Origin of the sequence: Croceicoccus ponticola (genome assembly GCF_004004515.1) — a bacterium.
In the GTDB taxonomy this organism is placed as follows: domain Bacteria; phylum Pseudomonadota; class Alphaproteobacteria; order Sphingomonadales; family Sphingomonadaceae; genus Croceicoccus; species Croceicoccus ponticola.
In genome coordinates this window covers 1-52,782 of record NZ_RXOL01000012.1, presented here as the reverse complement: position 1 = coordinate 52,782, position 52,782 = coordinate 1, and the positions used below count along the sequence as shown (strand labels likewise).

The following is a 52,782-nucleotide window of genomic DNA, read 5'->3' as shown; positions in this document are numbered from 1 at the left end:
CGGTCTCGCTGGCCCTGCCCGAGGGTGAGACCATCGACGTGGTGCTCACCGTCACCGACGCCGACGGCGACTTCGACACCGCCAGCTTCGACATCGCGGGCGCCTTCACCATCGAGGACGACGGCCCGAAATATTTCCTGCCCGACGACACTTTCGTCATCAATGCACCGGGTGAAGAGGTCACTGTCGATCTCAATTTCCTTGAGAACACTGGCACCGACGGGTTCGGAAACGTGATTTTCGACCTTGCCAACGACGGCGTGCCGGCAATGGACACAAACGGCAATCCGCTCTCCTACATGAACGATGCCATCCTGCTGTTCGGTGATGGAACTTCGCTGCTGATCGGTTCGACGGATCCGAATTTCGACCCTTCGACGTACGATCCGAACAATCCGGACGCTTCGGTTATCTTTACCGTCGAGCTGAACGGTTCGGGCAATGCAGTCGTTACCGTGCTCCAGGCAGAAGTCTCTAACGGCATCGGTTTTTCGGAAACCGACATCACCGGTGCCATCGGTGGTGGCAACAGCGACTCTCTGGTCATCGGCCTCGGCGTCAACGATGCAAGCCCCGCCAATGACGATAGTGTAGACATCATTATCGATACGCCCACTCCTGGTGGCACTGTCAACACCTCGCAGGGCCGCATTGGCTTGTCAGGCGGCAACTCAATCAACGATGGTGAGACCGTCACGATCGATTTTGCGATCAACGTCGATACAACCAACGATGGCGGCGACGACATCAACCTTGGCTTGCTGAACACCGAACTGTCCGGCCTCTATGCCGACGCGTTCTTCGAAACGACGAGTTTCCAACAAACCGTCAATCGTATCAATGGTAACGCGACAACGGCAGGCATCCTGGTGAGGGCTAGCTACGAAGCCAACATCAACGACGCCGATGCACCCGACATCGATTATGTCGCGGTATTCGATGAGAGTGGCAATCTCGTGTTCGAAAGATCGCTAGTTGACGGTGATGGTTCAGGAAACGGCATTTCAGTCGACTTCCTCGCCAATGGCGATGTCAGCATTCAAGGTATCCAGGAAGGCTGGGATTACTACGTTGAAACGGACGGCCCGATGACCGGGGTCGAAATTAGCGGCGATTTCAACGGTGCCGATGATGAACCCTTCACTCTGGGTGCATTCAGCCTGGGCGGTCAGCCATTCGAACCCTTCACGCTCGAAACCAATATCATCGGCAGTGACGCCGATGGGGACTCGGTAACCAGCACGCTGAGCGTGACTTTCCTGCCGGACGATCAAGGCAATATGGTCGGTACCACCTCGGGCGAGACGATCAACGGTGATGCCGATGACAATATCATTGCCGGCCTTGGCGGGGCGGATACGCTCAACGGCAGCGGCGGCAGGGATACGCTTTACGGCGGTGACGGCGACGACACCCTGGATGGCGGCGCCGGACAGGACGTGCTCGTCGGCGGTGCCGGTCACGATACGCTAACTGGGGGTTTGAATTCCGATATTTTCGTGATCGACGACAACGCGCTGTCCGATGGCAGCTTCGACACGATTACCGATTACGAGTTGCTCGAAATCATCGACCTCACCCAGGTCCTGTCCCTGCCCGCAGGTTCGGATTTGAGCGATTATATCCAGTATTACGATAACGGGGACATTTACCTCAACCTCGACGGGGTCGGGGTGGGTGAGCCCGTGAAGATCGCGACGGTCGGGGCTTATGCCGCCGGTGCAGACCAGGACATCACCATTGGATATGTTCTCAACGGGACGTCCACCAATGTGCAGGTTTCGCCTGTTCCATTGACTACGCCGATCGTTCTGGACCTCGACGGCGATGGTATCGAACTGGTCGATATGTCGGCGGGCGTCACATACGATTACGGTGCTGGTCCGGTGGCAACCGCATGGGTCGCCGCAGGTGAAGGCATCCTGTTCGACGACAGCGATGAAAACATGGAGGTCGACGGTTACGAGAACTTCGCCTTCGGCACCGATGGGGTGACCGACCTCGAAGCACTTGCCGCCACGAACGATATTGATAGCGACGGCACGCTGTCGGGTGGGGAACTGAATGGCCTTGCCGTCTGGATCGACGACGGTGACGGTGTCTTCGAAGACGGCGAGTATGCCAGCCTCTCGTCCCTCGGCATTACCGAAATCGGCGTTGAAACCGATGGGCAGGGTTATGTCGCTGCCTATGGCGATGCGCTGGTCTTTGGCGAAGCCACCTTCGTCATGAATGGCGAAGACCACGTTCTTGCCGACGTCGGGTTCGCGACATCGGAGGACTATGCCGGAGAGCCGGAACAGAACTCGCAACTGCGCCAGGCCGAGATGGCTCTGCTCGCCGCGGCAGTTCCCGGCCTGTTGGTAGCGACCTCGCTCAACACGACACCGTTTTTTGCTGCCGATCACATGGTTAATTTCGAGCCAACGGATCTCAGCTTCGCCACGGCGGTGAACTCGATCACCAGGCACGATGTCGACCTTTCGCACGTCGACCCGGCCTCTCATGCAGAGGGTTCGGATAAAGCGCAGCACGCGAAATCGGACAGCGCGCATCTTTCGGACGACGACTCGGTCGATGCCCGTGCATTCGGTGGCGACCATGGTGCGCCCGCAAACGATGTCGCCGATCTTGGCGCTTCGACCGAAACTGCTGCCAATTTCGCACCGCCACCGACGCCGGTGGGCGGCGCCGAAGTCGGAGCCGATGTTCTTGCAGCTTTGCTCAACATTGGCGCACCGGCCGCAGACGCAAAGGGCGATGCGAAAGGAACGCAAGCATTGGATGCAGTGCGGACCGCGATTACGGAAGTAACCGGCTCTGACGAGGTATCCAAGATAGTGAACCATATCATTGACAATGTTTCGGAAACGGCTCAGCACGGACACGTCGGAACAGAAGCGATGCAGGTGCTGCTTAACAGTGGGGTTGCAGGGCAGCACTTCCAAATGCCGATGCTGGCGGATGCCGCGGATGATGCCGCGCACCTGGCTGCTGCGGCAGCCTGATCCGACCGGAAAGTTAACAAGGGGGTCTTTCCAATGAAGAGCTGGCCTAAGCACAGCTGGTACGTTCTCGCGAGCGTGTCTGCCGCTGCATTCGTAATTTCCGCTCCGGCTTCCGCGCAAAGCGGATCCGATCTCATGTCGCTCGACGACGGCTCGCTGAAGTCGGAACTGGAAATGCGTTACGACGCATCTCTGGCCGCGACGCTCGATCCGGCGGTCGTTAACGCGATCGACACGCGCTACATGTGGGCATCCGAAGCAAAAGTGCAGTGCGCGATCGCGATCGGCTTCATGAAGAACGACCTGCGGGACGAAGATTCGATCCGCAAGTGCGACGCGGCATACCTGCGTTGGATGGCGCCGCCCGCGCCGCTGGCTCCGCCGCCTCCGCCGCCGCCACCCGCGGCTTGCAACACCGGCAACTTCATTGTGTTCTTCGACTGGGATTCGGCCGAAATCACGCCCGAAGCAGCCAGCACGCTCGATGGCGCTATCGCCGGTCTCGCCGATTGCAGCCGCATCTCGGTCCAGCTTGGCGGCTATACCGACACTTCCGGTTCGGACGGTTACAACATGGGTCTTGCCGAACGTCGCAACGCGGCAGTGCGGTCCTATCTCACTGCGCGCGGTCTCAACGACACGATCATCAGCAGCGCCGCTTTCGGTGAAAGCAAACTGCGCGTGCCGACCGCAGACGGGGTTCGCGAATTGCAGAACCGTCGTGTCGAACTCAACGTCCAGTAAGGGGGGACGAACATGAAAACTTATCTCAAGTTCGCCGCCGCCGCCGCAGGCCTTCTCAGCGCCTCGGTGTCCGGTACAGCCCTTGCACAGGGCGCGCCAGTTTCGATGTCCGAAGCGATCGCCATCGGCGTCGATTCGAACCCGCAGATCAGCCAGGCTCAGATGAACAAGGAGGCGATCCAGTTCGAGCGCAAGCAGGCGCAAGGTCTGTATGGCCCACGGATCAACATCGAAGGCAGCGTCGGGGCTCGCAATCTCGAAAATCCGACACGCCGCTCGCTTGGGATTTCCGAAGACTGGCTCTATCCCATGGAAGCCAAGATTTCGGCTGACTGGACAGTGCTCGACTTCGGTCGTCGCCGTGGCGAATTGCTGCGTCAGGCTGCACGCGTCGATGGCGCTTCGCTGCGCGTGCTCGAACGCTCAGAATTCATCGCCCTGCAGATTGCTCGTCAATATCTCGACGTAATGCTGCAACAGCGCGTCTTTGCTGCGTCGATGGACAATACAGCGTTCCACCGCGAACTCGTGGGCAATCTGGGTAAGGGTGTAGACCAGGGTTCGATCTCCATCGCGGATCGCCAGCAGGCGGAGGAACGGCTTCAGGCCGCCCTCATCCGCGAGGCTGAATCGGCAGAAACGCTTCAGAACGCCAAGATCCGTCTGCAGTCGCTGACCGGATTGACCATCGACAACGTCATGACCCCGCCCGATCTCAGGGGCGCCATGCCGACCAACGAAGCCGATGCGGTCGGGCTTGCCCGCACCCGCAATCCGCTGGTGCTCGAAGCGAAGGCCGACGTCGATGCCGCGCGTGCGCTGGCGGCCAGCGCCAAGGGCGACCTTTATCCCACCGTGGGCGTCGATGCCTACGCCCGCACCGGCGACGACATCGACGGGTTCAAGGGCACGACCAACGACCTGATGGCGCGCGCCTATGTGCGCTGGACGATCTTCGACAGCGGCATCAACCACGCGAAGTACCAGGAAATGGTCCGCCGTTCGAGCGAGGCCCGCTTCCGCCTTCACACGCGTGAGCGTGAGGCCGAGGAAGATGTCCGCATGGCATGGAACGCGCTGCTGACGCAGGGCCGCATCGCCGGTGAACTGACCACGCAAAGCGCCGTCACCGACAAACTGCTCGAATCCTATCAGGGCCAGTTCAATGTTGGTCGCCGTTCGTTGCTCGACGTGCTCGATGCGCAGAACACGCGCTACAACGTGCAGGTTCGGCTCGAAACCGCGCGTTTCTCGGAAATCTTCGCCCAATACCAGACTCTGGCTGCCACCAACCGCTTCCTCGATGCGTTGTCGGTGCCGCCCCATTATGGTGCGGGTGAAAAGGAACGCGAGCGTTTTGATTACGGTCCGCATATCCCGGCGGAACGCGAAAGCCGCGTTTATCCCAAGTAAGCGGGCGGCACGGCGCCGCCTTTCAGAACGAGAATGTTCATGAATTCGGCCGCGCCGGAAAAGTTCGAAACCGCCCCGCAAGTTGCGGGTGACACGCCCGCCAGGCAGGTCGATCAATTGATCGCCTGCCTGGCTCGCGTTGCACGGCATTTCGACACCCCTTTTGCCACAGCAACTCTGGCATCCTCGCTCGCTTTTGCGCCCGATGGATCGTTGCCCTGGCATCAGGCCGGGCCGGCGCTGGATTTGCTCGGGCTTAATTACGACGAGAAGCACGCCAAATCGCTGCCCCTGGCGAAGTCGCACTATCCCTTGATCGTGCGGACCGCTGACGGATCGCTCTCGCTATTGCTCGATCGCGAGGGCGACGATGTCCTGGTCTGGATGCCCGGATATGCCAAGGAAACGTGGCAAGCCGCCGCGCCATTCGCGCAAAGCTCGCCGCTGACCCTGCTGTCGGTGGAAGGCGATCCTTCGACGCTTCGAGATGCGGGACAACCATGGCATCAACGCGCCCGTGCCCATTGGTTCTGGTCCGAAATTGCCAAGCGCCGGCGTGAGTTCTGGCCGGTAATCGTCGCTTCGATCGTCATCAACTTCCTCGCGGTCGCACTGCCCATCTTCACGATGAACGTGTACGATCGCGTCATCCCCAACCGCGCAACATCCAGCCTGTGGGTGCTCGCACTCGGCGTCGGCATCGCCTTTGCTCTCGAATTCGCGTTGCGAAAGGCGCGAACTAACGTGCTCGACGAGATCAGCCGCGATCTAGACATCAGCCTTTCGCAGAAAATCTACGCGCGCGTCATGTCGCGGCCCCTGGCGTCGAAAACCGGCCATACCGGTAATCTTGTCGCCCGCGTCAGCGAATATGCCACGGTGCGCGATTTCTTTGCCTCGACGACGATCGTGCTGGTTGTCGACGTGTTCTTCCTGTTCGTGTTCATCGGTTTCATCGCGATCATCGCGGGACCACTGGCATTGATCCCGCTGCTTATCATCGGTGCGATGATCGTGCTCGGCATTCATCTGCAACGCAAGATCAGCGACACCACACGCGATGCGCAGGCCGACTATGGTTTGCAACAGACCCAGCTGGTGGAATCGATTGCCGGGCTTGAAACGCTGAAAAGCATTGCCGGCGAAGGCGAGATGCTGGGTCGCTGGCGTCGCATCTCCGACATGGCCAGCCGGTCGCAAAAACGACTTCGAGAGGTGAATTCCACCGCGATCGGAGCGGCTTCGACCTTCCAGCAGATTTCGACGATCTCGCTGGTGATCGGCGGTTACTACATGTTCGACGCCGGGATCATCTCGATGGGTGCGATCATCGCCATCGTCATGCTCGCATCGCGTGCGCTGTCTCCCGCCGGGCAACTGGCCTACTTGCTCACCCGATGGAAGCAGGCCAGCGAAACGCTCGATTCCATCGAACAGCTTTGGGAAGGTCCGGACGAGCGCAAGATGGGCAGTAGTTCGCTGCCGCCGCAGGTCCGTTCGGCCAACGTCGCGATGCAGGGCGTGAATTTCGCATACCCCGGGTCCAGCGTTCCATCGCTCAAGAACGTCAATCTCGTCATCCGTCCGGGCGAACGCATCGCGATCATCGGCCGCGTCGCATCGGGCAAATCGACACTGGGCCGTGTGATGTGCGGGCTTTTCGAACCTGACGAAGGCGCGATGCTCATCGACGGTATCGATGCCCGGCAATATCGCCCGCACGACATCCGCCGCAATTTCCGGTTCGTCGCTCAGGATTCGAACCTGTTTTCCGGCACGATCAAGGACAACCTGGCGCTGGGCGGCCCGCGGGCGAGCGAGCAGCAGCTGATTGCCGCACTCCGCAAGGTTGGCGCTGACCGGTTCCTTTCGCGTGACGCTGGCGGTTTCGACCGCGCGGTGGGCGAAGGCGGGCGTTCGCTTTCGGGCGGGCAGCGCAACTTCCTGGCGCTTGCCCGCGCGTTCGTTGCGCCATGTCAGCTGTTTTTTCTCGACGAACCGACGGGCGCGATGGATTCGCAGACCGAAAACCTGTTTATCGAATCACTGTCACAAAGTCTGACACCTACTCAAACGCTGGTTGTCGCGACTCACCGGCCTGCCCTATTTGCGTTGTGCGACAGAGTCATAGTCGTCAGCGACGGCCAGATCGTGGCTGACGGCAAGAAAGACGAGGTTATCAAAAGTGTCGGTATCGAAACCCGCAGCTAGGACTGGCATCGCCGGTATCCTTGCGCAGCGCCTGACCGGCGCTCGCGTAGCGCTGCTCGGTGTGTTCGCTGCCGCGCCCCTCATCATTCTTGGCGCCACCACGATGATGCCCGGCGGGCTGACGGGAGAGGCGAAAGCAGTGCCATCACCGGTCGACACCGCCAGGGCGCAGCAACGCGCGGTCGCGGCCTTGACCGAAGGCGAGAAGAGCGAGCTCGTAGCCGAGGGCGAAAGCGCGAAAGAGCGCAATGCCGAGATCACTTTCTCAAGCCTTCCGCTTGAACGCATGCGCGGCTTTGGCACTGGCGAAGTTCCGGTCAATGCTCAGCGTTGCCTGACGCAGGCGATCTACTACGAAGCCGGGTTCGAACCCGAAGACGGCAAACGTGCCGTGGCGCAGGTCGTGCTGAACCGAGTTCGTCACCCTGCCTATCCCAATTCCGTCTGCGGCGTGGTGTACCAAGGGTCGAACCAGCGCGTCTGCCAGTTCAGTTTTACCTGCGATGGCTCGCTTGGCCGCCGTCCCGCCGCCGGCGCTTGGGCGTCGGCCGAACGGATCGCACGCGATGCACTGTCCGGTCGGGTTGAGGAAAGCGTCGGCACGGCGACTCATTATCACGCCGATTATGTCGTGCCGCGCTGGGCTTATTCGCTGGGCAAAGTGCGGCAACTGGGTAGCCACATCTTCTATCGCTTTAACGGCGGCCTTGGCAGTGCGCGGGCATTCAACGCACGCTACAGCGCGGCAGAGCTGATTCCATCGGTGCGCCTTGCCGACACGGTCGAAGACGGAATCGCGGATGTTCCTACAGGTTTGTTCGAAAATGGCCTGACGGTCGCACCTGACGTTCAGGACCGCCATGCAACCAACGACATCGGCGGGCGGATCGACACGACCAAGGGTTGGCGGCTGGAACTGCCCAAGGCCGGCAAGTACCGCCAGCTCATAGCCAACCATGGGCAGCATCAGGCCGCGGCGTCGACAACGGTCGCTGACACTGTCGGTGACGCTCAGCCCGCTCCCGGCCTGATGACCAATCTCTCGTCGAAAGATCCGGAACCCGGCGCATGATCGACAATTTCAAAGCGCGTTGGGCTCGAATGGATTCGAGCCGCCGGCTGATCGTCGTGTCCGCGACGGGTCTTTTCGCACTCGTATTCTGGTCGGCCTTCGCCCCGCTGGACGACATCACGCGCGGTCAGGGCAAGGTTATCCCAAACAGCAAGGTGCAGGTCGTGCAGGCGGCCGATCCCGCCACCGTCGAACAGATCCTTGTGCAGAATGGCCAGCAGGTGAAGCGCGGTGAATTGCTTATCCGATTGAACGACAGCGAAAGCGCGAGCCAGCTTGGCCAGTTGGAGACCGAGACGGAGCTGATGGAAGCCCGTTCCGCACGATTGCAGCGCGAAGCGCAGGGACAGGGTTCCGGATGCGGCCCAGGCAGCATTTGCGCTCAGGAACAGCGCCTTCAACAGGTCCGTCAGGCCGCGGCGAGCAGTCGCCAGCAGGCACTTGCCGCCGCGATCGAACAGCGCCGCCGCGACATGCGCGAAGGCGAAGCGACGGCAGAATCCCTGCAAAGCAGCCTGAGGCTGGCGCAAGAGCAGATGAACATGCTCGCCCCGCTCGCCAAACAGGGCATCGTTCCGCAAACCGAACTGCTGACTGCGCAACGCGAAGTCGTGGACGTGCAGGGACGGCTCAGCGCCGCACGGCAAGGAGTCCAGCGCGCGCGCGCCGCGATAAGCGAGGCGCAGGCGCAATTGTCCAGCGAAAGGCTGGATTTCCAGCAACAGGCGCTTAACGAGCGTAGCGAACTGGCGACGCGCATCGCGGTCAACGAACAGTCGATCAAGGGCGCCACTGCCCGCGTTTCGCGCAACGAACTGCGCGCGCCGGTCGATGGCATCGTGAACGATCTTCAGGTTTCGACCGTGGGCGGTTTCGTATCGCCGGGCGAAACGATCATGCAGGTCGTCCCGACCGGCGACAGGCTTCTCGTCGAAGCCAAGATCCGTCCATCGGACATCGCCTTCATCAAGGTCGGCGATCGGGCCAACGTGAAGGTCACGGCCTTCGACTTTTCGATCTATGGCGGCCTATCCGGCAAAGTGCGCCAGATCAGCCCCGACAGCGTTTATGACGAAAATGAGCGCGAAAGCTTCTATCTTGCCCAGATCGAAACCGATCGCGCCTTCATCCGTCACCGGGGTCAGAAACTGGCGATCATGCCGGGCATGATTTGCGAGGTGGAAATCATCACCGGCCGCAAGAGCGTTTTGGCCTATTTGCTAAAGCCGATCACGCGCGGCTTGAATACGGCCCTGACGGAAAAGTGAGCTCGATCCTCGCGGCTTAATAGCCGTGCAGGAAACGCTTGCCGCCATTGAACGACAGGATCGGCCGATAGTCGTTGGCGCTATCGCCATCGATCAAATCGTCGCTTGCGTTGTCGAGCAGGATCGAGCGCCCTTCGACTTTGACGATCAGCACCGCGTGATCATCACGCCGAACCAGATCGCGGGCCAGCGTCAGGTACATGTCATCACGCGACACGCCCATCGCGGCGAGCAGTTCCATCTTGGCGATCGCGTAGTCCTCGCAATCGCCCTTGCCGCGCGCCAGCGTTTCGCCGACCGTCGCCCAATAATCCGCCTTGCCGTAAAGCTTGGCATCGGAAGTGTATGCGATTTTGGCATTTACCCAGCGGTTCACCTTGGCGATCCGGTAGGGCAGCGCCCCTTCACCCGCGTCAGCCTTGAGCAAGGCGGTGCGAGCCACCCCTGCTCCAGAATGCGATACCCGGCCCCATTGCGCATCAAACGCTGTCGTCGACACCGGCAGAATTCGGCTTTCGAGGAAATCGTAGCCCGAGCGCGACAGGCCGGGGCGCATAACGTCGAAACGTTCGGCACAGGCCATGCCGGTCAAAGCCGCCGGTACGATCGCGGGCGTTCCATCTGCGATGACCGAGGCCTGCGCGGCGAAGGCGGGCAAATAGGACGGGCGCGCATCGACAGCTGCGATCTGAGCGAAACTGGCCGAGCGACCGGTGTCCGCCTGCTGCTGCCGCATGAGTTCGAGCGCGGAGAGTGGTTTGACTTTGTCGCGCGAGATCAGGGCGGCGTCGCCAACCGTCTGGGCCCTTGTAAACATAGCGGAGCCGGTGCGGTGGCAATTGGTGGCCACAGCGACATTGGCGACCGCCGACGCGATCAGCGCCGATCCTGCACTGGCATGCGCAGGCAGTGCGTTCGCACAGGCAACCGTGCCAATCAGGACGGTGGCAATGCCGCGAAGCCGGAGCGAGAGAGGTGCATGGACCATGCATCCCTTTTCGCCCAAAGGCATACAAGAAATGCTTGCCGGTCATGCTTGCGCAATCTGGTTAACAAATTCGCATCATCGCCCTTCGCGCGCCCAAAGTTTCAGCACTTGAGGTCCCGACAAAACGGCGGAATTGCAAAGACTAAGGGCCATGGCGGCGGCATCGACTCCGCCTCCCCTAACCCACGGGAAAATCGTTAACGCGTGGCCGCCTGACAGAAATTTTTATTCGGCAAGCCGGGCCGGCCGAGCCGCTGCCGCTGCCGGGTGTCAAACCGTCGCGTCAATCGCGCCGGACGTTATGAACATGTGCAGGGATCGAAACCTCGATACCGTCGAGTTCCGGGGTCAGGACGATCTGGCACGACAGGCGGCTGGTTCCTTCGACACCGGCGGCCAGATCGAGCATGTCCTCTTCATCATCCGTCGCCGCGGCCAGCTTGCCGAACCATTCCGGTGCGACGACGACGTGGCAAGTGGAGCAGGCCATCTGGCCTTCGCACGTTCCTTCGAGCGGCATGCCGATGGCCTGACCGGCGGAGAGCAGGGTGTCGCCCTGCGCGGCGTCTGCTTCGACCTTGCGGCCTTCGGCAGTCTTGAACGTGACCCGAACCATGACCTTTTTATCCTTGCGCCCTGGCCGCTGCGTTGATCGCGGCGGCCGCACTTTCCAGGTCCTGCATCCCAGTATATCGCCCGAACCCAAGCCGGATCGACGTTTTGACATCCTTGTCATTCAAACCGATGGCCTGCAAGACCCGGCTCGGCTTCCCCGAGCCCGATGCACAGGCCGATCCTGCCGAAAATGCAACGTCGCGGACCTCGGACATTAGTCTTGCCACATCGAGCCCCGTCCGCCGCAGGTTGAGATTGCCGTGCCAGCGCGCGGTCGGGCTGCCATTGATCGTCCATCCGTCGAACAGTTCAAGCGCGCGGGTCCACAGCGCCTCGACATGCTGGCCATCAGGCTCCGTCCGCTCCACCGCCAACTTTGCGGCAGCGCCGAACCCGGCGCACAGCGCGGGACTCAAAGTGCCTGAACGCAAGCCCTTTTCCTGCCCTCCTCCGGTGATCAGCGGGGCAAGTTCGATGCCGTCACGAAACCACAGTGCACCGATGCCCTTCGGCCCGTGCAGCTTGTGCGCGGAAATGGCGATGCAATCGGCCATGGCCACGGGCATGCGCCCGGCGGCTTGCACTGCGTCGCACAGGAACAACGCGCCCCCCGCCTTGGCCGCGCGGGCGATTTCAGCCACCGGCTGGATCGTACCGATCTCGTTGTTCACCTGCATGACGGCGACAAGGCCCACGTCGGCAGGGATCGGCGCATCGGAAGCGATCAGCCCCGCGTCGTCGACCGGAATGGCATGAAACGCATTGGCCATCGACCTTGCCGTATCCCAGACCGCGGCATGTTCTATGGCCGATACCGCAATGCCCCTGCCCGCCAGAACCGGCTGGCAGCCGCGCATCACGATATTCAGCGCCTCTGTCGCGCTGCCGGTGAAGATTACCTGACCGCCCGGCGGAAACAGCGCCGCAACCTGATCGCGCGCCAGTTCGACCGCGGCCGCCGCCTGACGGCCATAGCGGTGCGGACTGTGCGGATTGCCGAACCCCACTCCTTCCGGCCCGTCGAGCCAGCGCAACATCGCATCGCGCGACTCTGGCGCCAGCGGGGTCGTCGCCTGGTAATCGAGGTAGATCATGCCCCGGCTCCCGCACCGACCTGCGCGGCCAGCCCGGACCATACTTCCAGAAACCGGTCGACGTCGGCATCGCGCGTGTCCGGCCCGATGGAAACGCGGATGACCTCGCTCGACGCCTTTTCCGTCATTCCCATGGCGGTCAGTACCCGGCTGGGCCGCAACGATCCGGACGAACAGGCGCTGCCCGCCGAAACCGCGATCCCCGCACCGTCGAGCCGGATCAGCTGTACTGCCGATGCCAGCCCCGGAATGCGGTAGGACCCGATGGTGGCGATACGCGGGCTGGCCGGGGCCATGACTTCGCCGCCGGCGTCGATGATCGCATCTTCCAGCCGCGCGCGAAGGCGCAGCGCCTCTGCCATCCAGTCATTGCCCGTTTCCAGCGCGGCGGCCATCGCCATCGCACCGGGCACGTTTTCGGTGCCGCCGCGATAACCCCGCTCCTGCCCCCCGGTCGGCGCGAGCAGGGCAAAGTCGCGCACCAGCAGAGCGCCGATGCCCGGCGGCGCGCCGAATTTGTGGCCGCTGATCGCCGCCATGTCGCAATCGGGCAGCGCGATCTTGCCCGCCGCCTGCGCGCAATCGGCAAGCAGCACCCCGCCGCAACTCCGCACAGCATCGGCCACAGCGCCAAGCGGCTGCATCACGCCAGTTTCATTGTTGACCTGCTGCACGGCGACCAGCGCGTCGGTCGTGTCGCCCAATGCGGCCGGATCGACCAGCCCGCCCGTATCGACCGGCACCACGCGCGCGCCGGGAACATGGCGCATCACCGCCTCATGCTCGACCGCCGAAACGATCCGGCGGGCCGCATGGCTGCGCGAGAGGGCAATGGCCAACGCTTCGCTCGCCCCGCTGGTGAAGATGACTTCGCCGGTCCAACCCAGTGCCGCCGCGACCCGTTCGCGTGCGGTTTCCAGCGCGCGCCGCGCCGCGCGACCGCCCGCGTGGGGGCTGGATGCATTGGCGTCGAGGGCAAGCCCGTCGAGCATCGCGGCGCGCGCTTCGGCCAATACCGGGGCGCTTGCCGCATGATCGAGATAGGTTTGGCTCATGAAATACGCTCTATTACCGCACAACAGGACAGGAATGCGCTTCGATGGGGCCGTGCCAATTGCCATCGCGCTCGCGCTTTCTATATAGGCATCGACGACAATTCACACCCCGGCCCAAATTGGTGGGCGCGGCGGTACGCAAACTGCACGAGGATCTCTTGCCCTCCGTAATTTTCCCCGGACCCGAAGGTCGGCTCGAAGGCCGCTACCATCCCGCACCGCGTCCGCGCGCGCCGTTGGCGATGATCCTGCACCCGCACCCTCAGGGCGGTGGCACGATGAACGAACGGATCACGCAGGCTCTGTACAAGGATTTCGTCGCGCGCGGCTTTGCCGTCCTGCGCTTCAATTTCCGCGGCGTCGGTCGCAGTCAGGGCAGTTTCGATAACGGCATCGGCGAACTTTCCGATGCTGCGTCCGCGCTGGACTGGGTTCAGACGATCCATCCCGAAGCGCAGGTGACATGGATTGCCGGCGTTTCGTTCGGCGCGCTGATCGGCATGCAGCTGATGATGCGTCGGCCTGAAATCCGCGGCTTCATCTCGATCGCCCCTCCCGCGAATATGTACGATTTCTCGTTCCTGGCCCCGTGCCCTGCTTCGGGCATCGTCATTCAGGGTGCGGCCGATACGGTCGTGACGCCAGGCGCGGTGCAGAAGCTGGTCGACAAGCTGCGCACGCAAAAGCACATCACCATCCATCACGACGAAATCCCGCGCGCGAACCACTTCTTCGAGCACGAGTTCGACGAGCTGATGCGCTCGGTCGACAATTACCTGAATTTCCGGCTCAATCCGGACTGCCCGATACGTTGATCCCGGCGGCGAGCGTCGTGCCTTTTTAAAGGGCGCGCTCGCCAGTCCATTCCATATCGCGCCACAGTTCCGGCACCGGCTTTGCGCGGGCGCCGCAATGGCTGACCAAAAGCTCCATCTGTTGCTTGTCGAGCGGTCGTTTGAACCGGAACCCGGCCCTGATCCCGCGGTCGTGCCATCGCACTTCGGCCTCCACCGGGTCGAGCCCGTCGATGTAGACCATCACCGCATCGCCGATGAAAAGGTTGCGTGACGGATTGACGAAGCAGCAACCGTATTCCGAGACATCGGCCACTGAAATGAACACGTCTCCCCCGGTGGGAGAGCGATAGCAGCCCGCGACCCGGATCGCCCAGCGTTCATGACTGCGCCTGCCGACTTTCGTCCCTTCCGATCCATTGGGAGGAAAGATCTAGGGCACAGGCCATAACCGTCGCTTACGCCCGCGCTAAGCGAGTATCCCTATATGGTCTGGCCCTATGTGGTCTGGCCCAATGTGGTGTGGAAATGGAGCGGGCGAAGGGAATCGAACCCTCGTCGTAAGCTTGGGAAGCTTCTGCTCTGCCATTGAGCTACGCCCGCGTTTCGGAGACTTGGCTGGATAGTCGCCCTGATTTTTTTACAGGAGATTTTTACAGCTTGCCTCGGAATCGGACTGCCATTCGCACGTGACAACGCCCAAGGTCAAGGTCAGTTCGCCGTGCCAGCGCCCATCCATCGATACGCGGAAAAATAAGCGCTCAATCGGCGCTCGCGTAGCTGGCCGGTGCGTCTTTCGTTCCTAAGGTTAGGCGCTGCATAGCCCACGCGCGGGGAAACCAACACGTTGGGCTATGATGCCGGGCCATTGCTCCTGTCCTTCTCTCCTCTGAGATGACCTGGGCCCGGCACCCGCTTGGCTCTGCTGTGCAAATTGCCTATCGGGACGAGGATGCAGGATTTCGGTGAATCGGTAGCGGCCCGATTGCGGCAATGGCCCGGAATGCAACGGGTGCCTTCGCCCAAGCTGGAGCTGTTTTCCCTACGCGGATTCGTGCCGCGCGACATGCGAGCCGATCTGATCGCCCTGATCGAGGCCAATCGCCGCCCGTCCACCATCGCGGACCCCAACGGCGACGCCTATTTCCGCACCAGCGAAACCTGCGACCTCCCGATGGACGAAGCTGTGGTGCAGGAATTGCGCGCGCTGTTCACGGAAGTTTCGGGCATCGACCCCGTCTTTGCCGAACCGTCGCAAGGGCAAAGGTACGCGCCGGGGCAGGAGTTCAAGGGCCACACCGATTATTTCGAACCGGGCGGAGCGGATTACGCGAAATATTGCAGCGTCGCCGGACAGCGAACATGGACTTTCATGGTCTATCTCAACGAACCCGAAGCGGGCGGTGCCACCCGGTTCAAAGCTGCTGACAAGATGTTCAAACCGGACGCGGGCCGGCTGGTCTGCTGGAACAACAGGCGCCCCGACGGATCGCCCAATCCCGCGACGCTGCATCACGGGATGAAGGTCAGATCCGGCCTCAAATACGTCATCACGCAGTGGTATCGGGAAAAGGAGTGGAAATGAGAAATCCGGGAAAACCGACCCTACACGGCGAGAGGATCACGCTAAGACCCGTCACGGCCGACGATGCGGACGTCATGGTCGCGGGGCTGGAGGACGAGGAATCGAACCGACTTACCGGCACGCACGAGATATTCACGGCAAGGCGCGTCGAGAAGCACTGCGCGATGGTCGCGGCGGCGGACGACCGCTGGGACTATGCCATCGAGGTCGATGGCAGAATGATCGGCGAAGTCGTGCTGAACGAGATCGACTGGGACAACCGCTCTGCCAATATCCGCGTCGTCATCTGGGAGCCTGCATCGCGCAATACTGGACTGGGAACCGAAGCGATGCGCCTGATGACGAAGTTCGGCATCGAGGAAGTCGATCACCATCGCATCGAACTGGGCGTCTATGCCTTCAACCCGCGCGCAATCCGATCTTACGAGAAAGTCGGCTACACGCTGGAGGGAACGCGCCGCGACGCCCTCTACTGGGACGGCGAGTGGATCGATTCCCACACGATGGCCGTGCTCGCCCCCGAGTGGGAGGCGAGCGCCGCCTGATCGTTCAGCCGAGGGAGCGGAAGAAGCTCAGCTGCATGTCCTCGGCCAGGCAATCCAGGATCGGCGGGACCAGCCGGTCATGGAAGTCGATCGACATGTGCTTTTCGAACGCGGCATCGTCCTTGAACGTGGCGACGACGTTGAACGTGTCGGGGTCGTCGTCCGATTGCAGCAATTCGTAGACCTGCGCGTCGGGCTCATGCTTGAAGACGAGGCCTTTCAGCTCGCTCTGCAACGCGATCATTTCCTCGCGCTTTTCGGGTTTCGTCTTCAGGACGGCGACGAAGCTTTTGGCAGACATGCTCAATACTCCGGCTGACGGTCTAGATCGAACAGCATTTCGCGTTCGTAGCTGCCGTCCATGCAGCCGATCATGCCATCGATCAGCGGCTTGTTCTGCGGATATTCCATGTGCGCCTTGTCGGCCGCTTCGTCGACGAAGCTTTCGAGCACAGCGAACATGCCGGGTTCGCCAAGGCGAAAGAACTGGAAGTGCAGCGTGCCCGGCTCGTCGGGCGCCTGCTTCTGCATCTTTTGCGCAAGGTCGATGAACTCGTCCTGCTTGTTATCCTTGATGCGAAAGCGGGACAGGAAGGTATAGGCCATCGGGTGTCTCTCCTTACGCGTTTTCGCGCTGTTTGTGGTATTCGATCCAGCTCGGCAGGCGTTCGGGAAAATCGGCCGGGCCGGGCGTTTCGTATGCGTAATTGCGGTTCGCTTTCAGCAGGATGTCCGGATATTCCGAAATCGGCACGTAATAAAGGAACTGGATCACGCGCTCTGCGAATTTCCAGCCGTCGGCCGTGTTGCGATACTTGTCGTCATAGCGGATCGCGGCGACCATCATCTTCCCCTTGCGCTGCAGTTCGGCATGGCCCGAAACGCGCCCCGTCGCTTCTTTCGATCCGTCGCCGACGAAGTCGATCTGGACGTCGTGCATGAAGTGGTGGCCGGGGCCAAGCACGTCGAAACGGCCATGATATTGATCGATGATCGCATCGGGTCCTTGCGCGAACATCACGCCATCCTTCGAACGGATGATGCCGTCTTCGGTGAACAGATTGCGGACCGATTCGATGATCCGGTCGTCGATGTCGAAGCTGTAATGCGCGATCAGCTGGCGGATCTGGGATTCGGCTTCTAGTCGGGCGATGCGGGATTCAAGGTCGCTCATGGCGTTGCTCCTTCTACAAATCGGGAATTGGCATAGACCGGATCGCACTTCCCCCATTCGCCGATCGGGCGCAGGGTCCGGTGCATTCCTTCGTCTAGGATCTGGTTCGACGGGTGGCAGGCGTTCCAGTCGGTGACGACCATGCGGCGCAGGATGCGCCATTCGCCGCCGCGTTTTTCGAACCTGTCGAGATAGCGACCCGCCATGACGAACATTTCGTGGTCCGCATCCAGCCCCTTGCCTGCAAGCTGCGCGAAATAATCGGAACCGAGCATGTCCTGTGCCATGTCGTTACGGACGCGGCAGGCGGAATAAAGCGTGGATTCGCTGGCCGCGAAATCGCCATCGACGTCGATATGGACGTTGAGCAGGCAATGCGTGCCCATCGTGAAATACTTGGTGATCTCGCCGATGATGAACGGCACGAATTCGCTGGCGCGGCCGACGTAAATGCCGTGGATGTCCTCTCCGTCCGGCCAATACACGCTTTCCATCATAGCGAGATCGGCACGGTCGAGTGCGCGGCAATAGCGGGTCAACACGTCGTAAACGTCGCGCACCGCAACAAGCTCGGCCAGCCGCGCCCTGCCTCCGCCCATCGCGGATTGCTCGGCCGTCATGGCTTGTTGCTCCACACCGGGTCCCCCGGCCCGCGTTCGCCCAGCGGGCGCAGCGTCGCGAACATGCCTTGATCGAGGATTTCGTTCGACGGCCGGTTCTCGTTCCAGTCCATCACCACTTGCCGGCGGAAGATGCGCCATTCGCCGTTCCGCCGTTCGAACTGATCGAGATAGCGTCCGCCGAAGAAGAAATGGTGATGCCCGGGGTCCAGTCCGGCACCGCCGAACTGTTGCATGTAGCGCGAGCCAAAAATCTCCTCGGCCTTCTCCTCGCGCACCTTATGATAGGCGAACAGGTAGGTCTCGGTCGCGGCGCGGTCGCCGTCGATTTCCATATGGACGTTCATCAGCCCGTGCATGGTCACTTCGAACCATTCCTGGATTTCACGGACGATGAATTCGGAAAACTCAACCGCGTTGCCGTCGAACACTCCGTGCGAATCCGATCCGTCCGGCCAATAGACGCTTTTCATAAGGTCGACGTCCGCCCTGTCGAGCGCGCGGCTGTAACGGGTGAGCACGGCATAAATGTCCCGCCGCGCAATCAGATCCTCGATCTCCGCGTCCGATACGACAGTGGGATTGGGGGCGGCATGAGTGGTAGTGACCATCCTCTTCTCCTTTCGCGCCCCGTTCGAACGGGATCGTCGCGGCAAAGGATAGACCGCTCGCAGAAAAAAACAATCATGCTTGAACTTATCTGAGGCACGGGCTGCGGCTTTCCGACAACACTTTCCACCGAAATCGCAAAAAAAACATTCATGATTGATTATCTGTGATCGGCATGCTTACATTCCTGTCCGTTACCCGAAAAATGTTGGGGACGAAGACAGGAGCAGGGGATGAATACCAGCAATCTTTACCGCACCACTTGTGCTGCCGCGCTCGCGGCAGCCTGCTTGGCGCTTCCGGCTCATGCTCAGGACGCAGGATCGGCAACCAACACGGTCGATGAGGGCCCGGCCGCCACCACTGGCCTGGGCGAAATCGTCGTTACCGCAACCCGTCGCGCAACCGACCTGCAGACCACCCCGGTCGCGGTTTCTGCGGTCGACAGCAAGCTGATCGAGCAGGCCAGCCCGCGCGACATCGGCGACCTTGCAGCCTTCGTGCCGAACTTTTCGGCCGCGACGATCGCGAACTTCAACGCAGCCTCGTTCGCCATGCGCGGCGTCGGCCAAACTTCGATCATCATCTACTACGAACCGCCCGTCGCGGTGCTCGTTGACGACTTCGTGATGCCTTCGGTGCAAACGCAGCTTCTCGATACCTTCGACGTCGAACAGGTCGAAGTGCTGCGCGGCCCGCAAGGTACGTTGTTCGGCAAGAACACCACCGGCGGCGCGGTTACCGTGCGTACCAAGCGCCCCGTGCTGAATTTCATCGGCATGGAAGGCAAGCTCGAAGCCGGCAGCTTTGGCAGCTACGCCATGAAGGGCGCGGCCAATGTGCCGCTCGGCGACTGGGGCGCGATCCGCCTTGTTGGCGGGTACGAAGCATCGGATGGCTATTACAAGAACGGCGCCTGCTATGGCCCAGTGCCGACTTTCAACACCCCCGGGACAGACGAAAACCCCAATGGCGTACCGATCGTCAGCAAGTGGTCCGGCGTCGAAGGTTGTCTCGACGGCGAAACGCTGGGCGGAACTTCGGTCTGGTCGGCCCGCGCCAAGCTGCTGCTCGAACCGACGGAGCGGATTTCTGCGCTGTTCCAGTACGAATGGTTCCGCGACGACTCCGACGTTGTCCCCTCGGTCAACGTAAACGACGAATACACCGGTTCGGTCCCGTTCCTGACGGACATCCTGAACCTGACCGGCCGTAATCCGAACAGCGACGATCCGCTCGACAACGCGGCCTATACCGGTCGCACCGGACTCGGCCTCGATCAGGGTCAGCGCATCTATGTCGACGGCATCTATGCCAACATCGACTATGAAACCGACATCGGCACGCTGACTTCGGTTTCGGGCTATCGCAAGCAAAAGTCGCGCATCCCGAACTCCTACGCCGGCGCGACCGCGATCGGCACCGACGGCACTTACCTGTCGTTCTTTGACGCATCGCGCGACGACGACCGCAAGACCTGGCAACAGGAACTGCGCTTCGCCAGCGATTTAGGCGGTGCGTTCGACTTCGTGGCGGGCGGTTTCTATCAGAAGGACAAGGCCAACTTCTGCGTCCCGCAGTATCTCGGCTTCCTCGACATCACCAGCGGACCGCTGCCCTTCGGCAACTGGAACGATACGATCTACACGTTGTGCAATGCGCAGGACGCGAAGTCGAAGGCGATGTTCCTCGAAGGAACGCTGAAGGCGACCGACAAGCTGACGATCACTGTCGGCGGTCGCTACACCTGGGAAGACAAGACGTGGTATGGCCGCCAGCAGGCGTTCTACGCCACGTTGGAAGGCGGCTTTGATCCGTCGATCGTGGACGATATCAAGGAACCGCTCGACGCCAACGTCTTCGACTATCCTTTCGGGGTCGTCACGGTCAGCGACAAGTGGCGCGAACCGACTTATCGCGCCAGCGTCGGCTATCAGGCGACCGATGACATCTTCACCTATGCCACCTTCTCGCATGGATTCAAGGGTGGTGGATTCAACGATCAGGCCGGCACATTTGCGCCGTTCGGCACCGATTACGACACGTTCCGCACCGTCGCCGCAGCGACCCAGCCGGAAAAGGCGGACAGTTGGGAAGCAGGCGTCAAGTCGGAGTTCTTCGACAACCGGCTGCGCTTCAACCTCACTGGCTTCTACGTGAAGTACAAGGATCTGCAGAAGCAGCTGAACGTGCCGATCGTCGTCAACGGCCAGCCGAACCAGTTCACCCGGTTCGTCAACGCCGCCAGCGCCACGGTCAAGGGTATCGAGCTCGAGACATCGGCCACTCCGTTCAGCGGTCTGACCCTGCGTGGCGTGCTCGGCTATCAGGATGCCAAGTACGGCCGTTACGATCAGGGCGATGCGGGTTACGACCTTTCGTCCGCCCCGCTCGACCGTGCGCCGAAATGGCAGTGGACCCTCGACAGCACGTATGAGCTGCCGGTCGGTTCGGAATACGACCTGCGCTTCAACGGCAATGTCGCCTACGTCAGCCGCAACCTGAACACGCAAGCGATCACCGATCCGAACGGCAATACCTTCCTCGACGCGCGCACTCTGGTGAACGGGTCGATCACGCTCAGCCAGGTGGACAACAAGTACTACGTCCGCCTCGTCGGCCAGAACCTGACCGACGAGCGTTACAAGGTTGCCGTCCAGAACGTCGCGGGTCTGTGGCAGAATGCCCAGTACGGTCCGCCGCGCTTCTTCGGCGTCGAAGTCGGCTTCCGTTTCGGCGACGACACGTAAACGCCAGAATGCATAAGGGACGCCCCGGTCGGCAGCGACCGGGGCGTTTTCATTTCAATCAAGCTGCCAAAACTTGCTCGCAGGTTCGGTATCGGGGAGACCGAAGGGGGCGAACGGGCAAGGCATCTTTGAGAGGATTGCCATGACCGACCAAACGCTAGACCGTTACCAGCGGGACTGCGTCATCGACCCGGACCTGAAATCGGGAGAACACGGCGCAAAGATCGCCAACATCGACAACGGCTGCGGCCCGATTTCGCGCGAACGCTATTTCTCGGAAGAGTGGGCGGAACTGGAGCGTGAAAAGCTCTGGACCCGGGTCTGGAACTGGGCCTGCCGCGAGGAGGATCTTCCCGAGCCCGGCGACTACGTCACGTTCGAGATTGCGCGCGAAAGCTTCATCGTTGCGCGCGGCGACGATATGCGCATCCGCGCCTTTTATAACGTGTGCCCGCACCGCGGTAACCGGCTCGTCACCGACGAGGATGGCGCGCGTCCCGCAGGGTTCGCATGTCGGTTTCACAACTGGCGATTCGATCTTGCGGGCAACAACATCGAGATCAAGGACCGCGAGACTTTCCGCCCCGAAGCGCTGTGCCGCAACGCCGATCTTCGGCAGGCGCGGTGCGAGACGTGGGAAGGCTTCGTCTTCATCAACATGGACAAGGGCGCAAAGCCGCTGATCGAACAGATCGGTCCGCTGGCCGAACATGCCAAACCCTATCGCATCGCCGAAATGCGCATCATGCGCCGCGTGCAGGCGGTGTGGGAAGCGAACTGGAAGATCGGCGTCGACGGCTTCAACGAAGCATACCACGTCCATTCGATCCATCCGCAGATCCTGCCGATCTTCAACGACTATCACGCGCAGATCGACCTGTTCCCCAACGGGATGAGTCGGATGACGACCAAGTTCGCGCACCAATCGCCGCGCATGGACCACGGCGACGACGGCAGCCTGAATCCCGGTCTGCGCGCCTTGATGGAGGAAGTGGGTCTCGACCCCGACAGCTTCGAGGGCCGGATGGAGGAAGTTCGCCCCGCAATTCAAAAGGCCAAGCGCAGCCGCGCGGCCAGCATGGGCATCGATTATTCCGGTTTTACCGACAACCAGCTGACCGACGACTGGAACTACGACATCTTTCCCAACATCCAGATGGGAATGCACCCCGAAGGCATCTCGATGCTCTATTTCCGGCCCCATGCGTCGGACCCGCGCAAGTTCGTGTTCGACGTGATCGTCATGATGCACCCGCAAGCGGACGCCAAAATCAAGCCGCCCGCCTACATGGGCCTGCCCGACGGCTGGGACATTTCGGGTCGGAACCTTGCCGAGATCGAGCATGTGAACTGGCGCGAAGGCGGGCTGGGCGAGCTTTTCGATCAGGACGCTTCGTTGTTCGCAGACGTTCAGCTGGGCATGGAAAGCGCCAGCTTCGAAGGCGCGATATTGTCCGAACAGGAACAGCGCATCGGCCACTTCCACGCCGAACTGGAACGGTATCTCGGGATGCGGGACTGAACGTACTCGCACCCGAAAACCGCGCACATGACAAAGGGTCGCACTTGATGAACCTACGTTACCCCGGCGCGGCGCTTGCCGCCGCCGGCCTCCTCGTACTTGCCGCGTGCGGCACGCGCACCACCGATGCGCCACAAGGCGGCGTGGAAACATGGCTGGCGCAGCTGTCGGATGACAGCGACGGCACCGACTGGCCCGCGTTCGGTCGCACTTACGGCGAACAGCATTACAGCCCGCTGTCCCAGATCAACGCCGACAACGTGGGCGAACTGGGCCTCGTCTGGTCGGTCGATTTGCCCGCGGGTAACCCCGCGACCGGCCCGATCGAGGTGGACGGCACGATCTACCTCGCCACCGGATATTCGGTGATCCGCGCCATCGATGTCGAAACCGGCAAGGTCAAATGGACTTACGACCCCAAGGCGCCCGAGGCGTCGGGCATCAAGCTGCGTCAGGGTTGGGGCAGCCGGGGCATCGCGTATTGGAACCACAAGGTCATCACCGCGACGCAAGACGGCCGTCTGATCGCGCTGGACGAAGATACCGGCCAGCCAGTCTGGACCGCGCAAACATTCGGCAAGGACGAACTGCGCTTCATTTCCGGCCCGCCGCGCGTATTCGACGGCAAGGTCATCATCGGCAGCGGCGGATCGGATTCCGGGCCGGTGCGCGGACTGGTCGTCACCTATGACGCCGATACGGGCAAGAAGCTGTGGCAATTTTATACCGTGCCCGGAAACCCCGCTGACGGGTTCGAGAACAAGGCCATGGAAATGGCTGCCAAGACATGGGCTGGCGAATGGTGGAAATACGGCGGCGGCGGCAGCGTGTGGAACGCGATGACCTATGACGCGGCGAACGACCAGATTCTGCTGGGCACCGGCAACGGCGCGCCGTGGAACCGCAAGATCCGCTCTGCCGGAAAAGGCGACAACCTGTTCCTGTGCTCGATCGTCGCGCTCGATGCGAAAACCGGCGAATACAAATGGCACTATCAGATTAACCCCGGCGAAAGCTGGGATTTCAACGCATCGATGGACATGGAACTGGCCGACCTGACCATCGACGGTAAGCGCCGTCAGGTGGTGATGACCGCGCCCAAGAACGGGTTCTATTACGTCATCGACCGCACCAACGGAAAACTGATTTCGGCCGAACCGTTCGTCGACGTGACATGGGCCGACCGGATCGACGTCGCCACCGGACGCCCCGTGGAAAAGCCGAACGCGCGTTATGAAGACGGGCCGACGACGTTCCGCCCTACACCGCTTGGCGCGCATAGCTGGATGCCTATGGCGTTCAGTCCGCAGACTGGGCTGACCTACATCCCCGCCATCGACCTTCAGGTCACGTACGACGACAGCGGCATCACGCCCGAAAACTTCGAATGGGCACCAAACATGGGCCTGACCTCTGGCGTGGGCTATGCCATCGACAGCGGCGGCAGGGACGTCACCGGCTGGCTGATCGCATGGGATCCGGTCGCGCAAAAGGCCCGCTGGAGATTGCCGATGGATGCCCATCTCAACGGCGGCATCATGGCAACGGGCGGCAACCTGATATTCCAGGGCAGACCCGACAACGGCTTTTCCGCCTATGACGCGCGGACTGGCAAGCGGCTGTGGAATTTCGATGCAAAGGCGGGCGTCGTCGCGCCGCCGATTTCGTACAGCGTGAACGGCAAGCAATACGTTACCGTCATCGCCGGCATCGGGACCAGTGCAGGGCTGTTCGGTCCGATGTTCACAAAATACGGCATCGATTACAACCACCAGTCGCGGCGCGTTCTGACCTTTGCGCTTGGCGGCAAGGCGACCCTCCCGGCGAAGACACCCTACAAGGCGGTGGCCTTCGACGATCCTGGCTACAAGCCGGACAAGGGTCTGGCGACAAAGGGCGAAGGCCTGTTCAACGGGCGCTGCGCGGTCTGCCACGGTACCGGCGCGATCGGCGGCGGCACCGCGCCCGATCTACGCACTTCCGGCGTGCCGGTCGATCCGGCAACCTTTGCCTCCGTGGTGCGCGACGGTTTGCTCGTTCCCAACGGGATGCCGCAATTCGGGGAATTCACCGACGAACAGCTGTCGTCGCTGCGCCAGTATATCCGTTCGCGCGCTGCGGAATTGCGCGGCGGCAAGAATGAAAGCGCGACCGGCTCGACCATGAAGTGATCGAAACTTCGCTGAAACGAGCCGGTCGGAGCCTCTAGACGTTCCGGTCGGGCCAGGCTGTGGTCAGCTTGATCCGCGCGAACTTCCACGCGCCGTCGCGCTTCACGTACTCGTCTTCGTAACGCCCAATCAGCAGCATCGGGTTATCGTGCCCGCCGCGCGTGCGGATCGGCGAGCCGTCGCCCTGACGGTTTACGAAGTCGAGCAGCATGCAATGACCCCGCGCAGTGTCGGGACCGGTCAGCTCGATCGCGTGATTACCGATGAAATGGACGGTGTCGTAGGGATACTTGCAATGCGCCCATGTCTGGCGAAACAGCGCGATCACCTTCTCCACCCCTTGGATCGGGCCGCCGTAAGCCACCGGGTATTCGCAGACGATATCGTCGATGAAATTGGCCCGCACCGCAGCCTCATCGATTGTGTCGAACGCGGTGGAATAGGCCACGCGCAATTCGCGAATAGCCTCTCGGGCCAACAGGTCTTCCAGCGTCATCATTCACTCCGTCTTGTTGTTATATTTGGCTTTTGTCTCATTCTTCGCGAAGTTGCGGTCCCGCGCCCGGCGGGGTCAGTGCCTTCAATTTGCGGTGGATCCGCGCCAGTTCGGCAAGGTAGGCTTCGCGCGGTTCGTCGGTTAACAGCAGCGTCGCGCTGCTCAGGAAACTGGCCCTCAATTCGAGGCGACATTCCTCGCTCGTGCTCAATCCCAACGCCCAGCGGCGATAGACCAGGAATTCGTGCATGACGTGATCGCGCGCCACGCGTTCGATGTCTAGCGCGGTCCGTACGTTGCCTTGCGCCTGTTGCAGCGCGAGCCAACCCATGAAGCGCGCATGGGCAACCGAGGTCAGTTCGCTGACCTCCAGCTCGCGCTGTTCACTGGCGAACACGAACCCCACGACGACGCGGCCATAGGACGTGTCTCGCTCCATCTCGCTGACCATCCAGTCAAGCTCTTCGAACACGACCGGCAAGCTGTAGCTGAGCCCGCGGCGGGCGATATGTTCGCGCACCTCGATCATGCGGTCGACGACCGTCGCGCTGATCACGCCGTCCTTGTCGCCGAACAGGCGATAGATCGTGCGCTGCGCGACCCCTGCTTCTTCGGACAGGCGCCGGATCGTCAGCGACGCGACGCCGCCCTCTCCCAACAGGCGATGCGCGGTTTCGACAATGCGCGTGCGCCGCTCCCGCATGGCCGCGCTGGTGTAGCGCCGCCTTGCCGATTCGGTTTTTTCGCTCCGAGTCTCTTGCGATGCAGCATCGCTGATCAACACGCGCATCCCCTTTGACTTTCCGCCATTCCTAACCCCGGAAAACCACCCGTTGCAATCGATCCTGCGCCGGCATTTCGCAACCGCAGAATAAAACAACCATACATGATTGTATTTTTTCGCTTCACAAAAATGAGCACATGCGTTCATTTGCCGCGACGGCAACTGACGCCGTACTGATTCGAACCGCCGCAAAACCGACTGGCGGACGAAAAGGGAGATGGAAATGATCGGCAAAAAACAGGTGAATTGCGCCCTTAAGCTATTCGCGACCGGGCTGCTGACGACGGCAAGTTCCCATGCCATCGCGCAGACGGCGTCCGATGAAATTGCCAGCGCACAAGCCGCAGACAACAGGCAGGCCGAACCGCCGCGCACCGGCGGTCTTGAGGAAATCATCGTTACCGCCCGCCGCACGTCGGAATCGCTACAGGAAACGCCTGTCGCGGTGACGGCCTTCACTTCGGCTGCGATCGAATCGAAATTTGCCACCGACATTCGCGGTCTTGCCGGCGATGTTCCCAATGTCGTCATCACCAACGTGCCGGGCTTCAACGCCGCATCCATCGGCATCCGCGGACAGTCCACTGGCGACATCATCCTGACCTTCGAACCCGCAGTGGGCGTCGTGGTCGACGATTTCGTGCTCGCCCACGTCCAGACCCAGCTGTTCGACCTGTTCGACATCGACCGCATCGAAATCCTGCGCGGTCCGCAAGGCACTCTGTTCGGCAAGAACACGGTCGGCGGCGTCGTCAACGTCATCACCAAGCGGCCCAACGCCGATTTCGGCGGAGAGATCCGGGTTGGTTATTCCAGCTTCAATACCAAGGACGTGAAGGCGGCGATCAACATCCCGCTGTCCGACACCCTGTTCTTTCGCACTGCTGCCTCATTTCAGGAAAGCGACGGGTTCTACCGTCTGACAAAAAATAACGACGTCGACGGCATTCAGGGCGTGGAAGGTCGCGGCCAGAGGATCGGCGGCACCCAGTATATCAGCGCCCGTTCGAAGCTTCTGTGGGAGCCGACGGCCGACACCAACCTGATGCTCACGTACGAAATGTTGCGCGATCGCGGCGATTCACCGCCGTCGGTCAATGAAACGCCGGCAGGCTTCCTGTTCGACGTATTGGGCTTCCCCGGCATCCAGACAACAGGCGCCAGCCCGTATGACACCGGCACGACGCTGTGCGAAGGTTCGGCCACGGCGGCAACCTGCCCCGGTACGCTCAGCGGTCACCGGGTCGATGTCGATGGCCTGTTCCTGCGCGGCGAACATACGTTCGACGGTGCGGGCACGATGACGATGGTCGGCGGTTGGCGGCGCGTGGAATCGAAGCTGCCGTCGGATTACACCGGCGAAAACGCGTATCTGTTCGTGTCGACGCGCGATGACGTGCGTGAACAATACAGCCTTGAAGCGCGGTTCTCTTCGGACTTTTCCGACGTGTTCAAATTCACCGCAGGCGCAATGTACTGGGGCCAGACGATGGACGCCAACGCGACCAGTTATCTCGGCTTCCTGCGCTTCCTCGGCAGCGAAACCTCGCTCACCGATCCCAACCTGTCGACTGCCAATTACGACGTCGATTCCTATGCCGTGTTCGGCGAGGCGGAATATCAGGTCAGCGACCCGCTCGCCGTGTTCCTTGGCGCGCGATATACGAAGGAGAAGAAGAGCTTCGCGGTGCAGCCGCAGGTTCAGCGTTCGCTGGTCGAAAGCGGTTTCTGGCCGCAGTACACCGACAGCGCCAGCTTCGACCGTCCGACCATCCGTGCCGGTTATCGCTTCGAAATCGCGCCGGGGATCAACAACTACTTCACTTACAGCCAGGGCTACAAATCGGGCGGCTATAACGAACAGGCGATGTCGGCGACGTCCGCCCTGCCATTTGCCGAGGAAACCGCCGACAGCTTCGAATTCGGCCTGAAGACCGAAACTTCGGACCGTCGCCTGCGCGCCAATCTCGCCGCGTTTTACGTGAAGTACAACGACCTGCAGCGCGACGCAGTGGTGCCGTTCATCGATCCGATCACCAATCTGCCGGGACAGGAAACGCGCACGACCAACGCGGGCAGCGCTCGGGTTTATGGCCTTGAACTGGAACTGTCGGCGGCGCCGGTGGCGGGGCTTACGATGGGCGCTGCGCTTGGCTGGCAGAAGGCGGAATACCTTGAGTTCTTTACCGACATCGACGGTAACGGGACGAACGACGATGCGTCCGGTTTCGATTTGCGCAATGCGCCCGAACTGACGCTGAGCGGCAATGTCAGGTACGAATTCCCACCGATGGAATGGGGTACGATGGCGGTGAATGCCGATGTGAACTACCAGTCGGAATACGAATCCGTGACCCTGAACGCGGATTACACGCAGGGCGAGGCGCGCACTCTGGTCGGGGCGAGCCTTGCGTGGACCGATCCGTCCGACATCTATCGGGTGGCGGTGTTCGGGCGCAACCTGCTCGACGAACGCTATCGCGTCAGCGCGAACTCGGTCGCGGGTCTGTTCAACTTCACCAACTATGCGCCGCCGCGTTCTTTCGGCGTCGAAGGTTCGGCAAAGTTCTGATCCGATGGCGACGCGGCAAATCTGCGTCGCAGCGCGGCCCCGGTCCCTCCCGGGGTCGCTGCTCGTTGGTATCGTGCCGTCAGCGCAAGCTGTGCGGGCGGCCGATACCTTCGGGCACCAGATCAAAGGCGAAGCTGATCCGGTCTTCGCCCGCAAACGGCAATGTGCCGTGCCACAGATAGGACGGGAACAGGATCATGCGCCCCGTACGCGGGTGAATGACATCGGGCGCCGTCACCGCTTCGCCCAATTCGGCGGGCAGCGGGCCGATGGTAAAGGCGCCTTCGTTTGCATCTTCCGCATTAGCCCGGAAATCGGGGTAATAGACCCCCGACAGCCAGTTGGGCGCGTGGATATGTGCGCCCACCTCGCCCCCTGCACGCAGGATGGTTCCCCAAAGCGTCAGGCTCCACCTGTCAGGCATGGCGCGCAAAAACGGGTGATCCCCGCCTATGGAGGCCAGCCGATCACGCTCCGCCCCCAATTTGTCGCGCGCGATCCCGGCCAGCGCCGCGATGGCGGGTGTGGTGTCGTTGGCCAGGTCCCCGCTTTGCCGCCCCTGCCGCGTGACGAGCCCCTCGGGTTCTTCGGTCAGCGTCGGATGCGCGCGCAATTCGGCGATCAGCGCGGCATTGAAACCCTCCATACCCGCAAAACCTTCCACGGCGTCGATGTCGTGTATGGTCACGAACCGGTCGACACCCATCAGCGCCTTGCGCCGGTCCACCGCGCCCATCCGGTCCATCGCGACGCTGGCCATGGCCAGCGGCGTCGTGACGGACGGGGACGTCGCCAGCATCCGTTCGCAAACCTGCAACGCCGCTTCGGCTTGCCCCGCGCGGATCATGCAACGTGCCATGTTGATGCCCAGCGCGTGATTGGGGCGGGCAGGATCGAATCCCTGCCGCAAGGCATCGGCCGCCCCGGCGAAATCCCCCGCCTTTTCGCGCAGCAGGCCAAGCTGGTTAGCAGCGCGCGGATGGTCGGGTCGGTCGGCCAGAACGCCCTTCGCGATCTGTGCCGCATCGTCATTCTTTCCCAGCGCCGACAGCGCATCGCCAAGGTTCAGCCGCGTTTCGATATGACCGGGCCGCACGGCAAGCGCTTCGCGGTAAGTTTCGACCGCTTGCCCGTGCCGACCCAACCGCGCCAACGCCACACCGCGACTGTTGAGCGCGTCGGCATGATCCGGAGCAGCGTCGAGAGCGCGGTCGAGCACGGCCAAAGCCTCTTCCACGCGATTCGCGGCCAGCAGGCACGATCCCATGTTGGCCAGCGTCGCCCCATGTCCGGGCCGCAGCGCCAGCGCCTCCTCGAACGCGGCCAGCGCAGCGTCGAATTCGCCCTTGTTCTTCAGCGCGACAGCCACGTTCTGGTGTCGCGCCGGGTTACCGCGATCCGCGTCCCGCGCGGCCCGAAAATTCGCGATCGCAGTGTCAGCACGGCCTGTGCGCTGGGCGACAATGCCAGCCAGCGTCAGCACATCGGCATCGTGCGGGCTCTCGCTCAGAAGTCTGGCGACAAGCGGGGCCGCATCCCCGGGCGTTGCCCCCTGGGCGAGGCGTGCCGCCTCGGCCAGCAAATCATCCCTCATTACGAAAGGCCTCTCCCATGATCGGCGTCATCATGCATGTCCGCACGAAGCCGGACAAGACGGCGCGGTTCGTGGAGCTTGTCACGCAGCTTCAGCAAGACGTGCATATGAACGAACCCGATACCCTGCATTTCCAGGTCATGCGATCGCCCGATGACCGCGACGCCTTCGCATTCAGCGAAGTTTTCCGCAATCGCGCCGCATTCGAAGCGCATGCTCTGCAACCATACCACGTGGCCATGTCCGAAGAAGGCTGGGCATGCCTTGACGGAGAGCCGGACATCCGCATGTTCGACTGTCTCGGCGACACCACGGCGCAAGACCGTCCTCTCGCGGGGAAGCAGGCATGATCGCATCGCTTTCGCCCCTGGCGGCACCGCGCAATAATTCGAACCAAAAGGAGAGCAACCATGACCGAACACAATCCCGGCAAGCTTGGTGACCTCATCGTCAACCTCAACGACTGCCCCGAAGTATCGCTGGGCACCGGCACGACCATCCGCCTTCTGCGCTATAGCGAGGAAACCGGCGACTGGGTGCTGTGGGTGCACATGGAACCGGGCGCGACGTTCGCGCCGCACTGGCACCTTGGCCACGGCCAGTACTTCGTCACCAAAGGCGAGCTGATCTACGACGTCGGTTCGGCCCCTGTCGGCACTTACGGCTACGAACCGATCGGTTCGCGCCATACCGAGGCGCACTGCAAGGAAGTGACCGAATACCTTTTCCTCGGCCACGGCGCGGTCGCCTTTACCAACGAAGAGGGTGGCATCCAGTTCATCCTCAACCACGAATTCCTGCGCGATGTTGCGCGCGGCGAGATCGTGTCGAACGTGGCGCGGGAGGAAGAGGCCGCGTGACAGCCACCACGAACCCGCGCGCCGAACGGTTGCGCGCGATGATGGGAGCAGAAGGCCTCGATGCCGTCGTCCTGTCCCACCCGCATGACGTGCGCTACGCCGTCGGCTACCATTCCATCCTCGAACGGTGGGGACAGATGGAGCCGATGGCCGCCGCCATCGTCTATGCCGATCCGGACCTCCCGCTGACGCTGGTCATACCCGAAGCGAACCTTGGCCTTGTCGCCGTGTTGAACAAGGATGGCGATGAATGCACCTTTGGCGAGGTGCGCACGTTCGAAATGCTGAACTTCTGCGAAGTCAGCCGCTATCTCGACCCCGATCGCAAGACGGGGAAACTGGGCGAGGACGCGATGGCAATGGTCGGCGCGATCCGCGGTGAATGCCAGCCGGACATCGCCTCCGCGGTCGCCGCCGCCCTTGCCGATCGCGGCATGGCGAACCGGCGCGTCGGGTTTGACGAACACCGTCTTTCTGCCCGCATCCGCGATGCCGTCCCGCACGAATTCGTCGACGTGCTCGACTTCATGATGCGCGTCCGCGTGGTAAAGACGGACGGCGAACTGGCCCGGTATCGCAAGGTGGGCAAGCTGGCCGACCGCATCATCACCTTTGCCGGCAGCGTGCTGCACGAAGGCGCGGACTGGAACGACGTTCAGGCGAAGATTTGCGATTTCATGGTTCGCAACGACACGATCCCCGTCGACGAAGGCGGGATGCTGTTCGGAGGATCGTATGAAGCCGACGAATTCATCCCCGACCTGTTCCGCACGCGCGGGAACCGCGAACTGCGCCGGGGCGATATCGTCATCCTTGAAACACAGGGCATCCACGACGGGTTCTGGGTCGACATCAACCGCACCGCCATCATCGGCCCGCCCAGCGCCGAATATCAGCGTCAGCACGACATCCTGCGCGATGCCTTCGTCAAGATGGTCGACACGCTGCGCCCCGGCATGTCGACCGCCGACCTGCCCGCCATCGGATACGAACACCTGAAGGCCAATGGCGTCGCGACGCCGGAAAAGCTGCTCGTCGTGGCGCATGGCATCGGGCTGATGCCGCTGGAGATCCCGCTGGCCTATCCGGCGGCGGGGCTGGCCGGGGTGAAGCAGGGGTTTGTCCTTGAAGAGGGCATGCTGCTCTCGCTCGACAGCCTTTATTTCGGGGCGAAGGTCGGGCCGTGCCACATGGAAAATGTCTACGCCATCACGAGCGGCGCGCCCGAACCGATGTACGACACCCCGCTCGAACTTATTGTCGCGCCGCTGGCCGCAAAGGCCACTGCCGGCGAAACCGAACCTGCAGAATAGGACCCGTTCATGACCACCACAGGCGAAAACGATCCGCGCCTCGAAAAATACCGCCGGATGCAGCGCATCCGCCAGTTCGAGGCAAAGGCCGAAGCCATCCACGCCGCGGGCGAAATCCCCGGCGCGCTGCACACATATGCCGGGATGGAGGCATCGGGCGTCGGCGCCTGCATCGCGCTGCGCGACGATGACTACATGGTCGGCACCCATCGCAGCCACGGCCACCCCATTGCCAAGGGCGCGAAGCTGCGTCCCCTGATGGCTGAACTGCTCGGCAAAGTGACCGGCATCTGCAAGGGCAAGGGCGGCTCGATGCACTTGTCCGATTTTTCGATGGGCAGCCTTGGCGAAACCAGCATCGTCGGATCGGGCGGCCCGGTCGCTGCGGGCGCGGCGCTCGGCGCCAAGCTGCAGGGGCTGGACCGGGTCGCGCTATGCTTCTTCGGTGACGGCGCCAGCAGCGAAGGCGCGATCCACGAAGGCATGAACCTTGCCGCCGTATGGTCGCTGCCGGCGATATTCGTTTGCGAAAACAACCGATTCGGCATGTCGACGCCCACTGACAAGGCAGTGGCGGGCGCAAATGTCGCGGATCGCGCCCACGGCTATGGCATTCCCGGCGTGATCGTCGACGGACAGGACGTGGACGCGGTCGAAGCCGCCGTGCGCGAAGCGGTCGACCGCGCCCGCGCCGGCAAGGGTCCGACCCTGATCGAGACGAAGACCTACCGTTATGGCGACCACGCCGTGAACATGGGCCGCGAGCTTACCCCGCGCGGGCCGGAACATGACGATTGGGTCGCCCGCGATCCCATCACCATCTATCGCAAGCGACTGGTCGAAGCTGGCGTCGCCGATGCCGACCTGGATGCGATCGACAGCGCCATCGCCGACGAAGTTGCCGATGCGCTGCAATTTGCGCGTGACAGCGATTATCCCGTTTTCGCCGAAGCCTTCGACCATGTCTTCGTGGATCGCCTGCCGATCCCCGCCGACGTCAGCGCCCACGCCTGAGAAGGACCGCAATAATGGCAAGAGTCACCTATCTCGAAGCGATCCACCAGGCCCAGAAAGAGGAGATGGCGCGCGACAAGTCCGTGTTCATCATGGGCGAGGACGTGCGCTGCAACGTGTTCGGCACCACCACCGGCTTTGTCGACCAGTTCGGAGAGGAACGCGTGCGCGACACGCCAATTTCCGAAAACGGGTTCATCGGCGCTGCAGGCGGCGCGGCGATGGTGGGGATGCGTCCCATCGTCGATGCGACCATTTCGTCGTTCCTGTTCCCGGCGATGGATCAGATCTGCTCCATCATCGCCAAGTCCCGCTATATTTATGGCGGTCAGGCGCGGCTCCCACTCGTTATCCGTTCGTGCCTGTTCTACGGCAATTCGAACGCGGCGCAGCATTCGGACCGTCCCTATTCCATGTTCATGAACATGCCGGGGCTGAAGATCATCGCGCCGTCCAACGCCAGCGACATGAAGGGCCTGTTGAAAGCCGCGATCCGCAGCGACGACCCGGTGCTGAGTTTCGAGGATTCGACCTGCTGGATGGCAAAGGGCGAAGTGTCGGACGACGTCGACCACGTCATCCCGCTGGGCAAGGGCGACATCAAGCGCGAAGGCAGCGACCTGACTATCATCGGTGTCGCAGGCGGGGTCAACGTGGCCCTGAACGCCGCGAAGAAACTGGCCGAAGAAGGCATTTCCGCCGAAGTGATCGACCCGCGCACGCTGGTTCCGCTGGACCGTGAACTGATCCTGCAATCGGTGCGCAAGACGGGGCGGGCGATATGCGTCGACCCGGCGCACATGACCTGCAGCGCGGCCAGCGAGATCGCCGCGACGATCGTCGAGCATGCCTTCGATGCCCTGCGCGGTCCGGTCGTGAGGGTCACCACCCCCGACACGCATTTGCCGTTCAGCCCACACATAGAAAAACCGCTTTACCCGTCGGTCGAACGGATCGTCGATGCCGCACGGCGCATCATCGGCGCCGAACGCGCGGTTCCGGCCTGAAGAAGGAGAGACGGACATGGCTGAATATACCGTGGTCCTGCCGCAATACGGCATGGGGATGCAGGATGGCGAAATCGTGCGCTGGCTAAAGCAGCCCGGCGACGTGGTGAACGAGGGCGACACGCTGGTCGAGGTGGAAGCCGCCAAGACCACGGTCGAAGTGCCATCGCCCGTATCGGGAACGCTAACGCGGATCGTGGCCGAAGTCGGCGAGACGATCGACGTGCGCGCGCCCATCGCCATCATCGAGACTGCATAGGCTATGACTTTGGGGGAAGCAGGGCGAACCGCCCGGCGCAAGGGTGACAAGATTAAGGGCAACGCATTCGTGCGCTGGCCGTTCGGCATCCTGCTGGCGATCATCGGCATCGTGCTGGCCGCCGGGGGCGGCTGGCTCGTATCGCTGGGCGGTTCGCCTTACTATTTACTGGCTGGCCTCGCCTGCCTTTTGTCCGGCTGGTTCTTCGTGCGCGGCGATCGGCGCGGGGTCTGGATATATGCGGCGATGCTGCTGGCCACGCTGGGCTGGTCGCTGTGGGAAGTGGGGCTGGATTTCTGGCAGCTCCTACCCCGACTTGCCGGGCCGACGGTGCTTGGCGTGATCCTGGCCCTGCCGTGGATCAGGCGCGGTATCACCGCGGCGCACGATGCGTTCACCCGCCTTGCCGCGCCCCTTGCCGCCACACTGGCGGTGATTGCGCTGGTGGTTGCGTTCACCCGGGTGCAGCCATATGAAATCACGCCCGCAAATTCCGCATCCCCCGGTTTCACATCTGTAGCCGCCGCCGCCACGAATGGCGCGCCTGCGAACTGGACAGCCTATGGCGCGAATGCAAGCGGTACGCGCCATTCGCCCGCATCGCAGATCACCGCCGCCAATGTCGCCAGCCTCGAACCCGCCTGGACGTTCGAAACCGGCGACACGATGGAAAAACGGCCAGAGATCAAGTCGATCAGCTTCATGGCTACGCCACTGATGGTCGACGACCGTGTGATCTTCTGCTCGCCCACCGGCAAGGTCTTCGCGCTCGACGCCGATAGCGGCAGGCAATTGTGGCTGCGCGATCCGAAGGCCGATCTCGGCAATGCGCAAATGCTGAACTGTCGCGGCGTATCCTATCACGCCAATCCGACGGCAAATGGCATCTGCGCTGCCCGCGTGATTTCCATGACGGTCGATGGCCGCCTGCTGGCGAGCGACGCGGCGACCGGCGCGCCTTGCCCCGGATTCGGCACCAACGGCGAAATCGATCTCAAGGTCGGGATGGGCGAAGTCGATCAATTGCGCACTTACACCACCTCTCCCCCCACGATCATCGGCGATGTCGCGGTCGTCGGTTCGTACATTCGCGACAATTTCAGCAGCGACGATCCGTCGGGCGTTGTCCGCGCCTATGACGTGAACACGGGCGCGTTCCTGTGGGGATGGGATTCGGCGCGGCCGGACGGACAATCCGGTCCCGGCCCCGACGGCGAATGGACGCGCGGCTCGGTCAATGCGTGGACCGTGTTCAGCGCAGACCCGGACCTTGGCCTCGTCTACCTGCCCACCGGCAACGCGACGCCCGATCATGTCGGCACGCACCGTACGCCCGACCTTGAACGCTATGCCAGTTCCATCGTCGCGCTGGACGCGAAGACCGGTCAGGTGCGCTGGCATTACCAGATGGTTCACCACGATATCTGGGACTACGACATCCCGGCACAGCCGGTGCTGTTCGACTGGCGCGGCAAGGGGGCATCTGTCCCCGCGCTGGCCGCGCCGACGAAGTTGGGCGATATCTTCATCCTCGACCGCCGGACCGGAAAACCGCTGACCACGGTAGAGGAACGCCCAGTCACGGCGGGCAAACTGCCGGGCGAACGCTATTCTCCAACCCAGCCGCGATCGACCGGTTTCGCATCCTTCGCCCCGCCCGACCTGACGGAAGCTTCGATGTGGGGCGCCACCCCGCTGGACCAGCTTTTTTGCCGGATTCGCTTCCGCTCGCTCGATTACGACGGCGTTTTCACGCCGCCGTCCGAACGCGGCATGTTGCAGTATCCCGGCACCTTCGGAATGCTGAACTGGGGCAGCGTCAGCGTGGACGAAGCGCGGCGTCTGATGATCGTCAACGCCTCCGCCATTCCGCAAGAGGTGCTGCTGTTCCGCCACGGTGCCGATGTCGACAAGCCCGAAGCAGCAAAGGATTCTCACGCCCCCGGCTATCTGCGGCAAGAAGGCACGAACTATGGCATCAGCCTGAATCCGATGCTTTCGCCGCTGGGCATTCCGTGCATCGCGCCGCCATGGGGGCACATCGCGGCGGTGAACATCGACAGCGGCAAAATCGCGTGGAAACGCACACTGGGCACGACAGAGGATCGCGCGCCGCTGGGCATCGCCATTCCCGGCGCCTTCAACATTGGCGGATCGGTGACGACGGACGCGGGCCTGACCTTCATCGGTGCGGCGATGGACAAGCACTTGCGGGCTTTCGACACGCAGACGGGCAAGGTCTTGTGGAAGGGCCGCCTTCCCGCCGGGCCACAGGCGACGCCGATGACCTACACCTCGGCCAAGACGGGCAGGCAATATGTCGTCATCGCGGCGGGCGGGCACATGTACATGGGCACGGACAAGGGCGATTACGTGGTCGCCTTTGCCCTCCCCGAACGGAAACGGCCCGCCGCGAATTAGGTCAGGGGATCAAAGGGAAAGCGTCTTCGTCGTCCCATCCCAGTCGGCAACCGCCTGCTTGATCATGTCGAACGTTGCGAGCATCGGCGCGAACGGCTCGATGATTTCGACGATCGGGGACAACCCGTCGTTCGCGGTGTCGAGATAGGCAAAGCGCGACAACGGCAGCTTACCTTCGATCAGCACCGGCACGCCGCGGGCCCGCGCGTCGGCCATGACCGCATCGTAATCGTCGACGAACGTGCCGAAGTGGTGAACCCCGCTGCGCCCGGATTCCAAAAATTCGCGGTAAGTCGACGGCGCGCCACCCGGCTGGATCAGTTCGATCATCGTGTCGCCGCTGTACGATACGGCAACCCCGCCGAACAGGTCGTAGTCGAGCGGCACCGCCGCGTCGCGGATGGACAGTTCGTCGAACGGCAGCGGCAGCGGGAATGTAAAGAACGGGCCGACGCCCATCTTCGTTGCCCAGATATCTACGGCCGCTTCGACGTCGGGGACGACATAAGCGATCTGAAAGGTCTTGCCGTAAAATGCACTCATCCGGTCTCTCCCAAAGTGCCGCCTGTCTTGTCAGCGGAGCTATTGCTTGCAAAACAATCATGCCTGTTTTTTAATGCGCAACCAAGAGGCGATGAGTCGAAAGCGATTTCGGACAGTCGTCACCGGATCCCGGCGATTGATGACCGGGACCAATCCCAAAAGAGAGGGATGCCTAAATGAAGCTCGATTTCAACGACTGGAACATTCACGTCGGCACGCCGCACCCGTTCAACGATCGTGCGCCCATCATCGACAACGGAACGGGCCGGTCCGATCCGCGCCGCTATCACGATCCCGCCTTCATGAAGGAGGAATGGGAAAAGGTGTTCTGCAAAAGCTGGCTGCTGGCCGGCCACGCGTCCGACATTCCCGAAGCGGGCGACTTCTTCAAGTTCGACATCGGGTCCGAAAGCTTCATCGTCGTGCGCGGCGAAGACGGCCAGATCCATGCCCACTACAATGTGTGCCCCCATCGCGGCAGTCAGCTGGTGACCACCGATTTCGGTTCGATCGACCAGTTCACCTGCCCCTTCCACAGCTGGAAATTCGACCTCGAAGGGCACAACATCGCGGTCACGGACGAAGAAACGTTCCGGCCCGAAGTACTATGCCACAGTCACGACCTCAGCTCGGTCCGCTGCGAAGTGGCGGTCGGTCTCGTGTTCATTTCGATGGATGCGGACATCGAACCGGTCAAAGACTGGCTTGCGCCGATCCTGCCGCAGCTCGAACTCTATGAAATCGACCAGATGTACGTCGTCCAGCATCGTCGTTCCGATTGGGGCGCGAACTGGAAGGGCGGGGTCGACGCCTTTGCCGAAATCTACCACCTTCATGCCGTGCACCCGCAGACCCAGTGCCTGATGGACGATCGCACGCAGATCGACCTTTGGCCAGGCGGCTTGTCGCGCCAGTTCGTGCCGTTCGCGCAACCGGCGGAACGCTATCCCGATCAGGAAACGGTCAACCCCGGCATTCAGCTGATGCTGCGCGATGCGGGCATCGACCCGGAAACCTATCAGGGGACCGCCGCCGAAACGCGCGCCGCCGTGCAACAGGCCAAGCGCAAGCGGTCCGACGTGCTCGGCCTCGGCTACGACAAGTTCAGCGACAGCCAGTTGAGCGATTCTGTCGTCTACTCGCTGTTCCCGAACGCGCAGCTGGGCTGCCATCCCGAAGCGATATTCATGCACCGGTTTATGCCGCACGAAAGCGATCCGAACCAGTTCACCTATGACACCTGCATCCTGTATCGCCACGTCGATGCGCCCGGATATGGCGCGCCCGCATGGATGGGCCTGTCCGCCGAAACCGATCTTTCGGGCAAGACGCGGCCGGAAATCGTGCACACCGGTCTTGGCGAACCGCCGGGCCTCGGCGAAGTGCTCGATCAGGATTCCGATCTTCTGCCCATCGTGCAGCAGGGCGCGAAATCGCGCGGGTTCAAGGGCCCGTTGTGGAGCGAGCAGGAAGGCCGCCTGCGCCATTTCCACGCCGAACTCGACCGGCGCATGGGTGACGGCGCGTGAATTACGATCCGCGCAGTTGGGCGGTGCACAAGGGGTCGGACCATCCGTTCGACCAGGCGGCACCCGCCATCGACAACGGGGCGGACCGGCTGGATCCGGTGCGCTACACCTCCAAGGCGTTCTTCGACGCCGAATTCGACAAGGTGTTCGCCAAGACCTGGCTTCTGGCCGCCCCGTCGAGCGACCTGCCCGAACCCGGCGACTGGGTGAAGCACGATATCGGCCCCGAAAGCTTCATCATCGTGCGTGGCGAAGATGGAAAGGTCCACGCCCACTATAACGTGTGCCCCCACCGCGGCAGCCGTCTGGTCACCACCGAAATGGGCAGCCAGGACAGCTTCACCTGTCCATTCCATTCGTGGCGCTTCGGTCTTGACGGCAAAAATGAGAAAGTAACCGACGCCGACACGTTTCAACCGGGCGTACTGTGCCACGGTACAGACCTGACGTCCGTCAGGGCGGAGGAAGCAGCGGGCATGGTGTTCATTTCGATGAGCGACGAAGTCATGCCGCTGGCCGAATTTCTCGCTCCTATCCTGCCCATGCTGGAGACGTATGCCATCGACAAGATGCACGTCGTCCAGCATCGCCGGTCCGACTGGGCCGCGAACTGGAAAGGCGGGATCGACGCGTTCTACGAAAGCTACCACCTCCACGCGATCCACCCACAAACGATGGGCGTCATCGACGACCGGACGCATATCGACCTGTTCGAAAACGGCCTCAGCCGCCAGTTCGTGCCGATGGCGCAGCCCAATTCGCACTTCCCCGATCAGGAAGGCATCAATCCCGGTATCGCCATGCTGTTGGCCGATGCGGGGGTCGATCCCGACAGCTTCACCGGCACCGCAATGGAAAGCCGCGCCGCCGTGTCGCAGGCGAAACGTGACCGGGCGGAGAAGATCGGGCTCGATTATTCCCACTTCTCCGACGCGCAACTGACCGATGCGACCATCTTCGGCATATTCCCGCACATGCAGATCGGCTGTCATCCAGAGGCTGTTTTCCTGCACCGGTTCAAGCCGCACGAAAGCGACCCCGAACAATTCACATATGAAACGACGATCATGTACCGCCATGTCGACGCGCCGGGATATGGCGCGCCGGGCTGGATGGGATTGGGCGATGAAGTCGACGTGACCGGCGCGACCCGACCCGAAGTCGTGCACACTGTGCTGGGCGAGCCGCCGGGCATGGGCGAGGTGCTCGATCAGGATTCCGACTTGTTGCCCATCGTGCAAAAGGGCGCACGGTCACGCGGGTTCAACGGCCCGCTGTGGTGCGAACAGGAAGCGCGCCTGCGCCATTTCCACGTCGAACTGGATCGCTGGCTGGCGAAATGATCAGCTGAACGGCGGGGCTGCAAAACCTAGCCGTTCAGACTCGATGGGTTTAGGCCCGATAGGGCCGCATCGTCGCGCGAATGTCGCCGACGACGGCGTCGGGTGCCTCGACATGCGCAAAGTGCCCGCCTTTGTCGTGGCTGTCCTGATAAACGAGATTGAACAGCCCTTCGGTGCCGCGCCCGATGCCGCTGGTCCCGTCAAACGGAAACCGGCTCACCCCCGCCGGAGCGGAGATCACGGGACTGCGGTCATCCTCCGGCTTCCATGGATGGCGCGCAGCTTCGGCATAGAACCGGGCCGAGGTCACGAAACTGTCGGTCAGCCAATAGATCGAGGCAGTCGTCAGCAGGAAATCGGGATCGAACGCCGACAGGAGCCCTTCGCGGCAATCCCCCCAGCTTTTGCGCCGCTCGATCAGCCATGCCAGCAGCGCGGCGGGGGAATCGTGCATGCCGTATGACAATGTCTGCGGGTCGAGCACTTGTACGCAAACGTGGCTAGCGATGCGGCGTTGCCAGGCAAGGTAATCCTCGCGCGCCTGTCCCTGCAATTCGGGCGGAGCCAGTTGACCGCCCGTCACGTCCCATGGCCGTTCGTGCCCGAACAGGTACAGCGGCGCGAGGGTCGACACGTGGATCGCGCGAACCTCGTCGGCGTATTTATGGCCTAGCTGGCTGGTGGTCAGCGCGCCCCAGTCGCCGCCCGCCGCGAAATAGCTGTCGAAGCCCAGCACATCGCGCATCAAGGTGTGCCACAGATCGGCGGTCGACCAGAAATTGATCCCTGTCTTTGTCAGCGGCGTCGAAAAGCCGAAGCCCGGCATCGACGGCACGATCACGTCGAACGCATCGGCCGCATCGCCGCCGTGCGCCGCCGGATCGGACAGCGGCCCGACAACGCGGTGCATGTCCCAGAACGTCCACGGCCAGCCGTGCGACAGGATCAGCGGCGCGGGGTTCGGCCCCTTCCCCGACACGCGCATGTAATGGACCGGTACGCCTTCGATTTCGACCCGCCAGTGTTCATACGCGTTCATCCGCGTTTCGTGCTCGCGCCAGTCGTATCCGTTGCGCCACCGTTCGATCAGCGGCGCGATCACGCTGGCAGGCGTGCCGTACGACCAGTCCTCGTTCGCGTAATCGTGCGGCAGCCGCGTGCGGGCCAGCCGATCCTTCAAATCGATCAGCCGATCTTCGGGTACGTCGATCGTGAAACGCTGCGGTTGCATGGCCCTCTCCGTCGTAATGTTCACCCGATCAGAACGGGCGGATAGTAACCCCGTTGTCGATGACTAGCTCTGCGCCGTTCACGAACCGCGATTCGTCGGACGCGAGATAGAGCACGAGCGCGGCGACATCCTTGGGCGCGCCGGGCGTGCCGGGCGGCAAGACGCCTTCAGCAACGGGTTGCGCCTCACGCCCTTCGGCGGTCTGCACCATGGGCGTTTCGATCGCGCCGGGGTGGACCGAATTGCAGCGGATCTTGTAACCTTTTTCCTGGCACATCACCGCGACCGATTTGGTCATCGAACGAACCGCGCCCTTCGCGGCGGAATAGGCGAAGAAGATCGGATAGCCGAGCAGCGCGCCGGTCGAGCTCATGTTGATGATCGACCCGCCATCGCCTTCGTTCATCAAGGGGATCGCGTATTTCATGCCAAGGAACACGCCGTCGGTCATGATCGCGTTGACCCAGCGGAACTTCTCGAGGCTGGTATCCTCGACATCGGCATTCAGCACGACACCCGCATTGTTGACGAGGATGTCGAGCCGACCGAAGGTGGAACGGATTTCGCCGATCACGGATTGCCATTGCTCTTCATTCGACACGTCCAGCACCAGCGCGATCGCGCCGTTGCCGATGCGGTCGGCCACAGCCTGCGCCGGTTCCAGTTTTACGTCGGTGACGACGACTTTCGCACCTTCGCGGGCCAGAGCCTCGCAATCCGCGGCGCCAAGTCCCGAACCGCCACCGGTGACGAGTGCAACCTTGCCTTCAACGCGACCCATATCTCTCTCCTGTAAGAACGTCCGCAGTGATGCGGGATGCAAGTCGGTAGCTCAGGCGGCCCCGTCCTCGCTGAAATAGTCCGGCATTCCGGCGGGCCAGACGACGCCCCACTGGGCCTGTCCGCCGTCCATCACGATCAGGTCGCCGTTGATGAAACGGGCCGCCGGCGACGCGAGATAGGCGATCATTTCGGCCACATCCCACGCGTTGCCGCGCTGCTTCATCGGGTTCGCCTTGTGGAACCGGGCCAGCGCCTCTTCGGGATACATGCGGAAACCTTCGGTCTCGATCACGCCGGGTCCGATGCAGTTCACGCGGATGTTCCACTGCGCCCATTCGGTGGCCAGCGTCTTGGAAAGGTAGATCACGCCCGCGCGCGCCGCGCAGGTGTGTGCCGCCTGCGGCATGCCGCGCTCCACGTTGGCGACGATGTTGACGATGTTGCCGGGCTTGCCGTCCTCACGCCAGCGCTTGGCCGCTTCCTGCATCATCCACCAGGTCCCGTTGAGATTGGTGTCGATGACGGCCAGCCAGCCCTTGCGCGAAAAGTCGATGGCGTCTTGCGGGAACTGCCCGCCCGCATTGTTGACCAGCGTGTCGAGCCCGCCGAAGTGGTCGTGCACTTTGCCGATCAGCGCCTCTACCGCGTCGGCGTCGCGGATGTTGGTGCCCACAGACAGCACGTCGCTGCCGACTTCTTCCTTCACCAGTTTGACCGTGGTCTGAAGCTTTTCCTCGTCCCGCCCGCAGATCGCGACCTGCGCGCCCAATCGCGCGGCGAGCAGTGCCGTCGCCTTGCCCATCCCGCTGCCGCCGCCGGTGATCAGGATCGTTTTACCCGCGAGCATATCGTCGCGGTAAATTGTCGGCTGTTTGCGCAGATCGTCTTCGTCCAAACCGCGTTTGGGCCGTTCGTAATCGACGTCCTCCGGGCGGAATATTTTGGGCTTATGCGTGGGGGTGGCGTTCAATGCGCGGTTCCTTGCCGATTATCACGAGGTGCCTTTGGTCGGCATCCATCCTTCTCCGCCCGGCACGGTAGCGCGGGTTTTGTAAAAGACAAACAAGATTGTTTTATTAGACGTCACCTGTCGGTGCGAATTGCATTAGCCCGCGACGCCGGCCTTCAGGATGTCGGGCGGCCCGTGTCAAAGACAGTGGGCATCAGTGCGCGGATCTGGTCTTCGAGATGCACGAGCATCGGCGGAACCTTGGCCGGCGATATCGCACCGGTCTGGACCGCGATGGCCATCCCCTCCAGAATGGTCTGCGACAGGGTCATGGCCAGATCGAAGCGTTCGGGGAATTCGCGCCATTCGGGAAACAGTGTTTCGGCCTGCGTGTTGAACCGGTCGCTGAATTCATCCTGCAACGGCTGCATGATCGCGGCCAATTCCTTGTCCGTGCGCGCCGCGACGGCCAATTCGTGAAAAGCGATGAACGCGGGCTTCTGGACTTGCGCCCAATATGTCTCGACCAGATTCACGACATCGTGATCGGGCTTGTCCGCCGCACGGCGAAACGCGCGAAGGCGACGTTCGTGCAATTCGATGATCGTCGCCTTGATCAGCGCGGCGCCGTTTTCATAATGATGCATCATCGCACCGCGCGACAGCCCCGCTTCTTCGGCCACGCGCGGCGTGGTCGTTTTCGCATAACCGTATTTGACGAGGCAACGCACGGTCGCGTCGATCAGGCGCTTGCGTGTCTGCGCCGCCTTGGCCGCTTGCAGCGTCGCGCCACCACTGCCCCGCGGCGCGATATCCCGCGCCGGAGTGGTTTTGATCGTGTTTTTCGCGCGCGCGCCCGAAATGGCCATTTCCGATTCGTCCGGGATGAATTTCGACAGGGCGCGCCACCATCCAGCAACGGCCCGCGATTGCCTTAGGACCATGCGCATGTAGAGCGCAAGTGGCGGGAATCGGGCGATGATGCGGGGTTCGGCCGCATCGCAATAAAACAGTCATGCATGATTGTATTTTTCCGGCGGGCTGATAAGCTCGGGTCAATCGAAACAATCAAGCCGTCGGGCCATCGGTCCGCTTGCGCTATAGAAAAGTGGGAGAGGTAATTTGGGCGATATTCGGCCAATCCTCACGATGGGTGAAATGATCAGGTCTTCGGCGGCACGTTTCGGTGCGTCGGATGCGATTGTGTTTCCGGACGACAGGCTCAGCTATGCCGACCTCAACGTCGCGGCACGCGACTGGGCCCGCGCGCTGATCGCCATGGGCGTGAAGCCGGGCGACCATGTCGGCATCCTGCTGCCGACCTGCATCGATTTCATCACCGCGTTCTATGGCATCACGATGGCTGGCGCAGTCGCTGTTCCGGTCAACGCCCGATACCGCGCGAATGAACTTGGCTACGTGGTCGAAAATGCCGATCTCGTCGTGGTGATCACCACGGGCAAAGTGGCGGAAAACGTCGATTTCGGCGAACGCCTCGAATCGGCTATGCCCTCGTTGAAGGGCGCGACCGATCCGCGCGCGCTGTCGCTTCCCGAAGCGCCGGCATTGCGCACGATCGTCTGCCTTGACGATGACTGCGCGCCCTATCTTATTTCCGCCAGTTCCGCGATCGAAGCGGGCAAGGCGATCGACGAGGGCGAAGTCGACAAGCGCATCGACGCGGTTCAGCCCGAAGACACTGCGATGATCCTCTATACTTCGGGCACCACCGCGCACCCCAAGGGCGCGATGATTTCGCACCGGGCGCAGGTCGCCAACAGCCGCAATCTTGGTGTGCGCTACGAATGCACGAGCGAGGACAAGGTCTGGTCGCCGCTGCCGATCTTCCACATCGCTGGCATCCTGCCGATGACGATGATCCTCGACCTTGGCGGCGCGTACATGACCATTCCGCATTTCGACGCGGGCGTCGGCCTGGCGATGCTGGGGCGCGAGGGGGCGACCATCGCCTATCCCAGCTTCGTGACGATCATGCAGGATCTGATCACGCACCCGACATTTCCCGACACCGACCTGTCTAAGCTGCGGGTGATGAATTCTAACTTCGCCGTGCAGCCCGAATGGATCAAGCTGGCCGTGGCCAAGGCGATGCCGCACACGATCCAGGTCGGCACTTATGGCCTGACCGAAGGCGCGGGCACGGTTTCGACCAGCCGGCTAAGCGACAGTTACGAAGTGCGCACCGGCCGCTGCGGGACGCCGCTCGACGAATGGAGCGTCCGGATCGTCAATGCCGAAACCGCGCTGGATTGCGCGCCGGGCGAACAGGGCGAAATCGTGCTGGGCGGCCCCAACCGGCTGCAGGGCTATTACAACGATCCCGTAAAGACGGCCGAGGCGATCCGCGACGGCTGGTTCTATTCCGGTGACATCGGGTCCATCGACGCCGACGGCAACGTGATGTTCCATGGACGGCTCAAGGACATGCTGAAGGTCGGTGGCGAAAACGTCGCCGCAGCAGAGATCGAGGGCATGTTGCAAAGCCATCCCGCGGTAAAGCTGGCGCAAGTCGTCGGGCTTCCCGACGAACGCTATGCCGAAGTGCCCGCCGCATTTGTCGAGCTTGCCGAAGGGCAAAGCGCGACCGAACAGGAACTGATCGCCCACTGTAAAGGCCAGATCGCCGGGTTCAAGGTTCCGCGCCACATCCGCTTTGTCGACAGTTGGCCGATGTCGACATCGAAGATTCAGAAATTCCGCCTGCGCGACGAACTGATCAAGGAGCTGCAGGAAGCATGACGCATAAAAAAATCAGTCACGACTGACTTTTTTATTGAAACCCCGGCCCTCTCCTGTCTAACAGGGTGGCGAAACGAACTATCGGGCGACCACGCGATCGTCAGGACAGAAAACAGGACGGCATAACCATGGACCTCGGACTTCAGGGCAAGAAAGCGATCCTCGTCGGCGCGGCGCGCGGTATCGGCTATTCGGTGGCAGAGATCCTGGCGCGCGAAGGCTGCGACATCGCATTAACCGCGCGCAGCGAAGACAGCGTGAAGGACGCGGTGGCCGAACTGTCGAAGTACGGCACTAACGTCGTCGGCAAGCCGGTCAACGCCAAGAACGCGGACGAGTACAAGGCATGGTTTGAATGGGCCATCGACGCGCTCGACGGTGTCGACGTCATGATCCCGTTCACTTCTGCGGGCGGCGGCATGGGCAGTGAAAAGTACTGGTACAACGCGTTCGAGGTCGACCTGATGGGCGCGGTCCGCGCGGTCGAGGCCGTCATCCCGAAAATGGAAGAACAGCAGCGCGGCTCCATCGTCCTGATCGGCACGACTTCGGTGCTCGAAGCGATGGGCGGTCCGCAGGCGTACAACGCGCTCAAGGCGTCGATCGTGACTTATGGCAAGCAGCTCGCACTGTTCCACGGTAAGCACAACATCCGCGTCAACGTCGTATCCCCCGGCCCGATCGAATTCGCGGGCGGCAACTGGGACATGATCAAGGGCACGATGGAAAAGTTCTACAACGCCCAGCTGCGCCAGCAGCCGTCGGGCCGCCTCGGCAAGCCCGAGGAAGTGGCCCGTGCGATCACCTTCCTCGCCAGCGACGCCGCAAGTTGGTGCAACGGCTCTCACCTCGTCGTCGACGGGGGCTATACCAACCGGACGCACTTCTGATGGCAAAGCACATCATGGGCTGGGATGCGGCGAAGATGGACGCCTTGCGCGTCGTCGACGTGCCGCGCGTCGACCCGGCGACGACCGGCAACGGCACGCCTGTCGAAAAGGCGCCCGATCCAGAGCTTGGCACCGAGATCATTCCCGCCGCGCGCTATTTCTCGCCCGAATTCATGGCGATGGAATGGGACAAGGTGTGGTCCAAGACATGGCTGCTGGGCGGCCGGTCGGACGACCTGAAGGAAGCGGGCGACTACATCTGCACCGAAATCGGCAAGGAATCGGTGCTGATCGTACGGCAGGTGGACGGATCAGTCCGCTGTTTCCCCAACGTGTGTCTGCATCGCGGCAACCGCCTTCGTCCCGAAGGGCGCGGCAATGCCGAAAGCTTCAAGTGCATGTACCACCACTGGACCTACGGTCTGGACGGGAAGCTGGATCACATCCCCGACATCTGCACGTTCTTTCAGGGCGGCCCCCCGAACATGAGCGCGACGCTGTTGCCATGTATCGAATGGAACAGCTTCGTCTGGTTCTCGCTCAATCAGGATGTCGAACCCTTCGACGATTTCATCGACCCGATGAAACAGCACCTCGAACCTTATCACCCCGAACGGATGGCTTGGTCGCGCGACATTACGGTTGAATGGGACTGCAACTGGAAGACGTCGGTCGATGCCTTCAACGAAACCTATCACGTGCAGGGCATCCACCCGCAGCTGAAGTGGTACCTTGACGACGTCAACGTCCAGATCGACTGTTACGGCAAGCACAACCGTTACCTGATCCCGTTCGCCGCGATCAGCCCGCGCGTCGCGATGCCCAGCCAGATCCCGCCCGCGATCTACGAAATCATGGTCCACGCCGGGATGGACCCCGCCGAATACGAAGGGCGCGTGTCCGACATCCGCCGCGACGTGCAGATATTCAAGCGCAAGCACGGGGCCGAACAGGGCAAGGACTATTCGGAGCTGAACGACGATCAGCTGACCGATGATTACCACTACACGATTTTTCCCAACGTCTCGATCAACGTCCACGCCGACGACATCATGCTGTTCCGCCAGCGCCCGCACGCCACCGATCCGAACAAGATGTATTACGACATCTGGATGTTCGAACTGGTGCCCGAAGGCGAGGAGTGGCCCGAACGCGTGAAGCACAAACGCTTCCGCCATGGCGACAAGACGATCGGGCAGGTGCTGGATCAAGACGCCTACAACCTGCCGACGGTGCAGACGGGCATGAAGTCCGACTTCTTCCCCGGCCTGTGGATCGGCGATCAGGAACTGCGCATCCGCCATTTCCACAAGGTGCTGGACGATTACATCTACGGCCCGGGTGAAAAGAAGCCGGACGATCTCTGAGCCGGCCCACATTTGATCAGGCGCGCTCCGCACCCGGGCCGGCGGTCCGGGTCATCCTGCCCAGGTTTCCCAAGGGACATGACATGCAACTGAACCGTGACGAACTGCTGCAGGCCTACCGCCAGATGGCGACGATCCGTACCTTCGAAGAACGCCTTCACGACGAGATCAAGACCGGCGAGATCGCTGGATTCACGCACCTTTATGCTGGGCAGGAAGCGGTCGCCGTCGGCATCTGCGAACAGCTGACCCATGCCGACAAGATCGTGTCGACCCACCGCGGCCATGGCCATTGCATCGCCAAGGGCTGCGACGTGAAGGGCATGATGAAGGAAATCTACGGACGCGCGGGCGGGCTTTGCAAGGGTCGCGGCGGTTCGATGCATATCGCCGACCTCGATGTCGGCATGCTGGGCGCCAACGGCATCGTCGGCGGCGGTGCGCCGCAGGCGGTGGGCGCGGCCATCGCGCTCCGCCTCGAAGGGAAAGGCAGCGTCGGTATCGCCTTTTCGGGAGACGGCGCATGCAACCAGGGCACCACATTCGAAGCGATGAACCTTGCCTCTGTCACCAAGGTTCCGGCGATCTTCGTGTTCGAAAACAACCACTATTCCGAACATACCGGCGACGCCTATGCCGTCGGCACCGACAAGGACATCGCCAGCCGCGCCGAAGCGTTCGGCATCAAGTCGTGGCGTGCCAACGGCTGCGATTTCTTCGACGTGTTCTCGGTCTTTGGCGAACTGCTCGAATATGTCCGCGCAGGCAACGGCCCCGCCGCGATCGAGCTGGATACCGAACGGTTCTACGGCCACTTCGAAGGCGATCCGCAACGCTATCGCGGCAAGGGCGAGCTTGATCGCATCCGTGACGAGCGCGACTGCCTCAAGGCATTCCGCGCCCGCGTCACCGAAGGCGCGCTGCTGGCAGACGCCGATCTCGACGCCATCGACGCCGAAGTCGCGCAACTGATCGAAGAGGCCGTCGCCGAAGCGCGCGCCGACGCGATGCCGGACAACGACACGGTCGCCGACGACGTCTACGTGAACTATTACTGAGGAAGCTTCGCCATGGCCGTCATGAACATCCGCGAGGCAATCGCGAGCACGCTCTATTCGGAGATGGAGCGCGACGAGAACATCATCGTGTTGGGCGAGGACGTCGTGGGCGGTAACGGAACTGCCGGCGGCCCCGAAGCCATCGGCGGCATCTGGGGCACGACCCCGGGCCTGTGGGCCAAGTTCGGCCCCGACCGCGTGATCGACACCCCTATTTCGGAAAGCGCCATCATCGGCGCGGCGGCAGGCGCGGCGCTTTGCGGCAAACGGCCGGTCGCCGAACTGATGTTCGCCGATTTCGTGGGCGTCAGCCTCGACCAGCTGTGGAACCAGATGGCGAAATTCCGCTACATGTTCGGCGGCAAGACCAAGTGCCCCGCCGTCGTGCGCCTGATCTATGGCGCAGGCATGCAGACCGCAGCGCAACATAGCCAGTCGGTCTATGCCATGCTGACCGCGATCCCGGGGCTGAAGGTCGTGCTGCCGACGACCCCTGCGGATGCCAAGGGCCTCTTGACCGAAGCGTTGCGCGGCGACGATCCGGTCATGTTCTTCGAACACAAAACGCTTTACGGCGTGAAGGGCGAAGTGCCCGACGGCGAATACCGCCAGCCGTTCGGCCAGGCGCGCGTCGTGCGCGAAGGCGGCGACGTCACCGTGGTCGCCTGCGGACGCATGGTCAGCTTTTCCGAAAAAGCTGCCGACAAGCTGGCGGCAGATGGCGTGGGCGTCGACCTGCTCGACCTGCGCACGACCAGCCCGATGGACGAAGACGCGATCATCGAATCGGTTGAACAGACGGGCCGCCTTGTCATCGTCGACGAAAGCCCGCCGCGTTGCAGCCTTGCCGCCGATATCGCCGCGATGGTCACCGAACGTGCGTTCACCAGCATCAAGGCTCCGCCCGCGATGGTGACCGGCCCGCACAGCCCCATTCCGTTCTCCCGCACGCTCGAACGCGCGTGGGTGCCCTCGCCGCAAAAGATCGAGGATGCCGTCCGGCGCGTCCTCGGCTTTCGCTGAGGAGGCGCGACATGGCAAAACTGAAACCTTTCACCATGCCCAAATGGGGCATCGAAATGGCCGAAGGCACGATCGCGGAATGGCTGGTGGCTGAAGGTGCCCCGTTCGACCGTGGCACGCTGCTGACACTGATCGAAACGGACAAGATCACGAACGAGGTCGAGTCCGAAGCGCCGGGCCGCTTCGTGCGCATCCTTGCCGAAGCGGGGCAGACTTATCCCGTCGGTGCCCTGCTCGCGGTGCTGTCGGACGGCAGCGAGGCCACGCCCGATGAAATCGACGCGCTAATCGCGGGCTTCAAGCCTTCGGAAGCAAGCTTTGGCCCCGATGACGACGAACCTGCCGCCGTGCCCGCTGCGCCCGCGCCTGCTTCGACCCCTACCCCCGCCGCTCCGCCGATACCTGATGGCGTCGCGATCACGGCCAAGGCGCGCGAAGAAGCTGCGCGGCTTGGCGTCGATGTCAGTGCCCTCACAGGTTCTGGCCGCGACGCGAAGATCACCGCGCAGGACGTGCATCAGGCCGCACGGCCCGAAGCATCGCCTGCGCTGGTCGGCGTGCTTCCCGCAACGCCCGACAGCGACGTTGCCGCAACCCCTGTCGCCCGCCGCATCGCCGCGAGCGAGGGCGTGGACCTGTCGGCCATCGCCGGCACCGGTCCGCGCGGACGGGTGCGCAAGGCCGACGTCCTTGCCGCGATTCCGGAACCGACGCCAGCGCCAGCGCCTGTGCCGGCAGCCGCAGCAGCACCGCAGCTTGTCGCCGGTGGTTCGGTCGAAATCGTGCCGATGTCGTCGATGCGCCGCACCATCGCGCGGCGGCTGACCGAATCGAAGCAGCAGATCCCGCATTTCTACGTGCGCCGCCGTGTCCGCGCCGACCGGCTGCTGGCCTTGCGCGCCGCGGTTCAGAGCGACCGGCCCAGCGTCAACGACTACATCCTACGGGCGTGCGCTCTGGCATTGGCCGAAGTGCCCGCGCTCAACATCCAGGTCCACGGCAACGAGATTCACCGGTTCGCCCATGCCGACATCTCGGTCGCGGTGGCGACGGAACGCGGGCTGGTCACGCCCATCGTCTTTGCCGCCGATGACAAGTCGGTGAGCGAAATCGGCACAGAGATGAAGGCGCTCGCCCAAAAGGCTCGCAGCGGAAAGTTGAAGCCCGAGGAATTCATCGGCGGCAGCTTCTCGCTCTCAAACCTTGGCGGGTTCGGGGTCGAACAGTTCGACGCCATCATCAACCCGCCGCAGGGCGCGATCCTCGCGGTCGGCAAGGCGCGGCCAGAACCCATCGACGACGATGGCGCGATCCGCATCGTGCCGGTGCTGAACCTGTCGCTGTCGTGCGATCACCGCGCAATCGACGGGGCCGACGGCGGCCGCTTCATGGCCGCGCTCGCCAACCTGATCGAACAACCCGAACTGCTGTGATGCCCGCAATTCTGACGCCAGAAATGACGAGATGGACGCGCCAGCGCCGCGAAGGAGCAAACCCGTGAATTTCAACCTGACCGACGACCAGCGCCAGCTTCAGGAAGCGGCGCGCGAATTCGCCCGTGGCGAGCTGCCCGCCATCGCGGCCGAACTGGAACGCGACAACAAGCCGCCCAGCCGCGAATTGGTGAAGCGTTTTGCCGAGCTCGGCTTTCTCGGCATCAACGTGTCGAGCGACCTTGGCGGGCTTGGCATGGGCAATATCGAAGCGCTGATCGTGCTGGAGGAATTCGGCAAGATTTCGTCGGCCAT

General features: G+C 62.3%; 47 protein-coding genes and 1 tRNA gene. 29 read left to right on the top strand and 19 right to left on the bottom strand.

The window, feature by feature from the left end:
* Positions 1–233: 233 nt before the first annotated feature.
* The 6 genes from EKN06_RS15240 to EKN06_RS15215 are packed head-to-tail and all read left to right on the top strand — an operon-like array spanning position 234 to position 9,716.
* Entirely contained in the window at positions 234–3,008 is a 2,775-nt protein-coding gene (locus EKN06_RS15240; RefSeq protein WP_127613760.1) for a calcium-binding protein, read from the top strand.
* Between the two features lie 33 nt (positions 3,009–3,041).
* Positions 3,042–3,752 carry an OmpA family protein gene (locus EKN06_RS16130; RefSeq protein WP_127613759.1) on the top strand — a complete coding sequence of 237 codons (711 nt, stop codon included), beginning with the start codon at positions 3,042–3,044 and terminating at the stop codon, positions 3,750–3,752.
* Between the two features lie 12 nt (positions 3,753–3,764).
* Positions 3,765–5,165, top strand: a complete 1,401-nt coding sequence (locus EKN06_RS15230) for a TolC family protein (RefSeq protein WP_127613758.1) — start codon at positions 3,765–3,767, stop codon at positions 5,163–5,165.
* A 39-nt stretch (positions 5,166–5,204) separates the two neighbouring features.
* The gene (locus EKN06_RS15225) at positions 5,205–7,376 is read left to right on the top strand and encodes a type I secretion system permease/ATPase (protein WP_127613757.1); all 2,172 of its coding nucleotides are present in this window, start codon (positions 5,205–5,207) and stop codon (positions 7,374–7,376) included.
* Positions 7,351–8,448, top strand: coding sequence for a cell wall hydrolase (locus tag EKN06_RS15220; RefSeq protein ID WP_240655069.1), 1,098 nt, complete (start codon positions 7,351–7,353; stop codon positions 8,446–8,448). The genes EKN06_RS15225 and EKN06_RS15220 overlap by 26 nt, the downstream gene beginning before the upstream one ends.
* A complete protein-coding gene (locus tag EKN06_RS15215) occupies positions 8,445–9,716 on the top strand; it encodes an HlyD family type I secretion periplasmic adaptor subunit (RefSeq protein WP_127613756.1) in 1,272 nt (423 codons plus the stop codon). The genes EKN06_RS15220 and EKN06_RS15215 overlap by 4 nt, the downstream gene beginning before the upstream one ends.
* Positions 9,717–9,732: 16 nt before the next feature.
* Here EKN06_RS15215 and EKN06_RS15210 read toward each other — a convergent pair whose 3' ends face one another.
* The 4 genes from EKN06_RS15210 to EKN06_RS15195 all read right to left on the bottom strand — a co-directional run bounded on the left by EKN06_RS15210 (position 9,733) and on the right by EKN06_RS15195 (position 13,468).
* Positions 9,733–10,704 (bottom strand): transglutaminase-like cysteine peptidase, encoded by a 972-nt coding sequence (locus EKN06_RS15210; RefSeq protein ID WP_164844107.1) that lies wholly within the window; start codon positions 10,702–10,704, stop codon positions 9,733–9,735.
* 283 nt (positions 10,705–10,987) lie between these two features.
* The gene (locus tag EKN06_RS15205; protein WP_127613754.1) at positions 10,988–11,320 is read right to left on the bottom strand and encodes a 2Fe-2S iron-sulfur cluster-binding protein; all 333 of its coding nucleotides are present in this window, start codon (positions 11,318–11,320) and stop codon (positions 10,988–10,990) included.
* Positions 11,321–11,327: 7 nt separating this feature from the next.
* On the bottom strand, positions 11,328–12,413 hold the full coding sequence (locus tag EKN06_RS15200) for a cysteine desulfurase family protein (protein ID WP_127613753.1): 1,086 nt from the start codon (positions 12,411–12,413) through the stop codon (positions 11,328–11,330).
* The gene (locus EKN06_RS15195) at positions 12,410–13,468 is read right to left on the bottom strand and encodes a cysteine desulfurase family protein (protein WP_127613752.1); all 1,059 of its coding nucleotides are present in this window, start codon (positions 13,466–13,468) and stop codon (positions 12,410–12,412) included. Before EKN06_RS15195 ends, EKN06_RS15200 begins: the two co-directional genes overlap by 4 nt.
* A gap of 158 nt (positions 13,469–13,626) precedes the next feature.
* On the opposite strand from EKN06_RS15195, the gene EKN06_RS15190 reads away from it, so the two are divergent.
* Entirely contained in the window at positions 13,627–14,283 is a 657-nt protein-coding gene (locus EKN06_RS15190) for an alpha/beta hydrolase (protein ID WP_127613764.1), read from the top strand.
* Between the two features lie 25 nt (positions 14,284–14,308).
* Here EKN06_RS15190 and EKN06_RS15185 read toward each other — a convergent pair whose 3' ends face one another.
* Together EKN06_RS15185 and EKN06_RS15180 are read right to left on the bottom strand one after the other, a co-directional pair.
* Positions 14,309–14,695: a PilZ domain-containing protein gene (locus tag EKN06_RS15185; RefSeq protein WP_127613751.1), complete on the bottom strand. Its 387-nt coding sequence runs from the start codon at positions 14,693–14,695 to the stop codon at positions 14,309–14,311.
* Between the two features lie 96 nt (positions 14,696–14,791).
* A tRNA-Gly gene (locus EKN06_RS15180) sits at positions 14,792–14,865 on the bottom strand.
* A 349-nt stretch (positions 14,866–15,214) separates the two neighbouring features.
* On the opposite strand from EKN06_RS15180, the gene EKN06_RS15175 reads away from it, so the two are divergent.
* Together EKN06_RS15175 and EKN06_RS15170 are read left to right on the top strand one after the other, a co-directional pair.
* The gene (locus EKN06_RS15175; protein WP_127613750.1) at positions 15,215–15,847 is read left to right on the top strand and encodes a prolyl hydroxylase family protein; all 633 of its coding nucleotides are present in this window, start codon (positions 15,215–15,217) and stop codon (positions 15,845–15,847) included.
* On the top strand, positions 15,844–16,392 hold the full coding sequence (locus EKN06_RS15170; RefSeq protein WP_127613749.1) for a GNAT family N-acetyltransferase: 549 nt from the start codon (positions 15,844–15,846) through the stop codon (positions 16,390–16,392). Before EKN06_RS15175 ends, EKN06_RS15170 begins: the two co-directional genes overlap by 4 nt.
* A gap of 4 nt (positions 16,393–16,396) precedes the next feature.
* Here the strand turns inward: EKN06_RS15170 and EKN06_RS15165 are convergent, their stop codons facing one another.
* Genes EKN06_RS15165 through EKN06_RS15145 form a run of 5 tightly spaced genes read right to left on the bottom strand, consistent with a single transcriptional unit; the run spans position 16,397 to position 18,797 of the window.
* Positions 16,397–16,693, bottom strand: a complete 297-nt coding sequence (locus tag EKN06_RS15165) for a putative quinol monooxygenase (protein ID WP_127613748.1) — start codon at positions 16,691–16,693, stop codon at positions 16,397–16,399.
* A 2-nt stretch (positions 16,694–16,695) separates the two neighbouring features.
* Positions 16,696–16,998: a putative quinol monooxygenase gene (locus tag EKN06_RS15160; RefSeq protein ID WP_127613747.1), complete on the bottom strand. Its 303-nt coding sequence runs from the start codon at positions 16,996–16,998 to the stop codon at positions 16,696–16,698.
* Between the two features lie 13 nt (positions 16,999–17,011).
* Positions 17,012–17,566: a nuclear transport factor 2 family protein gene (locus tag EKN06_RS15155; RefSeq protein WP_127613746.1), complete on the bottom strand. Its 555-nt coding sequence runs from the start codon at positions 17,564–17,566 to the stop codon at positions 17,012–17,014.
* The gene (locus EKN06_RS15150; RefSeq protein WP_240655067.1) at positions 17,563–18,186 is read right to left on the bottom strand and encodes a nuclear transport factor 2 family protein; all 624 of its coding nucleotides are present in this window, start codon (positions 18,184–18,186) and stop codon (positions 17,563–17,565) included. Before EKN06_RS15150 ends, EKN06_RS15155 begins: the two co-directional genes overlap by 4 nt.
* Positions 18,183–18,797 carry a nuclear transport factor 2 family protein gene (locus tag EKN06_RS15145; RefSeq protein ID WP_127613745.1) on the bottom strand — a complete coding sequence of 205 codons (615 nt, stop codon included), beginning with the start codon at positions 18,795–18,797 and terminating at the stop codon, positions 18,183–18,185. The genes EKN06_RS15150 and EKN06_RS15145 overlap by 4 nt, the downstream gene beginning before the upstream one ends.
* A gap of 231 nt (positions 18,798–19,028) precedes the next feature.
* On the opposite strand from EKN06_RS15145, the gene EKN06_RS15140 reads away from it, so the two are divergent.
* From EKN06_RS15140 to EKN06_RS15130, 3 genes are all read left to right on the top strand, one after another.
* On the top strand, positions 19,029–21,545 hold the full coding sequence (locus EKN06_RS15140; RefSeq protein WP_127613744.1) for a TonB-dependent receptor: 2,517 nt from the start codon (positions 19,029–19,031) through the stop codon (positions 21,543–21,545).
* 142 nt (positions 21,546–21,687) lie between these two features.
* Positions 21,688–23,067 (top strand): aromatic ring-hydroxylating oxygenase subunit alpha, encoded by a 1,380-nt coding sequence (locus tag EKN06_RS15135; protein WP_127613743.1) that lies wholly within the window; start codon positions 21,688–21,690, stop codon positions 23,065–23,067.
* A gap of 47 nt (positions 23,068–23,114) precedes the next feature.
* Positions 23,115–25,238 (top strand): PQQ-dependent dehydrogenase, methanol/ethanol family, encoded by a 2,124-nt coding sequence (locus EKN06_RS15130; RefSeq protein WP_127613742.1) that lies wholly within the window; start codon positions 23,115–23,117, stop codon positions 25,236–25,238.
* A 34-nt stretch (positions 25,239–25,272) separates the two neighbouring features.
* Here EKN06_RS15130 and EKN06_RS15125 read toward each other — a convergent pair whose 3' ends face one another.
* Positions 25,273–25,734, bottom strand: coding sequence for a nuclear transport factor 2 family protein (locus EKN06_RS15125; RefSeq protein ID WP_164844106.1), 462 nt, complete (start codon positions 25,732–25,734; stop codon positions 25,273–25,275).
* A 37-nt stretch (positions 25,735–25,771) separates the two neighbouring features.
* Complete coding sequence (locus tag EKN06_RS15120; protein ID WP_240655065.1) at positions 25,772–26,518, bottom strand: TetR/AcrR family transcriptional regulator; 747 nt, start codon at positions 26,516–26,518, stop codon at positions 25,772–25,774.
* Between the two features lie 223 nt (positions 26,519–26,741).
* On the opposite strand from EKN06_RS15120, the gene EKN06_RS15115 reads away from it, so the two are divergent.
* Positions 26,742–29,090, top strand: a complete 2,349-nt coding sequence (locus tag EKN06_RS15115; protein WP_127613739.1) for a TonB-dependent receptor — start codon at positions 26,742–26,744, stop codon at positions 29,088–29,090.
* A gap of 79 nt (positions 29,091–29,169) precedes the next feature.
* Here EKN06_RS15115 and EKN06_RS15110 read toward each other — a convergent pair whose 3' ends face one another.
* Entirely contained in the window at positions 29,170–30,684 is a 1,515-nt protein-coding gene (locus EKN06_RS15110; protein WP_127613738.1) for a tetratricopeptide repeat protein, read from the bottom strand.
* Between the two features lie 17 nt (positions 30,685–30,701).
* Here EKN06_RS15110 and EKN06_RS15105 point away from each other — a divergent pair, with 17 nt between their 5' ends.
* The 7 genes from EKN06_RS15105 to EKN06_RS15075 are packed head-to-tail and all read left to right on the top strand — an operon-like array spanning position 30,702 to position 37,558.
* Positions 30,702–31,034 (top strand): putative quinol monooxygenase, encoded by a 333-nt coding sequence (locus EKN06_RS15105; protein ID WP_127613737.1) that lies wholly within the window; start codon positions 30,702–30,704, stop codon positions 31,032–31,034.
* Positions 31,035–31,094: 60 nt separating this feature from the next.
* Positions 31,095–31,544, top strand: coding sequence for a cupin domain-containing protein (locus tag EKN06_RS15100; RefSeq protein ID WP_127613736.1), 450 nt, complete (start codon positions 31,095–31,097; stop codon positions 31,542–31,544).
* Positions 31,541–32,857 carry a M24 family metallopeptidase gene (locus EKN06_RS15095; RefSeq protein ID WP_127613735.1) on the top strand — a complete coding sequence of 439 codons (1,317 nt, stop codon included), beginning with the start codon at positions 31,541–31,543 and terminating at the stop codon, positions 32,855–32,857. Before EKN06_RS15100 ends, EKN06_RS15095 begins: the two co-directional genes overlap by 4 nt.
* Before the next feature lie 9 nt (positions 32,858–32,866).
* Positions 32,867–33,871: a thiamine pyrophosphate-dependent dehydrogenase E1 component subunit alpha gene (locus EKN06_RS15090; RefSeq protein WP_127613734.1), complete on the top strand. Its 1,005-nt coding sequence runs from the start codon at positions 32,867–32,869 to the stop codon at positions 33,869–33,871.
* A gap of 14 nt (positions 33,872–33,885) precedes the next feature.
* Complete coding sequence (locus tag EKN06_RS15085; protein ID WP_127613733.1) at positions 33,886–34,878, top strand: alpha-ketoacid dehydrogenase subunit beta; 993 nt, start codon at positions 33,886–33,888, stop codon at positions 34,876–34,878.
* 16 nt (positions 34,879–34,894) lie between these two features.
* Complete coding sequence (locus EKN06_RS15080; protein ID WP_127613732.1) at positions 34,895–35,137, top strand: biotin/lipoyl-containing protein; 243 nt, start codon at positions 34,895–34,897, stop codon at positions 35,135–35,137.
* A gap of 3 nt (positions 35,138–35,140) precedes the next feature.
* On the top strand, positions 35,141–37,558 hold the full coding sequence (locus tag EKN06_RS15075) for a membrane-bound PQQ-dependent dehydrogenase, glucose/quinate/shikimate family (RefSeq protein WP_127613731.1): 2,418 nt from the start codon (positions 35,141–35,143) through the stop codon (positions 37,556–37,558).
* A 9-nt stretch (positions 37,559–37,567) separates the two neighbouring features.
* Here EKN06_RS15075 and EKN06_RS15070 read toward each other — a convergent pair whose 3' ends face one another.
* Entirely contained in the window at positions 37,568–38,101 is a 534-nt protein-coding gene (locus EKN06_RS15070; protein ID WP_127613730.1) for a VOC family protein, read from the bottom strand.
* A gap of 176 nt (positions 38,102–38,277) precedes the next feature.
* On the opposite strand from EKN06_RS15070, the gene EKN06_RS15065 reads away from it, so the two are divergent.
* Together EKN06_RS15065 and EKN06_RS15060 are read left to right on the top strand one after the other, a co-directional pair.
* The gene (locus EKN06_RS15065; RefSeq protein ID WP_127613729.1) at positions 38,278–39,630 is read left to right on the top strand and encodes an aromatic ring-hydroxylating oxygenase subunit alpha; all 1,353 of its coding nucleotides are present in this window, start codon (positions 38,278–38,280) and stop codon (positions 39,628–39,630) included.
* A complete protein-coding gene (locus tag EKN06_RS15060; protein WP_127613728.1) occupies positions 39,627–40,973 on the top strand; it encodes an aromatic ring-hydroxylating oxygenase subunit alpha in 1,347 nt (448 codons plus the stop codon). Before EKN06_RS15065 ends, EKN06_RS15060 begins: the two co-directional genes overlap by 4 nt.
* A gap of 49 nt (positions 40,974–41,022) precedes the next feature.
* On the opposite strand, the gene EKN06_RS15055 is transcribed toward EKN06_RS15060, so the two are convergent.
* The 4 genes from EKN06_RS15055 to EKN06_RS15040 form a co-directional block, all read right to left on the bottom strand.
* Positions 41,023–42,204, bottom strand: a complete 1,182-nt coding sequence (locus EKN06_RS15055; protein ID WP_127613727.1) for an epoxide hydrolase family protein — start codon at positions 42,202–42,204, stop codon at positions 41,023–41,025.
* A gap of 28 nt (positions 42,205–42,232) precedes the next feature.
* Positions 42,233–42,985, bottom strand: a complete 753-nt coding sequence (locus EKN06_RS15050) for an SDR family oxidoreductase (protein ID WP_127613726.1) — start codon at positions 42,983–42,985, stop codon at positions 42,233–42,235.
* A 51-nt stretch (positions 42,986–43,036) separates the two neighbouring features.
* Complete coding sequence (locus EKN06_RS15045; protein WP_127613725.1) at positions 43,037–43,957, bottom strand: SDR family oxidoreductase; 921 nt, start codon at positions 43,955–43,957, stop codon at positions 43,037–43,039.
* A 155-nt stretch (positions 43,958–44,112) separates the two neighbouring features.
* Entirely contained in the window at positions 44,113–44,886 is a 774-nt protein-coding gene (locus EKN06_RS15040; RefSeq protein ID WP_240655063.1) for a TetR/AcrR family transcriptional regulator, read from the bottom strand.
* Positions 44,887–45,058: 172 nt separating this feature from the next.
* On the opposite strand from EKN06_RS15040, the gene EKN06_RS15035 reads away from it, so the two are divergent.
* The 7 genes from EKN06_RS15035 to EKN06_RS15005 form a co-directional block, all read left to right on the top strand.
* On the top strand, positions 45,059–46,696 hold the full coding sequence (locus EKN06_RS15035) for a class I adenylate-forming enzyme family protein (protein WP_240655061.1): 1,638 nt from the start codon (positions 45,059–45,061) through the stop codon (positions 46,694–46,696).
* A gap of 128 nt (positions 46,697–46,824) precedes the next feature.
* Positions 46,825–47,586: an SDR family NAD(P)-dependent oxidoreductase gene (locus tag EKN06_RS15030; RefSeq protein ID WP_127613723.1), complete on the top strand. Its 762-nt coding sequence runs from the start codon at positions 46,825–46,827 to the stop codon at positions 47,584–47,586.
* Positions 47,586–48,953, top strand: a complete 1,368-nt coding sequence (locus EKN06_RS15025) for an aromatic ring-hydroxylating oxygenase subunit alpha (RefSeq protein ID WP_240655059.1) — start codon at positions 47,586–47,588, stop codon at positions 48,951–48,953. The genes EKN06_RS15030 and EKN06_RS15025 overlap by 1 nt, the downstream gene beginning before the upstream one ends.
* An 83-nt stretch (positions 48,954–49,036) precedes the next feature.
* Complete coding sequence (locus EKN06_RS15020; protein WP_127613722.1) at positions 49,037–50,011, top strand: thiamine pyrophosphate-dependent dehydrogenase E1 component subunit alpha; 975 nt, start codon at positions 49,037–49,039, stop codon at positions 50,009–50,011.
* Positions 50,012–50,023: 12 nt separating this feature from the next.
* Positions 50,024–51,034, top strand: a complete 1,011-nt coding sequence (locus EKN06_RS15015; protein ID WP_127613721.1) for an alpha-ketoacid dehydrogenase subunit beta — start codon at positions 50,024–50,026, stop codon at positions 51,032–51,034.
* Positions 51,035–51,045: 11 nt separating this feature from the next.
* The gene (locus EKN06_RS15010) at positions 51,046–52,467 is read left to right on the top strand and encodes a dihydrolipoamide acetyltransferase family protein (protein WP_127613720.1); all 1,422 of its coding nucleotides are present in this window, start codon (positions 51,046–51,048) and stop codon (positions 52,465–52,467) included.
* 64 nt (positions 52,468–52,531) lie between these two features.
* Positions 52,532–52,782, top strand: a 251-nt coding sequence (locus EKN06_RS15005) for an acyl-CoA dehydrogenase family protein (protein WP_164844026.1), incomplete at its 3' end; no start/stop codon positions are given.

What these genes read in the sequence shown, in the direction of transcription:
- EKN06_RS16130 (WP_127613759.1), top strand. Translation starts at nt 3,042, where the DNA reads ATGAAGAGCTGGCCTAAGCACAGCTGGTACGTTCTCGCGAGCGTGTCT.
- EKN06_RS15230 (WP_127613758.1), top strand. Translation starts at nt 3,765, where the DNA reads ATGAAAACTTATCTCAAGTTCGCCGCCGCCGCCGCAGGCCTTCTCAGC.
- EKN06_RS15225 (WP_127613757.1), top strand. Translation starts at nt 5,205, where the DNA reads ATGAATTCGGCCGCGCCGGAAAAGTTCGAAACCGCCCCGCAAGTTGCG.
- EKN06_RS15215 (WP_127613756.1), top strand. Translation starts at nt 8,445, where the DNA reads ATGATCGACAATTTCAAAGCGCGTTGGGCTCGAATGGATTCGAGCCGC.
- EKN06_RS15210 (WP_164844107.1), bottom strand. Translation starts at nt 10,704, where the DNA reads ATGGTCCATGCACCTCTCTCGCTCCGGCTTCGCGGCATTGCCACCGTC.
- EKN06_RS15205 (WP_127613754.1), bottom strand. Translation starts at nt 11,320, where the DNA reads ATGGTTCGGGTCACGTTCAAGACTGCCGAAGGCCGCAAGGTCGAAGCA.
- EKN06_RS15200 (WP_127613753.1), bottom strand. Translation starts at nt 12,413, where the DNA reads ATGATCTACCTCGATTACCAGGCGACGACCCCGCTGGCGCCAGAGTCG.
- EKN06_RS15195 (WP_127613752.1), bottom strand. Translation starts at nt 13,468, where the DNA reads ATGAGCCAAACCTATCTCGATCATGCGGCAAGCGCCCCGGTATTGGCC.
- EKN06_RS15175 (WP_127613750.1), top strand. Translation starts at nt 15,215, where the DNA reads ATGCAGGATTTCGGTGAATCGGTAGCGGCCCGATTGCGGCAATGGCCC.
- EKN06_RS15170 (WP_127613749.1), top strand. Translation starts at nt 15,844, where the DNA reads ATGAGAAATCCGGGAAAACCGACCCTACACGGCGAGAGGATCACGCTA.
- EKN06_RS15165 (WP_127613748.1), bottom strand. Translation starts at nt 16,693, where the DNA reads ATGTCTGCCAAAAGCTTCGTCGCCGTCCTGAAGACGAAACCCGAAAAG.
- EKN06_RS15160 (WP_127613747.1), bottom strand. Translation starts at nt 16,998, where the DNA reads ATGGCCTATACCTTCCTGTCCCGCTTTCGCATCAAGGATAACAAGCAG.
- EKN06_RS15155 (WP_127613746.1), bottom strand. Translation starts at nt 17,566, where the DNA reads ATGAGCGACCTTGAATCCCGCATCGCCCGACTAGAAGCCGAATCCCAG.
- EKN06_RS15150 (WP_240655067.1), bottom strand. Translation starts at nt 18,186, where the DNA reads ATGACGGCCGAGCAATCCGCGATGGGCGGAGGCAGGGCGCGGCTGGCC.
- EKN06_RS15145 (WP_127613745.1), bottom strand. Translation starts at nt 18,797, where the DNA reads ATGGTCACTACCACTCATGCCGCCCCCAATCCCACTGTCGTATCGGAC.
- EKN06_RS15140 (WP_127613744.1), top strand. Translation starts at nt 19,029, where the DNA reads ATGAATACCAGCAATCTTTACCGCACCACTTGTGCTGCCGCGCTCGCG.
- EKN06_RS15135 (WP_127613743.1), top strand. Translation starts at nt 21,688, where the DNA reads ATGACCGACCAAACGCTAGACCGTTACCAGCGGGACTGCGTCATCGAC.
- EKN06_RS15130 (WP_127613742.1), top strand. Translation starts at nt 23,115, where the DNA reads ATGAACCTACGTTACCCCGGCGCGGCGCTTGCCGCCGCCGGCCTCCTC.
- EKN06_RS15125 (WP_164844106.1), bottom strand. Translation starts at nt 25,734, where the DNA reads ATGACGCTGGAAGACCTGTTGGCCCGAGAGGCTATTCGCGAATTGCGC.
- EKN06_RS15115 (WP_127613739.1), top strand. Translation starts at nt 26,742, where the DNA reads ATGATCGGCAAAAAACAGGTGAATTGCGCCCTTAAGCTATTCGCGACC.
- EKN06_RS15110 (WP_127613738.1), bottom strand. Translation starts at nt 30,684, where the DNA reads ATGAGGGATGATTTGCTGGCCGAGGCGGCACGCCTCGCCCAGGGGGCA.
- EKN06_RS15105 (WP_127613737.1), top strand. Translation starts at nt 30,702, where the DNA reads ATGATCGGCGTCATCATGCATGTCCGCACGAAGCCGGACAAGACGGCG.
- EKN06_RS15100 (WP_127613736.1), top strand. Translation starts at nt 31,095, where the DNA reads ATGACCGAACACAATCCCGGCAAGCTTGGTGACCTCATCGTCAACCTC.
- EKN06_RS15090 (WP_127613734.1), top strand. Translation starts at nt 32,867, where the DNA reads ATGACCACCACAGGCGAAAACGATCCGCGCCTCGAAAAATACCGCCGG.
- EKN06_RS15085 (WP_127613733.1), top strand. Translation starts at nt 33,886, where the DNA reads ATGGCAAGAGTCACCTATCTCGAAGCGATCCACCAGGCCCAGAAAGAG.
- EKN06_RS15080 (WP_127613732.1), top strand. Translation starts at nt 34,895, where the DNA reads ATGGCTGAATATACCGTGGTCCTGCCGCAATACGGCATGGGGATGCAG.
- EKN06_RS15075 (WP_127613731.1), top strand. Translation starts at nt 35,141, where the DNA reads ATGACTTTGGGGGAAGCAGGGCGAACCGCCCGGCGCAAGGGTGACAAG.
- EKN06_RS15070 (WP_127613730.1), bottom strand. Translation starts at nt 38,101, where the DNA reads ATGAGTGCATTTTACGGCAAGACCTTTCAGATCGCTTATGTCGTCCCC.
- EKN06_RS15065 (WP_127613729.1), top strand. Translation starts at nt 38,278, where the DNA reads ATGAAGCTCGATTTCAACGACTGGAACATTCACGTCGGCACGCCGCAC.
- EKN06_RS15055 (WP_127613727.1), bottom strand. Translation starts at nt 42,204, where the DNA reads ATGCAACCGCAGCGTTTCACGATCGACGTACCCGAAGATCGGCTGATC.
- EKN06_RS15050 (WP_127613726.1), bottom strand. Translation starts at nt 42,985, where the DNA reads ATGGGTCGCGTTGAAGGCAAGGTTGCACTCGTCACCGGTGGCGGTTCG.
- EKN06_RS15040 (WP_240655063.1), bottom strand. Translation starts at nt 44,886, where the DNA reads ATGCGCATGGTCCTAAGGCAATCGCGGGCCGTTGCTGGATGGTGGCGC.
- EKN06_RS15030 (WP_127613723.1), top strand. Translation starts at nt 46,825, where the DNA reads ATGGACCTCGGACTTCAGGGCAAGAAAGCGATCCTCGTCGGCGCGGCG.
- EKN06_RS15025 (WP_240655059.1), top strand. Translation starts at nt 47,586, where the DNA reads ATGGCAAAGCACATCATGGGCTGGGATGCGGCGAAGATGGACGCCTTG.
- EKN06_RS15020 (WP_127613722.1), top strand. Translation starts at nt 49,037, where the DNA reads ATGCAACTGAACCGTGACGAACTGCTGCAGGCCTACCGCCAGATGGCG.
- EKN06_RS15015 (WP_127613721.1), top strand. Translation starts at nt 50,024, where the DNA reads ATGGCCGTCATGAACATCCGCGAGGCAATCGCGAGCACGCTCTATTCG.
- EKN06_RS15010 (WP_127613720.1), top strand. Translation starts at nt 51,046, where the DNA reads ATGGCAAAACTGAAACCTTTCACCATGCCCAAATGGGGCATCGAAATG.